The sequence below is a fragment of the Vibrio sp. OPT41 genome (assembly GCF_015163595.1).
GTDB lineage: Bacteria > Pseudomonadota > Gammaproteobacteria > Enterobacterales > Vibrionaceae > Vibrio > Vibrio alginolyticus.
Genome location: NZ_JADDYH010000074.1, coordinates 37,752 through 94,368, shown reverse-complemented (window position 1 = coordinate 94,368; position 56,617 = coordinate 37,752). Strand labels below are relative to the sequence as shown.

Annotated in this window: 59 protein-coding genes (1 of these 59 running past the window's edge); 30 read left to right on the top strand and 29 right to left on the bottom strand. The window is 44.7% G+C overall.

The window, feature by feature from the left end:
* Together csdE and IQP38_RS24340 are read left to right on the top strand one after the other, a co-directional pair.
* Window positions 1-344, top strand: partial view of a cysteine desulfurase sulfur acceptor subunit CsdE gene (gene csdE, locus IQP38_RS24345; RefSeq protein WP_054576298.1) — the 3' portion only. It extends 85 nt beyond the left edge of the window; 344 of the gene's 429 nt are visible here — the last part of the coding sequence; its start codon lies off the left edge, out of view; the stop codon is at window positions 342-344.
* 309 nt (window positions 345-653) lie between these two features.
* On the top strand, window positions 654-1,574 hold the full coding sequence (locus IQP38_RS24340) for a GGDEF domain-containing protein (RefSeq protein WP_054576297.1): 921 nt from the start codon (window positions 654-656) through the stop codon (window positions 1,572-1,574).
* A gap of 33 nt (window positions 1,575-1,607) precedes the next feature.
* Here the strand turns inward: IQP38_RS24340 and csdA are convergent, their stop codons facing one another.
* From csdA to IQP38_RS24320, 4 genes are all read right to left on the bottom strand, one after another.
* Window positions 1,608-2,819 carry a cysteine desulfurase CsdA gene (gene csdA, locus IQP38_RS24335; RefSeq protein ID WP_054576296.1) on the bottom strand — a complete coding sequence of 404 codons (1,212 nt, stop codon included), beginning with the start codon at window positions 2,817-2,819 and terminating at the stop codon, window positions 1,608-1,610.
* The gene (locus IQP38_RS24330; RefSeq protein ID WP_054576295.1) at window positions 2,819-3,418 is read right to left on the bottom strand and encodes a DJ-1 family glyoxalase III; all 600 of its coding nucleotides are present in this window, start codon (window positions 3,416-3,418) and stop codon (window positions 2,819-2,821) included. The genes csdA and IQP38_RS24330 overlap by 1 nt, the downstream gene beginning before the upstream one ends.
* Window positions 3,415-4,305: a 2-dehydropantoate 2-reductase gene (gene panE / locus IQP38_RS24325; protein ID WP_054576294.1), complete on the bottom strand. Its 891-nt coding sequence runs from the start codon at window positions 4,303-4,305 to the stop codon at window positions 3,415-3,417. The genes IQP38_RS24330 and panE overlap by 4 nt, the downstream gene beginning before the upstream one ends.
* Window positions 4,306-4,413: 108 nt before the next feature.
* A complete protein-coding gene (locus IQP38_RS24320; RefSeq protein ID WP_005385292.1) occupies window positions 4,414-5,211 on the bottom strand; it encodes an outer membrane protein OmpK in 798 nt (265 codons plus the stop codon).
* 323 nt (window positions 5,212-5,534) lie between these two features.
* On the opposite strand from IQP38_RS24320, the gene IQP38_RS24315 reads away from it, so the two are divergent.
* From IQP38_RS24315 to IQP38_RS24300, 4 genes are read left to right on the top strand one after another with little or no spacing between them, the layout of a single operon-like run.
* Window positions 5,535-6,131, top strand: coding sequence for an LON peptidase substrate-binding domain-containing protein (locus tag IQP38_RS24315; RefSeq protein WP_193838109.1), 597 nt, complete (start codon window positions 5,535-5,537; stop codon window positions 6,129-6,131).
* Complete coding sequence (locus IQP38_RS24310; protein ID WP_033905539.1) at window positions 6,128-7,486, top strand: DUF4397 domain-containing protein; 1,359 nt, start codon at window positions 6,128-6,130, stop codon at window positions 7,484-7,486. Before IQP38_RS24315 ends, IQP38_RS24310 begins: the two co-directional genes overlap by 4 nt.
* A gap of 44 nt (window positions 7,487-7,530) precedes the next feature.
* Complete coding sequence (locus IQP38_RS24305; protein WP_017636022.1) at window positions 7,531-8,115, top strand: RNA polymerase sigma factor; 585 nt, start codon at window positions 7,531-7,533, stop codon at window positions 8,113-8,115.
* The gene (locus IQP38_RS24300; RefSeq protein ID WP_005380256.1) at window positions 8,112-8,771 is read left to right on the top strand and encodes a ChrR family anti-sigma-E factor; all 660 of its coding nucleotides are present in this window, start codon (window positions 8,112-8,114) and stop codon (window positions 8,769-8,771) included. The genes IQP38_RS24305 and IQP38_RS24300 overlap by 4 nt, the downstream gene beginning before the upstream one ends.
* Window positions 8,772-8,834: 63 nt before the next feature.
* Here IQP38_RS24300 and IQP38_RS24295 read toward each other — a convergent pair whose 3' ends face one another.
* The 4 genes from IQP38_RS24295 to IQP38_RS24280 all read right to left on the bottom strand — a co-directional run bounded on the left by IQP38_RS24295 (window position 8,835) and on the right by IQP38_RS24280 (window position 12,560).
* Window positions 8,835-10,187, bottom strand: a complete 1,353-nt coding sequence (locus tag IQP38_RS24295) for an AmpG family muropeptide MFS transporter (RefSeq protein WP_005380257.1) — start codon at window positions 10,185-10,187, stop codon at window positions 8,835-8,837.
* Between the two features lie 71 nt (window positions 10,188-10,258).
* Window positions 10,259-10,804, bottom strand: coding sequence for a peptidylprolyl isomerase (locus IQP38_RS24290; protein ID WP_017636023.1), 546 nt, complete (start codon window positions 10,802-10,804; stop codon window positions 10,259-10,261).
* Complete coding sequence (locus tag IQP38_RS24285; RefSeq protein WP_005380259.1) at window positions 10,804-11,373, bottom strand: YajG family lipoprotein; 570 nt, start codon at window positions 11,371-11,373, stop codon at window positions 10,804-10,806. Before IQP38_RS24285 ends, IQP38_RS24290 begins: the two co-directional genes overlap by 1 nt.
* Window positions 11,374-11,405: 32 nt before the next feature.
* Window positions 11,406-12,560 (bottom strand): methyltransferase, encoded by a 1,155-nt coding sequence (locus IQP38_RS24280; protein WP_005391754.1) that lies wholly within the window; start codon window positions 12,558-12,560, stop codon window positions 11,406-11,408.
* Window positions 12,561-12,803: 243 nt separating this feature from the next.
* Between IQP38_RS24280 and bolA the strand changes: the two genes are divergently transcribed.
* The 9 genes from bolA (at window position 12,804) to nqrM (ending at window position 20,847) form a co-directional block, all read left to right on the top strand.
* The gene (bolA, locus tag IQP38_RS24275; protein ID WP_005380262.1) at window positions 12,804-13,112 is read left to right on the top strand and encodes a transcriptional regulator BolA; all 309 of its coding nucleotides are present in this window, start codon (window positions 12,804-12,806) and stop codon (window positions 13,110-13,112) included.
* 473 nt (window positions 13,113-13,585) lie between these two features.
* Window positions 13,586-14,926, top strand: a complete 1,341-nt coding sequence (locus IQP38_RS24270; protein WP_005380264.1) for a Na(+)-translocating NADH-quinone reductase subunit A — start codon at window positions 13,586-13,588, stop codon at window positions 14,924-14,926.
* 5 nt (window positions 14,927-14,931) lie between these two features.
* The gene (locus IQP38_RS24265; RefSeq protein WP_005380265.1) at window positions 14,932-16,176 is read left to right on the top strand and encodes an NADH:ubiquinone reductase (Na(+)-transporting) subunit B; all 1,245 of its coding nucleotides are present in this window, start codon (window positions 14,932-14,934) and stop codon (window positions 16,174-16,176) included.
* The gene (locus IQP38_RS24260) at window positions 16,166-16,936 is read left to right on the top strand and encodes a Na(+)-translocating NADH-quinone reductase subunit C (RefSeq protein WP_005380267.1); all 771 of its coding nucleotides are present in this window, start codon (window positions 16,166-16,168) and stop codon (window positions 16,934-16,936) included. The genes IQP38_RS24265 and IQP38_RS24260 overlap by 11 nt, the downstream gene beginning before the upstream one ends.
* Entirely contained in the window at window positions 16,936-17,568 is a 633-nt protein-coding gene (locus IQP38_RS24255; protein WP_005380269.1) for an NADH:ubiquinone reductase (Na(+)-transporting) subunit D, read from the top strand. The genes IQP38_RS24260 and IQP38_RS24255 overlap by 1 nt, the downstream gene beginning before the upstream one ends.
* A gap of 7 nt (window positions 17,569-17,575) precedes the next feature.
* Window positions 17,576-18,172 carry an NADH:ubiquinone reductase (Na(+)-transporting) subunit E gene (gene nqrE, locus IQP38_RS24250; RefSeq protein WP_005380270.1) on the top strand — a complete coding sequence of 199 codons (597 nt, stop codon included), beginning with the start codon at window positions 17,576-17,578 and terminating at the stop codon, window positions 18,170-18,172.
* 33 nt (window positions 18,173-18,205) lie between these two features.
* Window positions 18,206-19,429 (top strand): NADH:ubiquinone reductase (Na(+)-transporting) subunit F, encoded by a 1,224-nt coding sequence (gene nqrF, locus IQP38_RS24245; RefSeq protein ID WP_005380271.1) that lies wholly within the window; start codon window positions 18,206-18,208, stop codon window positions 19,427-19,429.
* Between the two features lie 157 nt (window positions 19,430-19,586).
* Window positions 19,587-20,591 (top strand): FAD:protein FMN transferase, encoded by a 1,005-nt coding sequence (locus tag IQP38_RS24240; RefSeq protein WP_193838108.1) that lies wholly within the window; start codon window positions 19,587-19,589, stop codon window positions 20,589-20,591.
* Between the two features lie 22 nt (window positions 20,592-20,613).
* Complete coding sequence (gene nqrM, locus IQP38_RS24235; RefSeq protein WP_193838107.1) at window positions 20,614-20,847, top strand: (Na+)-NQR maturation NqrM; 234 nt, start codon at window positions 20,614-20,616, stop codon at window positions 20,845-20,847.
* A gap of 158 nt (window positions 20,848-21,005) precedes the next feature.
* Here nqrM and IQP38_RS24230 read toward each other — a convergent pair whose 3' ends face one another.
* Entirely contained in the window at window positions 21,006-22,223 is a 1,218-nt protein-coding gene (locus tag IQP38_RS24230; RefSeq protein WP_193838106.1) for a response regulator, read from the bottom strand.
* Between the two features lie 187 nt (window positions 22,224-22,410).
* On the opposite strand from IQP38_RS24230, the gene IQP38_RS24225 reads away from it, so the two are divergent.
* Both IQP38_RS24225 and dinB read left to right on the top strand, forming a co-directional pair.
* Window positions 22,411-22,644, top strand: a complete 234-nt coding sequence (locus IQP38_RS24225) for a DUF2789 domain-containing protein (protein ID WP_005380277.1) — start codon at window positions 22,411-22,413, stop codon at window positions 22,642-22,644.
* A gap of 76 nt (window positions 22,645-22,720) precedes the next feature.
* Window positions 22,721-23,785, top strand: a complete 1,065-nt coding sequence (dinB, locus tag IQP38_RS24220; RefSeq protein ID WP_025998728.1) for a DNA polymerase IV — start codon at window positions 22,721-22,723, stop codon at window positions 23,783-23,785.
* Here the strand turns inward: dinB and IQP38_RS24215 are convergent.
* Complete coding sequence (locus IQP38_RS24215; protein ID WP_193838105.1) at window positions 23,782-25,707, bottom strand: RecQ family ATP-dependent DNA helicase; 1,926 nt, start codon at window positions 25,705-25,707, stop codon at window positions 23,782-23,784. The genes dinB and IQP38_RS24215 overlap by 4 nt on opposite strands.
* A 76-nt stretch (window positions 25,708-25,783) precedes the next feature.
* Here IQP38_RS24215 and IQP38_RS24210 point away from each other — a divergent pair, with 76 nt between their 5' ends.
* Window positions 25,784-26,263 carry a GreA/GreB family elongation factor gene (locus tag IQP38_RS24210; RefSeq protein ID WP_167415397.1) on the top strand — a complete coding sequence of 160 codons (480 nt, stop codon included), beginning with the start codon at window positions 25,784-25,786 and terminating at the stop codon, window positions 26,261-26,263.
* Between the two features lie 61 nt (window positions 26,264-26,324).
* A complete protein-coding gene (locus IQP38_RS24205; protein ID WP_005380283.1) occupies window positions 26,325-27,068 on the top strand; it encodes a YggN family protein in 744 nt (247 codons plus the stop codon).
* A 90-nt stretch (window positions 27,069-27,158) separates the two neighbouring features.
* Here IQP38_RS24205 and IQP38_RS24200 read toward each other — a convergent pair whose 3' ends face one another.
* A complete protein-coding gene (locus IQP38_RS24200) occupies window positions 27,159-29,705 on the bottom strand; it encodes an Ig-like domain-containing protein (protein WP_053304077.1) in 2,547 nt (848 codons plus the stop codon).
* 378 nt (window positions 29,706-30,083) lie between these two features.
* Between IQP38_RS24200 and IQP38_RS24195 the strand changes: the two genes are divergently transcribed.
* The gene (locus IQP38_RS24195; protein ID WP_005391763.1) at window positions 30,084-31,448 is read left to right on the top strand and encodes a sodium-dependent transporter; all 1,365 of its coding nucleotides are present in this window, start codon (window positions 30,084-30,086) and stop codon (window positions 31,446-31,448) included.
* Between the two features lie 104 nt (window positions 31,449-31,552).
* Here IQP38_RS24195 and IQP38_RS24190 read toward each other — a convergent pair whose 3' ends face one another.
* From IQP38_RS24190 to tsaA, 5 genes are all read right to left on the bottom strand, one after another.
* On the bottom strand, window positions 31,553-31,744 hold the full coding sequence (locus IQP38_RS24190; protein WP_005380289.1) for a DUF4250 domain-containing protein: 192 nt from the start codon (window positions 31,742-31,744) through the stop codon (window positions 31,553-31,555).
* A complete protein-coding gene (locus tag IQP38_RS24185; RefSeq protein ID WP_005391765.1) occupies window positions 31,744-31,950 on the bottom strand; it encodes a YaeP family protein in 207 nt (68 codons plus the stop codon). The genes IQP38_RS24190 and IQP38_RS24185 overlap by 1 nt, the downstream gene beginning before the upstream one ends.
* 111 nt (window positions 31,951-32,061) lie before the next feature.
* Entirely contained in the window at window positions 32,062-32,730 is a 669-nt protein-coding gene (locus IQP38_RS24180; RefSeq protein WP_005380291.1) for a tellurite resistance TerB family protein, read from the bottom strand.
* 177 nt (window positions 32,731-32,907) lie between these two features.
* Window positions 32,908-34,623, bottom strand: a complete 1,716-nt coding sequence (locus IQP38_RS24175) for a proline--tRNA ligase (protein WP_005380292.1) — start codon at window positions 34,621-34,623, stop codon at window positions 32,908-32,910.
* Between the two features lie 111 nt (window positions 34,624-34,734).
* Window positions 34,735-35,430, bottom strand: coding sequence for a tRNA (N6-threonylcarbamoyladenosine(37)-N6)-methyltransferase TrmO (gene tsaA, locus IQP38_RS24170; protein ID WP_025768239.1), 696 nt, complete (start codon window positions 35,428-35,430; stop codon window positions 34,735-34,737).
* Between the two features lie 123 nt (window positions 35,431-35,553).
* Here tsaA and IQP38_RS24165 point away from each other — a divergent pair, with 123 nt between their 5' ends.
* From IQP38_RS24165 to IQP38_RS24155, 3 genes are all read left to right on the top strand, one after another.
* The gene (locus IQP38_RS24165) at window positions 35,554-35,814 is read left to right on the top strand and encodes a type B 50S ribosomal protein L31 (RefSeq protein WP_005380295.1); all 261 of its coding nucleotides are present in this window, start codon (window positions 35,554-35,556) and stop codon (window positions 35,812-35,814) included.
* A gap of 3 nt (window positions 35,815-35,817) precedes the next feature.
* The gene (gene ykgO, locus IQP38_RS24160; protein ID WP_005380299.1) at window positions 35,818-35,943 is read left to right on the top strand and encodes a type B 50S ribosomal protein L36; all 126 of its coding nucleotides are present in this window, start codon (window positions 35,818-35,820) and stop codon (window positions 35,941-35,943) included.
* A 229-nt stretch (window positions 35,944-36,172) separates the two neighbouring features.
* Window positions 36,173-37,759 carry an AbgT family transporter gene (locus IQP38_RS24155; RefSeq protein WP_005380301.1) on the top strand — a complete coding sequence of 529 codons (1,587 nt, stop codon included), beginning with the start codon at window positions 36,173-36,175 and terminating at the stop codon, window positions 37,757-37,759.
* Window positions 37,760-37,865: 106 nt separating this feature from the next.
* Here the strand turns inward: IQP38_RS24155 and IQP38_RS24150 are convergent, their stop codons facing one another.
* The 8 genes from IQP38_RS24150 to IQP38_RS24115 all read right to left on the bottom strand — a co-directional run bounded on the left by IQP38_RS24150 (window position 37,866) and on the right by IQP38_RS24115 (window position 45,030).
* On the bottom strand, window positions 37,866-38,939 hold the full coding sequence (locus IQP38_RS24150; protein WP_053304076.1) for a hypothetical protein: 1,074 nt from the start codon (window positions 38,937-38,939) through the stop codon (window positions 37,866-37,868).
* Complete coding sequence (locus tag IQP38_RS24145) at window positions 38,936-40,048, bottom strand: ATP-grasp domain-containing protein (protein ID WP_053304075.1); 1,113 nt, start codon at window positions 40,046-40,048, stop codon at window positions 38,936-38,938. Before IQP38_RS24145 ends, IQP38_RS24150 begins: the two co-directional genes overlap by 4 nt.
* Window positions 40,036-41,304, bottom strand: a complete 1,269-nt coding sequence (locus IQP38_RS24140) for a F390 synthetase-related protein (RefSeq protein ID WP_170897457.1) — start codon at window positions 41,302-41,304, stop codon at window positions 40,036-40,038. Before IQP38_RS24140 ends, IQP38_RS24145 begins: the two co-directional genes overlap by 13 nt.
* Window positions 41,292-42,155 (bottom strand): MBL fold metallo-hydrolase, encoded by an 864-nt coding sequence (locus IQP38_RS24135; RefSeq protein ID WP_017636031.1) that lies wholly within the window; start codon window positions 42,153-42,155, stop codon window positions 41,292-41,294. Before IQP38_RS24135 ends, IQP38_RS24140 begins: the two co-directional genes overlap by 13 nt.
* Complete coding sequence (locus IQP38_RS24130; protein ID WP_017636032.1) at window positions 42,124-43,110, bottom strand: NAD-dependent epimerase/dehydratase family protein; 987 nt, start codon at window positions 43,108-43,110, stop codon at window positions 42,124-42,126. Before IQP38_RS24130 ends, IQP38_RS24135 begins: the two co-directional genes overlap by 32 nt.
* Window positions 43,107-44,096, bottom strand: coding sequence for a ketoacyl-ACP synthase III (locus IQP38_RS24125; RefSeq protein ID WP_017636033.1), 990 nt, complete (start codon window positions 44,094-44,096; stop codon window positions 43,107-43,109). Before IQP38_RS24125 ends, IQP38_RS24130 begins: the two co-directional genes overlap by 4 nt.
* Window positions 44,097-44,290: 194 nt before the next feature.
* On the bottom strand, window positions 44,291-44,740 hold the full coding sequence (locus IQP38_RS24120) for a YaiI/YqxD family protein (protein ID WP_005380310.1): 450 nt from the start codon (window positions 44,738-44,740) through the stop codon (window positions 44,291-44,293).
* Window positions 44,737-45,030, bottom strand: coding sequence for a hypothetical protein (locus IQP38_RS24115; RefSeq protein ID WP_012841496.1), 294 nt, complete (start codon window positions 45,028-45,030; stop codon window positions 44,737-44,739). Before IQP38_RS24115 ends, IQP38_RS24120 begins: the two co-directional genes overlap by 4 nt.
* Before the next feature lie 931 nt (window positions 45,031-45,961).
* Between IQP38_RS24115 and IQP38_RS24110 the strand changes: the two genes are divergently transcribed.
* Window positions 45,962-46,447: a GNAT family N-acetyltransferase gene (locus IQP38_RS24110; protein WP_080996677.1), complete on the top strand. Its 486-nt coding sequence runs from the start codon at window positions 45,962-45,964 to the stop codon at window positions 46,445-46,447.
* On the opposite strand, the gene IQP38_RS24105 is transcribed toward IQP38_RS24110, so the two are convergent.
* Window positions 46,407-46,706, bottom strand: coding sequence for a DUF3301 domain-containing protein (locus IQP38_RS24105; protein WP_005380315.1), 300 nt, complete (start codon window positions 46,704-46,706; stop codon window positions 46,407-46,409). The two genes, IQP38_RS24110 and IQP38_RS24105, sit on opposite strands and share 41 nt — an antisense overlap.
* Window positions 46,707-46,719: 13 nt before the next feature.
* Window positions 46,720-47,757, bottom strand: a complete 1,038-nt coding sequence (locus IQP38_RS24100) for a DUF3549 family protein (protein WP_017636035.1) — start codon at window positions 47,755-47,757, stop codon at window positions 46,720-46,722.
* Between the two features lie 76 nt (window positions 47,758-47,833).
* Between IQP38_RS24100 and IQP38_RS24095 the strand changes: the two genes are divergently transcribed.
* Window positions 47,834-48,148, top strand: a complete 315-nt coding sequence (locus IQP38_RS24095) for a YqcC family protein (protein WP_005391784.1) — start codon at window positions 47,834-47,836, stop codon at window positions 48,146-48,148.
* A 4-nt stretch (window positions 48,149-48,152) separates the two neighbouring features.
* Window positions 48,153-48,935: a tRNA pseudouridine(65) synthase TruC gene (truC, locus tag IQP38_RS24090; RefSeq protein ID WP_017636036.1), complete on the top strand. Its 783-nt coding sequence runs from the start codon at window positions 48,153-48,155 to the stop codon at window positions 48,933-48,935.
* Between the two features lie 67 nt (window positions 48,936-49,002).
* Here the strand turns inward: truC and IQP38_RS24085 are convergent, their stop codons facing one another.
* From IQP38_RS24085 to map, 3 genes are all read right to left on the bottom strand, one after another.
* Entirely contained in the window at window positions 49,003-49,386 is a 384-nt protein-coding gene (locus tag IQP38_RS24085; protein ID WP_005380322.1) for a DUF3461 family protein, read from the bottom strand.
* A 142-nt stretch (window positions 49,387-49,528) separates the two neighbouring features.
* Entirely contained in the window at window positions 49,529-52,153 is a 2,625-nt protein-coding gene (glnD, locus tag IQP38_RS24080; RefSeq protein WP_017636037.1) for a bifunctional uridylyltransferase/uridylyl-removing protein GlnD, read from the bottom strand.
* Window positions 52,154-52,261: 108 nt separating this feature from the next.
* On the bottom strand, window positions 52,262-53,140 hold the full coding sequence (gene map / locus IQP38_RS24075; RefSeq protein ID WP_005380326.1) for a type I methionyl aminopeptidase: 879 nt from the start codon (window positions 53,138-53,140) through the stop codon (window positions 52,262-52,264).
* A 384-nt stretch (window positions 53,141-53,524) separates the two neighbouring features.
* Here map and rpsB point away from each other — a divergent pair, with 384 nt between their 5' ends.
* From rpsB to frr, 4 genes are all read left to right on the top strand, one after another.
* On the top strand, window positions 53,525-54,253 hold the full coding sequence (gene rpsB / locus IQP38_RS24070; RefSeq protein WP_005380327.1) for a 30S ribosomal protein S2: 729 nt from the start codon (window positions 53,525-53,527) through the stop codon (window positions 54,251-54,253).
* 132 nt (window positions 54,254-54,385) lie between these two features.
* Window positions 54,386-55,231 carry a translation elongation factor Ts gene (tsf, locus tag IQP38_RS24065; RefSeq protein WP_005380328.1) on the top strand — a complete coding sequence of 282 codons (846 nt, stop codon included), beginning with the start codon at window positions 54,386-54,388 and terminating at the stop codon, window positions 55,229-55,231.
* 147 nt (window positions 55,232-55,378) lie between these two features.
* Window positions 55,379-56,104 (top strand): UMP kinase, encoded by a 726-nt coding sequence (pyrH, locus tag IQP38_RS24060; RefSeq protein ID WP_005380329.1) that lies wholly within the window; start codon window positions 55,379-55,381, stop codon window positions 56,102-56,104.
* A 100-nt stretch (window positions 56,105-56,204) separates the two neighbouring features.
* Window positions 56,205-56,617: ribosome recycling factor (frr, locus tag IQP38_RS26810; RefSeq protein WP_322621763.1), on the top strand; the 413-nt coding region annotated here is incomplete at its 3' end.

Sequence of the window (56,617 nt, the reverse complement as noted above, 5' to 3'; positions counted from 1 at the left end):
AAGATCGTTACCGTCAGGTTATTCAGTGGGGTAAAAAGCTGCCACAAATGCCAGAAGAGCTGAAATCAGAACAAGTTACCGTTTCGGGTTGTGAAAGCTTGGTGTGGTTAGTGAGCCAAGAGCAAGATGGCGTTTGGCATTTTTGTGGGGACTCCGATGCGCGTATCGTCCGTGGATTGATTGCCTTGGTAATGGCTGCTTATGACGGTAAAACGGCCGATCAAATTCAAGCATTTGATATTGATGCTTATTTTGATCAGCTGGGGCTTGTCTCCCATTTAAGCCCGTCACGTGGTAATGGCTTGAAAGCTATTGTAGAGCAGATTAAGCAAATCGCCGTGTAACGAGTCATTTTCCCAACTCTTAAAAAACGCCGAATAGCCTAGCTGTTTGGCGTTTTTTGTATCTGAGTTGAGATATTTTTTGCTTATGGATAAAAAGTATGCAAATGGTCGACTATTTTAGCGTTAATTAACCATTCTATTGATCCTGGTTCATTATATTGCCCACTTGGTTTTTATAAACTCAATTGTATTTAAAATTTTTCTATATTAGATAATAGACATATGCCCCATCCGCTCCTATTCCCCTATGTGGAAACACACTTGGAAGCGATTGGGTTACTTAGATACAAATGCTAGGAACCTCCCTATATGCAATTCACCTTGGAACATGCGCAAGACGTTTTATCCGGAATGCCAGACCCCACTTTTATTCTGAGTGAAGATGGTATCTATATTGATGTTTTTGGAGGAACAGATAAAAAAGCCTATCACGATGGAAGTAATTTGATAGGTGAGACGCTGCACAGCGTACTCGAGAAAGATAAAGCTGACTGGTTTATCGAACAGATAAAGCGGTCACTGAAACAAGACAGTATTGTGACGATCGAGTACAAGATGTGCGCCGACAGCATTCAGGGAATAGATGCTAACAGTGGGCCAAGAGGCGACCTATACTACGAAGGCAAGATCTGCCCACTCGCTATAAAATACCGGGGTCGTCGCGTTGTCCTTATTCTTACACGCAACATCTCCAATCGCCACCGAGTTGAAACCCTTCTTCGCCATCAAAGCCAAATAGATGCTCTCACCAATATCTACAACCGACGTGTTTTTTTCGAAAAGCTCACAGAAGAGGTCATTAAAGCTCAAGAGCCGAACTATCACTCCGCGTTGTTATTGTTTGATTTGGACTTTTTTAAAGTCATTAATGATAAACGTGGCCATGATGCGGGAGACCATGTCTTAGAAACGTTAGCTGATTTGGTTTCTCACTTACTCGTCAAAGACGAAATTTTCGCAAGAGTCGGAGGGGAGGAGTTTGCGATTATTTTGCCAGAAACTTCTCTGTCGGCGGCGAAAGAGGTAGGAGAGGAAGTACGTTCCCACATTCAAAATTGTCAGTTCGAATTTGAAAAGATTGAAATTCCGGTCACGGTGAGTGTAGGCGTGGTGGAAATAGGCAGAAATGAAACCACCAAACGTTTGTATGCGCATGCAGATAAAGCGCTTTATGCTGCGAAAAGAAATGGCAGAAATTGCGTGGCGACTCTGGATAGGCAGATGGAGTAACCTTGTTGGTTACTCCAAATCAAACCGTTGGCGTTATAGCATGTCGACGGCTTTTTCAACGGCGGCGATGAGTCTTTCCACATCGCTCGTCGTGTTATAAATACCAAAAGAGACGCGTACCGTGCCTTTCACATTTAGCGCATCCATCAATGGGTGAGCGCAGTGGTGTCCTGCTCGTACCGCAATGCCTTGTTGATCGAGCAGCGTCGCAATATCTTGGTGATGAACGCCGTCCATTACGAAGGTCAGTACAGAGGCATTCGGTTGATAGCCTAGAATATGGATGTCATCCAAAGCGCTTAGTGCTTGGTAGGCCTTATCCTGAAGCACATGGAAATGAGCCTCTACTTCGTGATGGTCAAAACCTTGGTACCACTCAATGGCTTTCGCTAGAGCAATCGCGCCCGCAACGTTTGGTGTGCCCGCTTCAAATTTACCAGGAAGTGCAGAAAACGTCGTTTTCTCGAAAGAAACGCGTTCAACCATTTTGCCGCCGCCGTGCCATGGTGGCATGGCTTCCAAAAGTTCAAGCTTGCCGTATAAAACCCCAATGCCTGCTGGTGCATAAAGTTTGTGACCTGAGAAAACGTAGAAATCGATATCTGATGCCGATAAATCAAGTTGCTCATGTACGATGCCTTGCGCGCCATCAACTACAACAACCGCGCCAACGTTGTGCGCCAGTTCAGTGATTTTTTCGATAGGTTGGCGTGTGCCTGTTACGTTGGTTATTTGTGCGCAAGTAACAATTTTACAGCGGTCAGACAGAAGCGCCTCAAATGCACTGATGTCGAACTGACAATCTGATGTCATCGGAACTTTAATGACTTTAGCACCCGTTTGTTCTGCCACGATTTGCCAGGGCACGATGTTGGCGTGGTGCTCCATCTCGCTAATCAAGATCTCATCACCTGGTTGTAACGTGCTACGGGCGTAGGTTTGAGCAATTAAGTTCAGTGCTTCGGTTGCGCCCCGTGTCCAAATGATCTCTTTAGAGCTGTTTGCACCAATAAAGCTTGCCACTCGTTCTCGTGCCGCTTCAAATTGGCTGGTGGCATTAGCCGTTAAACTGTGGCTGCCACGGTGAACATTGGCATTTTGCGCACTGTAGTAATGACTGATGACATCAATCACACATTGCGGTTTTTGCGTTGTCGCTGCGCTATCTAGATACACTAAGGGCGTATCGTTGACGGATTGATTTAGAGCGGGAAATTGCTCACGTACAGCATTTACGTCAAACATTATTCTTCACCAAGCTTGTGGTAGTGCAGAGTAGGCAGAGGGATCATTGGTTCAGCAACTGACCATGCGTGTTTTTTACCTGAGAGTTGAATGATTACTTCCATCGCGAACTCTAAAGCTGTACCCGGACCTTGACTAGTGATCAGGTTGTGGTTGATATCAAAGGTCACGCGTTTGCTGCGCCACTTCTCTTCCGGGATATGTGACTGCAAGCTCGGGTGACAGGTCATCAGTGATTGTGGGAAAAGATTATGGTGTTGCAATACCAACGCCGGTGATGCGCAGATAGCAGCAACCAATTTTCCCTCGTAGATGTGCTGCTTAAGGATTTCTATCATCACCGTACTATCACGGAAAATTTCTGCACCACCAACACCACCAGAAAGCGCTATGGCATCAAACTCATCATCAGCGATATCGACCAGCTTACAATCTGCCGTTAATGTGACTCCGCGAGAAGCTTTCATCGTCAATGAGCCATCAAAAGCAGCACTCGCTACTGTAACGTCATAACCCGCGCGAACCATCATGTCGATGACGGTGACGGCTTCCATTTCTTCGGTGCCTGGAGCGATTGGTACTAAGATTTTCTTACTCATTGTTCTGTCCAGCTTTGTTCTATTTGTTTGATGCGTTGGTAAAGTTTTAAATTCTCAGGCGTATTGATGCGATGTTTCTTGGCAGCCTTTAACAAGTATCCGGTTATAAAATCAATTTCCGTTCGACGCTGATGGAATACGTCTTGTCTCATTGAAGAATAGTTCTCAGCTGTGGCGTTCACCACTTGCATTACCGTATCGAAAAGAGAGCGAAACTCGATAGCAATACCTTCTTTACTCAGTACTTCAACCAGTTCTTGAGTGATGCTTTCGAGTTGTATCTTAAACTCGGGCTTCGCAAGTTCACCATTCTTACACTGGAGAATCGCAGTCAGTGGGTTAATCGCGCAGTTGATCGCTAACTTAGTCCATAACGCAGATTGGATGTGTGGATTCCAAATGGCCTCTGGAAGGGCATTATGCATAACATCTTTCAGAAAAGTGCACTGCATTCCTTTGTCATTATAACCACCCACTTGCGTTGTTCCGTGACCGGTATGCAGTACGTGTTGGTTATCTGGTTTGTATGCGCCGTGCGTCGTTGTGGCGAGCACGATAGGATTGTTTGGCAGAGCCTTCTCCACGCCAGAGGCGGTACCCATACCATTGTGCATCAGCATGATAATCGTGTCTGCGTTGATATGAGGCAGTAAAGGCTGAATGGCGTCTTCCATTTGCCAAGCTTTTACCGTGATCAAAATGAGATCTGCTTTATTTACGGAGGAAATATCTTGATTACTGAATACGATTGCGGGTGTGTCATCCAACTGAAGTGATTGTTGGCTTTCAGAACTTCTTCCCCACAATGAAACATTGTGCCCGGCAAGCTTAAATTTTGTTGCCCAGAGTGAGCCCACCGCACCTGGACCGAGGATAAGGATATTCACCAAACGCTCTCATTAAAAAGGTTTGCTGCAAGGATAATGAGGGAAAAAAGGAAAGCAAATAAAAATGGCGCCGAAAGGCGCCATTTTTGAGCAAACTTAGTGGTTCAATTAGAACTTGTAAGTTACAGCAAGGTAGTGGCCAAAGCCAGTTGACTTGAACCCATCAGTATCTTTGATACCGTACACGTCTTTGTAACCTTTTAGACCGTAACCCACTGCGAAGCGGTCTGAGTGCCAGTAGATACCGTTGAACATTGCACCACCGTTTGACGCGGTTGAACCAAACTTGTTACCAGCATCATCATCCATACCGAATTGGTAATCGATGTAGCCTTGGTAAGAAATGAATGAACCGTTCTCGAAGAAGTAGAATGGTTTGAACCAGTTAGTCGAGATTTGGAAACCGTTCCAATCCTTTTTGTTGCCGTCGTAAGTACCGTATAGGTTAACACCAACTTTACCAAACCAAGGAACCATTACGTCAGAACCTAGACCGATTTTTTGAGAGTTAACACCAGAGTTACCACCCCACTCGATTAGAGTTGCAACGTATAGCTCTTGAACTGGACCGAAAGATAGGTCTTTACCAGTTACCGCATCTAGAGACATACGTGGAGCGAATTTCATAAAGATCTTCTCTGCGCCAGCTTTGTCGCTACCTGGATCAGAAGTTAGGTTGAATACATCAACGTAGCCGTAAAGGTCGAAGATACCAGAGCGGCCGCCGAATTCCATTTCTAGGTAGTCGTGTGAAGACTCACCTGGAAGTTCGTCAAATGCACCCATTAGGTTAAATTGCATCCACTTGTAATCGTTTTTGTGAATATCGCCGTCAGAGTAATCTGCCGCCATAACTGGAGCTGAAGTAGCCGCTAGAAGGCTAAGAGCTAAAAGTGATTTACGCATAAGGGGACTCTCTATGTTTGTAATGATTCAGAACACGCAATCTGTGCTGCGCTTTCCAATTGGCGGGAATAATAGCGATAAAAATCCCAAATGAAAGTGATAAAGGGTGCAAAATGAAACGTTTTTGGTGAGTTGCATCACGAAATTATCTTTATTTACGGAACTTTTTGTTTGTTGCATTTTATTGCAATAAATATGTGATTTGGATCGTTTGCGTAAGCGATTTTATGACTTTTTAAGCCAGTCGATTAACCAACATAAATCGTTAGTGATCGGAGTGATAAGGGATTCGTATGTATCCGTGAATCAAAGAGGACGTTTGAATGAAAGAAGTCATGTTATTCCCACTCACTTCAGTTGTACTCCCTGAAGGTAAAATGAATCTGCGCATTTTTGAGCCACGATATAAGCGAATGGTAAAGGAATGCAGCCTACAAAATATGGGTTTTGGAGTTTGCCTAGTAGGAAGTGAAGGTGACCCTAAAGACGTGGGTAACGTTTCATCTATCGGAACTTTGGTCAGGATCGTTGATTTTGAAACACTCAGTGATGGCCTTCTTGGTATTACAGTTGCTGGTGAACAACGCTTTGTTGTCAAACGCGTCCGTGCAGATGCGGATGGCTTACGTCATGCAGAGGTTGAATGGTTAGACAATTGGCAACATCTAGACAACTCACCAGATTTCTTCTTTTTAAGCCAGCAGTTATCCCATGTTTATGAAGAGTTTCCTCAACTTGGAAGCCTCTACCAGCATCGTTTTTACGATGACTCTGCTTGGGTTACTCAGCGTTGGCTTGAGTTACTACCCCTAGACTGCAATCTGTTCGAACAGCTAGTCGGCGCAGAGGACTGTATTTCTGCGTTGCAATTTCTGACAGAAGCCATAGAAGCCCCGACTAACAAAGAGGCAAGGATATGAAAGGATTTAATAAAGCTGCGCTAACTATTGTTGCGACATTAGGACTGGCGGCGTGTGGCTCCGACAGTGACACTATCGAGTATTCCAATTTACAGGCAGTGCACGCGTCTTCTGATGCGCCGCTTGCAAATGTGTGGATCAACGATAAACCATCATTAACGAATGTTGATTATGGTGTGGGATCTGGCTACGTTAAATTGCGAGAGGGGATGAATTCGATTCAGGTCGATGTTCAGCTCCCAGGTAATGAAACCGCGACCGTAATACCTAAAACAGAACTAGATCTTGATTCCGACCTCAATTATAACGTGTTCGTTGTTGGCGATGCCGATGGTTCGCCAAACCCAGTTGAGCCTTTAGTTGTGACTCGCAGCGCCGATTCAATGGCTGATGCCAATAGTCTAGATGTTCAAGTTGTTCATGCAGCTTCAGGCGTTCCTGCTGTTGATCTTTATGTCACTGAGCCAGGTGTTGCTCTTGCTAGCGCGACTCCAATAACTAACCTTGCTTACAAAGCTTCTACCGACGTATTGAACATCCCAGCTGGTGAGTATCAAGTTCGACTTGCCGTAGGAGACAGCGTTGCTTTTGACTCCGGCACAGTACCTCTTGCGGCTAACTCCAACTTGACGATTGCCGCTATCGGCACAGGAGATTCGAATAGCACGTCACCTGTCAAACTCTTGGTGTTGGACGGTTCGGGCTCTTCTATAATTGAAGATATGGGCAGCCAAGCTGAAGTAAGAGTCGGACACCTTGTCGATGGAGCGCCAGTCGTCGATGTTAACGTTAACGGGGCGGCCTTCGCTCCTCTTGCCGACTTAGCGTTCAAAGAGATTCGTGGTTATTTGGATCTTGCTGCTGGGGATTACGATATTGATGTTTACGTGGATGGCACAACAACCAATCCGATCATAGATGTTGACGGGTTAATGGTTGCAGGTGGAATGGATTACAGTGTTTATGCAGTCGGTGTTGTTAGCCCAGCGATTGATATCGAAGCTCTGGTTGTTGAAGATATGAGACGCGCTGTGACGACTAGCGCGACATTGAATGTGACACACGCGGCGGCTAATCCTATAGCGGAAATGGTGGATATTTACCTCACTACGAGTGCAGGAATAGATGGAAGTGATCCAACTATTGCTAATTTTGCGTATAAAAATAGTGTACAAGGATTATATGTCGCTGAAGGTACATATTATGTAACGGTAACAGTGGCTGGTAACCCAAGTATTGTTGCGGTTGACTCAGCACCAGTCAATGTAATGAACGGTGTTGTGTACCAAGTCGTTGCCATTGATGATGGGAACAACGGTGGTTTCAACTTGTTGGTCGATGACGTGACCGATTAGGAAGAATGGGAGGAGGAAACTCCTCCCACAAATTAAGGCCGATTATGATGAGTGATAGCCCGAAAAAACTGGGGCGCAGTGATTGGAACGATTACATGGATAAAGTGAAGGATCGAGACAAAGATGCTTTCGCTTTTGTATTCCGTTTTTACGCACCCAAGCTGAAGCAATTCGCTTACAAACATGTTGGTAATGAGCAAGTTGCTATGGAGATGGTGCAAGAGACCATGGCGACAGTTTGGCAGAAAGCGCACCTCTATGATGGTGAAAAGAGCGCGTTATCGACTTGGATATATACCATAATCCGAAACCTTTGTTTTGATCTGCTGAGAAAACAGAAAGGTAAGGAATTACACATTCATTCTGATGACATTTGGCCGTCAGAGTATTATCCACCTGATCTTGTTGATCACTATTCACCAGAACAAGATATGTTGAAAGAACAGGTGGTTAAGTTTTTAGATATATTACCGAAAAACCAGAGAGATGTTTTACAAGCGGTATATCTTGAAGAGTTACCTCATCAACAGGTCGCGGAATTATTTGATATACCCCTCGGTACCGTAAAATCCAGGCTGAGGCTTGCAGTAGAAAAGCTAAGGCATTCAATGCATACGGAGCAACTATGAACAAACACCCAGATAACAGCTTGTTAGAAGCATACGCTTCGGGAAGCATTGATGCAGTTTCTGGTCTTGTGGTCGCAACCCATTTAGAAACATGCACCAAGTGCCGAGCTTATGTGAACCAAGTCGAAGCAAGTCAAGCGAACATCGTAAGTGACATACCTTCTGAGTATGTTTCTGAATTTGACGACATGTTTAATGACATCATCAATGCGGAGCCAGCGACTGATAATATCGTGATCCGCGACTCTGCTGCTGTTAATGTGGCAGGAAAAAGTTTCGCTCTTCCTAAAACTCTAGCGCGTTTCTCTGACCTCGTAGGGTCATGGAGAAGTTACGGAGGCAAGGTTTTCAGTGCTCAGATTGACCTAGGGGAAGACGCTCGTGTCAGCTTAATGTACATCGGGGAAGATGTGCAAATTCCTCAACATACGCACAAAGGCCTGGAGTCTACATTGATCCTACATGGTGGATTTAGTGACGAGGATGGCCAATATGAAGAAGGCGATTTGATGATTAGAGACGCATCAGTGAAGCACAGCCCTTACACTAAGGCCGGAGAAGACTGCTTGTGTTTAACCGTATTGACTGAGCCGATGATCTTTACTCAAGGCGTGGCACGTATATTTAATATGTTTGGTAAAGGGTTATACCCATAGACCTCTTATCTTATATCTCGCAAAACAAAAACCACCGAATTCGGTGGTTTTTTATATGTTTCGTTAATGTTTGTGACGTGCTTTTTCCAATAGAGCATCAAAGTAATGTCGTAGCGAGTACAACATAATCAAGCTTGGCACGACCATGACAGCGGTAAGCACGAAGAATGTGCTCCAATCATTAAGATAATCCACTAGCTCGCCACTGAAAGAAGCAAGAGTCGTCCGTCCGAAGTTTCCTAGAGAGGCAAGCAACGCATACTGAGTTGCCGAAAATGCTTGCCCGGTTAGAATCGTCAAAAATGAAACAAAAGCGACAGTTGAGAAAGCAGTCGTAAAGTTATCGACAATAATCGTGGCTAAGTACAAGTGCTCGTTTGGGCCTACCGAAGCAATCCAAGCAAACATCAAGTTACTGGCAGACATAGCAATACCGCCGATCATTAATCCACGTACAATACCAAACCTAACGTTGAACATGCTTCCGACAAAAGTAAAGAAGATGGTGGCTCCCCAACCGATCAGTTTGGAGTAATAGCCAATTTGTTCATTGCTAAAACCAATATCTTTATAGAACGCGATCGACATCCTGCCCAAAAACGCTTCGCCAATTTTAAATAGGAAAACGAACAGCAACAGAGTAATCGCGACACGGACGCCATTGCGATTAAAGAAATCAAGGAAAGGTTCTACAACAGTCACGGTAAACCAAGCTACGACTTTTGAACCAACCACTTCTTTGTGGCGTTGTTCAGCGGCAGACTGAAGTTGTTCGCGTTGAGTCTTCGGTTCACCGACTAAAATCGTAAAGACCATTAGAATGCCGACTATCACCGCCATCCCGTAGTACACACCATTCCAACCGACACTGTCAGCATTAACAAACGCTAAATAACCCGGTAGTGAATAACCTGTCCACCAGCCAATGACCGCCATTGCAGAAGCTTGAGGCAGTTTAGACTCTTCTGACTTTGGGAAAGTATCAATACGAAAAGCATCAATTGCGATGTCTTGTGTCGCTGAAGCCGTTGCAATGCACAAGGCGAGTAGTGACGCAAACACCAAGTTTTCCGCTGGATTAACGCCGGCAATAAATAGGGTAGCGACGAGTACGATACTTTGACAAAAGAAAATCCAGCTACGTCTTTGCCCCAGTAGTCTAAAGAGGACTGGCAGCTTCACGCGGTCAACCAGAGGTGCCCACAGAAAGTTGATCGCATAGACCGCAAAAACGCTACCAAAATAGCCAATTGCGGAGAGGGTCAAGCCGGCATCTTTTAGCCAACCTGACATGTTTGAACCGATAAGAACCCACGGAAAGCCGCTAGAGCAGCCCAGCATGAAAACCCACATGAGTCGTTTATCGAGGTAACTTTTTACCGTTTCCAACCAAGTGATGGAAGGTAATGAAGACATAAATCAATCCAATAAAATGAAGCCGTTGAAAGAGAAAGCCCTTCGATTATTCAAAGGGCTTATCGTTTTGGCTATTTAAGTAGTGTAGCTTTGGTGATGACGATTTGCGTCTCTGGTACATCACGCATTCGGCCTACTGTCGTGGTCGGCTGCTGAGCCATTTTCTGGATAACGTCGAACCCCTCAGTAACCTCACCAAATACAGCATAACCTGGTGGTCGAGCGCCATAGTTGAGAAAGTCATTGTCGACTAAGTTGACGAAAAACTGACGAGTTGCAGAGTTTGGTGCATTAGTTCGTGCCATGGCGATGGTAGTACGGTCATTGTTTAGGCCATTATTTCCTTCGTTTTTGATTGGCGCGTATGTTTTCACCATCTGCATATCTTGGTTAAAGCCGCCACCTTGTGCCATGAAGCCTGGGATAATACGATGAAAAATAGTACCTTCGTAGCTCCCATCTTCTACATATTTCAGAAAATTAGCGACAGTGATAGGTGCTTTCTCTTCGTTTAACTCAACCGTAAATGAACCAAGGGTCGTTTCAAACGCTACTTTTGGCCCAGCCCAAACGCTGCAGCTGAGTAATGCTAAAGACAGAATCGCTTTGCGTAACATTAGAAACGCTCCTGCATGTATTGACGAAGCTCAGGGTCATTGGCAATCTCTTTAAGCGTTAATGTCACCACATCATTCAATGTCTCTTCAATATCGGCATCAGAAGCACTCAATGTGCCAGATCGCTTTGCTGTACCTGTATAAGTTTTGACTAGCTTGCCCTCAGGTGTCTCTGCTGTGATTTCCAGCACAACTTTAGCGTCCATCTCATTTTCCATCACCGAATGCTTCACGTTGACCAACGCTTCTTGAACGCTCAATTCAATCGCGTTGTTGCTGTTTAGATCCGCATGGAAACCTTGAGATGAGAATTGCTTCTCTAATGCTTCTTCTAACGCAATACGTAAATTCTGTTTAGCATGAAGAGGAAGAATGTTCGAACGGCCGTTATCCACCAACGCCACGTATTGCGCTGCACGTACATCTTTGCTGGTCAAACTGTAAGTCTTGCCTTGAACAATTGGATTGGTGCTCAATGTGCTTTCTGGCATCAGGTTCAGCTGAGGTTGTTGAGGGGCTGAACACGCAGCAAGCAACGCAACCGAAGCCGCAAGTACCAATTTTCTCATTTTATTATTCCTTTTAACTATTTTGCTAAAGCTTATTTTGCGCTTAATTTAGCAGGATTTTTTGTAGCCTGTAAAATCACAAACTTATTGTTGGAAGCGATAAGTTTCACATTTTTATCGCCAAACAGACGTTTGAGTTTTGCGTCGTACCCGAGGTGACGATTTCCGATAACCAGTAAACGGCCATTTCCACTTAATACTTGTTTAGCATCGCAGAACATTTGCCAAGCAATATGATCGGTGATTGCCTGTTGTTGATGAAACGGTGGATTACACATAACCATAGAGCTGCTGCTGTGTTTAAAACCGTCCAAGCAATTGTTCGCTATGCACTGTATGTCTCTATTTTCACCAAGGTTGTCGCGTAGGTTCTGTTTTGCTGATTCAAGCGCCATAAAACTTTCATCAACACATGTTAGCCGAGCATTTGGATTCAACTGACCAAATTTAACAGACAGAACACCATTGCCGCAGCCGAGGTCGATGACATTGTCTATCGAAGGGTCTTGAGGCAGGTGCTGCAGCATAAAGCGTGCACCTAAATCTAAACTTTCTCCTGAATAGACATTTGGCATGTTCTTGAGTTCGATATCTTCGCCATCAACGCGCCAAGTCGTGAAAGGCATTACTTCAATCGGAGGCTCAACTGTTGCTTGAGAAAACACCAATCTGTGCTTTTTCCAGGCCAAAGATGTTTTTGTTTCGCCTAAGTATTTTTCAAACAGTTTTAGCGTCGAAGTATGAATGTCTTTCGCTTTATTGACTGCAATGACGGGGCAGGAAGCCGGTAGCGCCTTTCTTAATTGGCTTAGTATCCACACTAGATGGCGGTTACTTTTGGGCAGTTGCAGCAAGACGAGATCAATATTGGCAGGAACGAGGTCCATCGTGGTGGCAAACGCTACTTTATTGCACTGGTTTTGCTCGAGATTTTGCTGTGCACCTTTATGTGAGATGAATGAATCACTCATTAGCGTTACATGGTGTTTTTCCGAAAACCAGCAGGAGAGGGCACCAAAGCTGTCATTAATCACGAGGATGTTTTGATTGTCTGGCAAAGCAAGCTCTTCAACATGATTAATAAGATACTCATCACCGGCATCCCACGCTTGTAGCGTTTCGTTACTACGTTTTGGGAAACGATGAAGTGTTAAGCTTCGCTCGTGAAGGTTCAGTTCGGTTTTCATAGCTAAATGTAAGTTGATTTAGAAATTAAGTGTTATTGTCGCAAATGATGACGTGTCGAGATACAAAAAGCTGTCAAATTTTACGAGTTCAGTGATGGCTGCTCTCTAGGCATGCTCATGGAGTCGAGCGCCTTGAGACAATATGTCTACAAAGTGCGTCAATAATGAGAGTGACGTTTGAGTGATGCATGTCTGCTTTACTTAGGTATATACTTATGGAATTCGCATCAATGAGGAACGAATATGATCCAAGAAATCATAGAGAAGAAACTACACAGTGAGCTGCAACCCAGCTATCTCAAAGTCATTAATGAGAGCTACATGCATAATGTGCCACCAGGCTCAGAGAGTCATTTCAAAGTGATTGTTGTGAGTGATTCGTTCGCGGGACAGCGTTTGATTGGGCGCCATCGTCAAGTTCATCAAATTTTGGCAGATGAACTGGACAACCACATTCATGCATTAGCTATTCATACATATACTGATGAAGAGTGGAAGCGTGAACAAGATGGCGCCCCTGATAGCCCGATGTGTATGGGTGGTGGTCACTAAAAACGCAAGATATAAAGGTGCAGAGAAAGGTGGCTTAAGGCCATCTTTTTTCGTTTTACATTCTTTAGGGACGTTAACGTGGCACAAATTCTGGTTAAAAAATGTGTTAACAGTGTTTCAACAAATGAATGGAAATTGCAGAATATTTCAGGCGATGAATATCACTTTTCCATAAGATATGTATGGAATATGGCATTTGTGCGATGGGTCAAAGTTATGACTATTCTTTGACCTTTTAGACCTGATTCTACCGAAATAACCCCTCTATTCTAATGATTGATCATGGCATCAAGTTCCTAAAAAATGCTAGACTACGGCACCTGATAAATCTCGCGTATTCCTTGTGACGAGATTTTTAATAGGATGTTGCGATTTTGATGTTTAAAACAACATCAAAACCGGACACTGATGTCGTGTCTAAAAGTTACGCAATCAAAAGAATCTTTTTCCCGATAAAAGTAGTGCAAGTGCGTATGATTACAATAAAGAAGGGCTTGGATCTTCCTATCGCAGGAACTCCATCCCAGGTGATTAATGATGGTAAGACCATCAAAAAAGTCGCCTTGCTTGGCGAAGAGTACGTTGGCATGCGACCTACCATGCATGTCCGCGTTGGTGATGAAGTGAAAAAAGCGCAAGTTCTTTTTGAAGATAAAAAGAACCCAGGCGTGAAATTTACTGCACCAGCAGCCGGTAAAGTGATCGAAGTTAACCGTGGCGCTAAACGTGTCCTTCAATCTGTAGTGATTGAAGTGGCAGGTGAAGAGCAGGTGACATTTGATAAGTTCGAAGCCGCTCAACTTTCAGGTCTAGATCGTGAAGTGATCAAGACTCAGTTGGTTGACTCTGGCTTATGGACCGCTTTACGTACTCGTCCGTTTAGCAAGGTTCCTGCAATCGAGTCTTCTACTAAGGCTATTTTCGTAACTGCAATGGATACTAATCCACTAGCAGCTAAGCCTGAGTTGATCATTAATGAGCAACAAGAAGCATTCATTGCTGGTCTAGACATTCTTTCAGCCCTGACAGAAGGCAAGGTTTACGTATGTAAATCTGGCACTAGCTTGCCACGTTCTTCACAGTCTAACGTAGAAGAACACGTCTTCGATGGCCCTCACCCAGCAGGTCTTGCTGGCACCCACATGCATTTCCTATACCCAGTAAATGCAGAGAATGTGGCATGGAGCATCAACTACCAAGACGTTATCGCGTTCGGTAAGCTGTTCCTAACTGGTGAGCTATGCACAGATCGTGTTGTGTCTCTAGCTGGCCCAGTTGTGAATAACCCTCGTCTAGTTCGTACCGTAATGGGTGCAAGCTTAGATGACCTAACAGATAACGAGCTGATGCCTGGCGAAGTTCGTGTGATCTCTGGTTCAGTACTAACAGGTACACATGCAACTGGTCCACACGCATACCTTGGCCGTTACCATCAACAGGTTTCTGTATTACGTGAAGGCCGTGAAAAAGAACTATTTGGCTGGGCAATGCCTGGTAAGAATAAGTTCTCGGTAACTCGCTCTTTCCTTGGTCACGTATTCAAAGGTCAGTTGTTCAATATGACAACGACGACCAATGGTAGTGATCGTTCAATGGTTCCAATTGGCAACTACGAACGCGTAATGCCTCTAGATATGGAGCCTACTTTGCTGCTTCGTGATCTATGTGCCGGCGACACAGACAGTGCTCAAGCACTGGGTGCGCTTGAACTGGATGAAGAAGATCTAGCATTGTGTACCTTTGTATGTCCAGGTAAGTACGAGTACGGTACGTTACTTCGTGAATGCCTAGATACTATCGAGAAGGAAGGGTAATTTTCATGGCTCTTAAAAAGTTTCTTGAAGACATCGAGCATCATTTTGAGCCTGGTGGCAAACACGAAAAATGGTTTGCCCTGTACGAAGCTGTAGCAACAGTTTTTTACACCCCAGGTATTGTAACAAATAAAAGCTCGCACGTTCGTGATAGCGTTGACCTAAAACGTATCATGATCATGGTTTGGTTTGCGGTATTCCCAGCAATGTTCTGGGGTATGTACAACGCAGGTGGCCAAGCTATTGCAGCACTTAACCACATGTACGCTGGTGACCAACTAGCGACAGTTATCGCAGGTAACTGGCACTACTGGCTAACAGAAATGCTTGGCGGCACTATCGGTGCGGAAGCGGGTGTTGGCAGTAAGATGCTACTAGGTGCGACTTACTTCCTGCCAATCTACGCAACAGTATTTATTGTTGGTGGCTTCTGGGAAGTGTTGTTCTGTATGGTGCGTAAACACGAAGTTAACGAAGGTTTCTTTGTAACTTCTATCTTATTCGCACTTATCGTTCCACCAACGCTACCTCTATGGCAAGCGGCACTAGGTATCACATTTGGTGTTGTTGTAGCAAAAGAGATCTTCGGTGGTACAGGTCGTAACTTCCTTAACCCTGCACTTGCAGGTCGTGCATTTCTATTCTTCGCTTACCCAGCACAAATTTCGGGTGACGTAGTATGGACTGCAGCTGACGGCTTCTCTGGTGCAACTGCTCTTAGCCAATGGGCTCAAGGTGGTAACGGTGCTCTAGTTAACACAGTAACTGGCGCTCCTATCACTTGGATGGACGCGTTCATCGGTAACATCCCTGGCTCTATTGGTGAAGTATCGACTCTAGCTCTAATGATCGGTGCAGCGATGATCGTTTACATGCGAATCGCTTCATGGCGCATCATTGCGGGTGTGATGATCGGTATGATCGCAGTATCGACTCTGTTTAACGTGATCGGTTCTGACACTAATCCAATGTTTAATATGCCATGGCACTGGCACCTAGTTCTAGGTGGTTTTGCATTCGGTATGTTCTTCATGGCAACGGACCCAGTATCAGCGTCATTTACTAGCAAAGGTAAATGGTGGTACGGCATCCTGATTGGTGCAATGTGTGTGATGATCCGTGTAGTTAACCCAGCGTACCCAGAAGGTATGATGCTGGCGATTCTATTCGCGAACCTATTCGCACCTCTGTTCGACCATGTAGTGATTGAGAAGAACATCAAGCGGAGACTAGCACGCTATGGCAAGTAATAACGACAGCATTAAAAAGACGCTGGGTGTTGTTATCGGGTTGAGCCTTGTTTGTTCAATCATCGTATCAACAGCAGCAGTAGGTCTGCGTGATAAGCAAAAAGCTAACGCTGTCCTAGATAAGCAATCAAAGATCGTTGAAGTTGCAGGCATTGACGCAAACGGTAAGAAAGTACCAGAGCTATTTGCTGAGTACATCGAACCTCGTCTAGTAGACCTTGAAACAGGTAACTTTACTGAGGGTAATGCATCTACGTACGATCAACGTGAAGCATCAAAAGATGCAGAACGTTCAATCGCATTGACACCAGAAGAAGACGTAGCTGATATCCGTCGTCGCGCGAATACAGCAGTGGTGTACCTTGTAAAAGATCAAGATGAAGTCCAAAAAGTTATCCTGCCTATGCACGGTAAAGGACTATGGTCGATGATGTATGCCTTTGTAGCCGTTGAAACTGATGGTAACACTGTGTCTGCTATTACTTACTACGAGCAAGGTGAAACTCCTGGACTTGGTGGTGAAGTAGAGAACCCTTCATGGCGCGATCAATTCATTGGCAAGAAATTGTACAATGAAGATCACCAGCCAGCGATTAAGGTCGTGAAAGGCGGCGCACCGCAAGGTTCTGAGCACGGTGTTGATGGCTTATCAGGAGCGACGCTCACTAGTAATGGTGTTCAACACACATTTGACTTCTGGTTAGGTGATATGGGCTTTGGTCCTTTCCTAGCAAAAGTTCGTGACGGAGAACTTAACTAATGTCTAGTGCACAAAACGTTAAAAAGAGCATTCTAGCGCCAGTATTGGATAACAACCCAATCGCGCTACAAGTTCTTGGTGTATGTTCTGCTCTTGCAGTAACAACTAAACTAGAAACAGCTTTTGTAATGACACTAGCGGTAACATTTGTAACTGCGTTGTCTAACTTCTCTGTTTCATTGATCCGTAACCACATTCCTAACAGTGTGCGTATCATCGTTCAGATGGCAATCATCGCATCGTTAGTAATCGTGGTAGACCAAGTGCTAAAAGCTTACCTATACGATATCTCTAAACAGCTATCTGTATTCGTTGGTCTGATTATCACTAACTGTATCGTAATGGGTCGTGCTGAAGCATTCGCAATGAAGTCTGCGCCAGTACCATCTCTTATTGACGGTATTGGTAATGGTCTAGGTTACGGCTTCGTTCTTATCACTGTAGGTTTCTTCCGTGAGCTATTTGGCTCAGGCAAACTATTTGGTCTAGAAGTTCTACCTCTAGTGAGCAACGGTGGTTGGTACCAGCCTAACGGCCTAATGCTACTAGCACCATCAGCATTCTTCCTAATCGGCTTCCTTATCTGGGTAATCCGTATTCTGAAACCAGAACAAGTAGAAGCGAAGGAGTAAGGACGTCATGGAACATTACATTAGTCTGTTAGTTAAATCGATTTTCATCGAAAACATGGCTCTGTCTTTCTTCCTAGGTATGTGTACTTTCCTTGCCGTATCTAAGAAGGTTAAGACCTCTTTCGGCCTAGGTGTTGCAGTTGTGGTAGTACTGACTATCGCTGTTCCTGTGAATAACCTGGTATACAACCTAGTTCTGAGAGAGAACGCGTTAGTTGAGGGCGTGGACCTTAGCTTCCTAAACTTCATCACCTTTATCGGTGTAATTGCAGCACTTGTACAGATTCTAGAGATGGTCCTAGACCGTTTCTTCCCACCTTTGTACAACGCGCTAGGCATCTTCCTACCGCTGATCACAGTAAACTGTGCAATCTTCGGTGGTGTATCTTTCATGGTACAACGTGACTACAACTTTGCTGAATCGATCGTTTACGGTTTCGGCTCTGGTGTGGGCTGGATGCTAGCAATCGTTGCTCTTGCAGGTATCCGTGAGAAGATGAAGTACTCTGACGTACCTCCAGGTCTACGTGGTCTTGGTATCACATTTATCACTGTAGGTCTTATGGCGTTAGGCTTTATGTCTTTCTCTGGTGTTCAACTGTAAGTCGGGTAAACCGCAACAATTAAGGAATAGTCAATGGACATTATTCTTGGTGTAGTGATGTTTACTCTGATCGTACTTGCACTAGTACTAGTGATTCTTTTCGCTAAGTCTAAGCTTGTACCAACAGGTGACATTACAATTTCTGTGAACGATGACCCTTCTCTGGCGATCGTTACACAACCAGGTGGTAAGCTACTGAGTGCTCTAGCAGGTGCTGGCGTATTCGTATCTTCTGCTTGTGGTGGCGGTGGCTCATGTGGTCAGTGTCGCGTAAAAGTTAAATCAGGTGGTGGCGACATCCTACCAACCGAGCTTGACCATATTACTAAAGGTGAAGCGCGTGAAGGTGAGCGTCTAGCGTGTCAGGTTGCAATGAAAACTGACATGGATATCGAGCTTCCTGAAGAGATCTTCGGCGTTAAGAAGTGGGAATGTACTGTTATCTCTAACGATAACAAAGCGACATTCATCAAAGAGCTTAAGCTGCAAATTCCAGATGGCGAATCAGTACCTTTCCGTGCTGGTGGTTACATCCAGATTGAAGCTCCTGCTCACCACGTGAAATACGCAGACTACGATATTCCTGAGGAATACCGTGAAGACTGGGAGAAGTTCAACCTTTTCCGTTACGAGTCTAAAGTTAATGAAGAGACCATTCGTGCATACTCTATGGCTAACTACCCAGAAGAGCACGGTATCATCATGCTTAACGTTCGTATCGCAACTCCGCCGCCGAACAACCCAGACGTACCACCAGGCATCATGTCTTCATACATCTGGTCTCTAAAAGAAGGCGACAAGTGTACTATTTCTGGTCCATTTGGTGAGTTCTTTGCGAAAGATACAGATGCAGAAATGGTATTCGTTGGTGGTGGTGCTGGTATGGCTCCAATGCGCTCACACATCTTCGACCAACTTAAGCGTCTGCACTCTAAGCGTAAGATGTCTTTCTGGTACGGCGCACGTTCTAAGCGTGAAATGTTCTACGTAGAAGACTTCGATATGCTACAAGCTGAGAATGACAACTTCGTATGGCACTGTGCACTGTCTGATCCACTTCCAGAAGATAACTGGGATGGTTACACTGGCTTTATTCACAACGTTCTTTACGAGAACTACCTACGTGATCACGAAGCGCCAGAAGACTGTGAATACTACATGTGTGGTCCACCTATGATGAACGCTGCTGTAATCGGCATGCTAAAAGATCTAGGTGTAGAGGATGAAAACATCCTACTAGATGACTTCGGTGGTTAATTCCTCCAAGTGATTGAATCTATGGCTAGCTCTCCAAGAGAGCTAGCCATTATTTTTTATAGACATAAAACTGATATTCAACAGTTGATATAGGTAATCGGATTGAAAGGATTGGTCCTATTTCCCATATCAATTCAACAACATTGGGAGTTAACAAGTGAAAAAGTGGCTTGTTGCATTCGCTTCTCTATTGATTTTGGCTGGCTGTGAGCAGCCAGCAGATCAAATTCATTTAAGTGGCCCTACCATGGGGACTTCTTACAACATCAAGTATATCGAGCAAGATGGTATTCCAACGCCAAAAGCGATGCAGACAGAAATTGATCGCTTATTGGAAGAGGTTAATGACCAAATGTCGACCTATCGTGACGACTCAGAGTTAAGTCGTTTTAACCAGCATCAAACGAGCGAGCCATTTACAGTTTCGACACAAACAGCAACGGTAGTGAAAGAAGCAATTCGTCTTAACGGTCTTACTTTAGGCGCGTTGGATGTGACGGTCGGCCCTCTAGTTAATCTGTGGGGGTTTGGTCCAGAAGCTCGTCCAGATGTAGTTCCAACCGATGAAGAACTCGCTGCTCGCAAAGCAAATACCGGTATTCACCACCTATCTGTTGATGGTAATAAACTGTCCAAAGATCTTCCTAACTTGTACGTCGACCTATCGACGATTGCGAAAGGTTGGGGGGTTGACGTGGTTGCTGACTACCTTCAATCTGAAGGGGTACAGAACTTTATGGTCGAAGTTGGCGGTGAAATGCGTCTCAAAGGTGTCAATCGTGAAGGTGTGCCTTGGCGTATCGCAATTGAAAAACCGACCGTTGATGAACGTTCAATTCAAGAAATTATTGAACCAGGCGACATGGCAATTGCAACAAGTGGTGACTATCGTAATTACTTTGAGAGTAATGGTGTGAGATACTCTCATATTATTAATCCACGAACAGGCAAACCAATTCATCATAAAGTGGTGTCTGTAACGGTATTAGATAAATCGTCGATGACTGCTGATGGTCTTGCAACTGGTCTTATGGTGCTAGGTGAAGACAAAGGCATGGCAATTGCGAACGAAAATAATATTCCTGTTTTCATGATTGTGAAAACGGAAGATGGTTTTAAAGAGTTGGCTTCGGAAGCATACAAGCCATTCATGAAGAAATAACAACAGAAGTGAGCATGTTTTTATGAATACATTTCTAATTACCTTTGCTGTGTTTGTCGCGGTAATCACTGCAATGGCTGTCGGATACATTTTCCAAAAGAAAGTCGTGAAAGGTAGCTGTGGTGGCTTAGGGGCAGTTGGCATCGAAAAAGTGTGTAATTGTCCAGAACCCTGCGATGCGCGTAAAAGACGTGAAGCGCGCGAGGCTGCGCGTGCTGAGAAATTGGCGGCGTGGGAAAAAGATAGAATTGCTTAGTATTGGTTAATCGTACTAAGAAAGTGATAAAGCTCAGCGATCTGCTGAGCTTTATTTTTAGGCGGCTAGCCAAAACTCAAATGTCCGAGAAAGAGCCCAATACCGTGTTTTGTTGTTTCTTTCTCTCATGTTACAGAGCAAGACCACACCGATAGTCATTAGGACGAAGAAATGATTTGGTTACGTCCGTTCTCTTTGGCCATGTAAAGTCGCTCATCCGCCACTTTTATTTGTTGTTCCAGCTCCCCCTCGATGTTGCTTACACCAATACTCGCGGTCACAAGAATGTTTTTGTCCAAATAAGTTATTGGCGTTTTTTCTATGCGCTGTCGCATTTGCTCTAAGCGTGTTAGAAAGCTGTCATAGTCGCCACTGGCTTGAATACAAAACTCCTCGCCACCCAGCCTAGCGACAATATCATTTGGAAAATAGATTTTTAGAATATTCGCTATCATGACTAACACAGCATCGCCACCCTCATGTCCGTGTGTATCATTTACTTGCTTAAAGAAATCGATATCAAGCATCGCGATGTTTCTTTGAGCGTTTTCTACATGGGGTTGCTCAAACAGAAAGCGGCGGTTCCATAAGCCCGTTAGCGCATCTTGATTGGCCATTTTAAACAGTTCAGATGTTGCGTCTTTGATATCTAACAGTTGGTGAATACGGCAAAAAAATTCTTCTTGATTAAATGGCTTGTATAAAAAGTCATTGGCCCCTGCTTTTAGAAACCTAGCCGTCATTGTCTTAGAGTTACTACCCGACAAGCCGAGAATGGCTAATTGATTTTTATCCCACTTCCGACGTAATTCACGCACCATCGTAATGCCATCTTTAACGGGCATGTCATGGTCGGTTAAAATGAGAGTGATATCTGGATTTTGCTCGACAAGCTCTAGGGCTTTTTGCCCATTGTCAGCTTCCAACGTTTGAATATATTGATGCTCCAAAAGTTGGGCAATGTGTCTTCTTACGGTGTGTGAATCATCAACGACTAAACATTTGTGTTGTTGATTGTTGGTTAGTCGCTTGAGGAGTGGTAATAGATAGGAAACGGACGCCATGCTGTCTTTCAAAATATAGTCGAGGACACCTTTTGCGAGCATCTTTTCGCGAGTGTCTTCTTGAAATCGAGCCGTTAAAACAATGACACGATGACCATGTTCCAAAACGAGGTCAATAATCTCGCCATCTTGAGCATCCGGTAAACAATAGTCTAAAACCGCACAGAAGAGGTCCTGTGCTGAAGATAACAAGTTCTTTGCCTCCGCGTAGCTTTCTGCTGCGATGACCTCATAACCAGCTTGGCTTATTGTTTGGCAAAGAAAGTTTTTAAACGCACGACTATCTTCAACAACCAGAATCTTATTACTCAAGCGCAGTCCCCAAAATTAATTGTTTAAAATCAATGATAACTAAAATTAAACTTATCGCCATCAAAAAACACATGTCAACCAAAAGTAGAACAACTACCCAAATGTTTGACACGCATCCGTTAACATCACATCATTATTCCTGTCTTAGTTATATAATTATGTTTAGCTAACGTAGGGAGAAAGTAGTATGGAAATGCATCAACATGGTATGGCTGAGCTATTTCAACAACTGGGCCTCGGTAGCTCTCCTCAAGAAATGAAAGATTTTATTAATCAACATCGACACAAAAGAGATTCTGCGCCTTTACATGAAGCTAGCTTTTGGACGATGTCACAGGCGAACTTTCTAAAACAAGCCATCGAAGAAGATGCAGATTGGGCCGAATTGGTCGATCAATTGGACGTAATGCTTCGAGATTGACGTTCGCTTAAACACGCCCATTTCTCTTCAGGTAGATTTGATTTATACTGTTTTTTTGAACAGTGCTTTGATGGCTATGTCAGATCGAATTAGAAAAATTATTCATGTCGATATGGATTGTTTTTATGCTGCCGTAGAGATGAGAGATAACCCCAGTTACCGTGGCATTGCACTCGCTGTTGGCGGACATGAAAAGCAGCGTGGAGTGATTAGCACCTGTAATTATGATGCGCGTAAATATGGTGTTCGCAGTGCAATGTCAACGGCGCGCGCGCTGCAACTCTGTCCTCATTTGTTGGTTGTGCCCGGTAGAATGCATGTATATAAGCAAGTCTCTCAGCAGATTCGTGCTATTTTTGAGCGTTATACGCCTATCATTGAACCTCTCTCATTGGATGAAGCATACCTCGATGTCACGGACTCGACAGCTTGCCGTGGCTCCGCAACGTTGATCGCAGAGTCAATTCGCCGTGATATCTGGAGTGAACTTGGGTTGACGGCATCGGCGGGCATTGCTCCGATTAAGTTTCTTGCCAAGGTCGCGTCAGACATGAACAAGCCCAACGGTCAGTTTGTGATTCCGCCAGAGAAAGTCCAAGAGGTTATCGATAGTCTTCCGTTAGAGAATATTCCTGGCGTGGGGAAGGTGAGTCTTGAGAAGCTCCACCAGGCCGGTTTTTATCGATGTGAGGACATTAAAAACAGTGACTATCGAGAGTTGTTGAGGCAGTTTGGTCGTCAGGGTGCCTCCTTATGGCAGCGAAGCCATGGAATTGATAATCGAGAAGTCGTTGTTGAGCGCGAGAGAAAGTCCGTCGGTGTGGAAAGGACATTCAGCCAGAACATCGCAACCTATGGTGAATGTTGGCAAGTGATTGAGGAGAAACTTTATCCTGAACTCGAGAAACGTTTAGAGCGTGCAAGCCCAGATAAGTCGATTATTAAACAAGGTATTAAAGTCAAATTTGCCGATTTTCAACTGACAACAATTGAGCACATCCATCCGCAATTAGAGCTTGAGGACTTCAAGATCTTGCTAAGAGATATTCTTAAACGCCAAAATGGACGGGAAATTCGCCTTTTAGGCTTAAACGTGATGCTCAAGCCCGAAGACCAAGCGCGTCAATTGAGCTTTTTTTAGGCCCTTACCGTTTCTACCTGCGTTAATACCTGCTCAAAACTTACGTTTGCCATTGCACCATAACCTGCTAGCTTTGAGGCTTTTAGCTGGCTAATCAAAGGAGTGCTGATTCCGCACAAGAAGCGAGCAACGGCATCATTACTGATGGCCGATGGGGAAAGCTGAATAAACTCCTGCGCCCATATCGATACTTGAGATTGTTCAATATCTTCAGGTTCTGGTGCTGTGAATGTGGCGACGTGACCACGACACACGGAGCAGTGACCACATTGCTTTGGTGCATCGTGATCCGCAAAGTAGTTCGCCAATTGTGAGCTCAAACAGTGCTCGGACTGGAACAAGTGCAGCATGGTGTGGATTCTTTCGATATCTTTGCTTTCTTTGGATTGGAACAGTTCATACAGTTGTTGGATTAAAACATCCGAGCTCTGTTTGGTTGGCATAACTGAGTACACGTCCGTCAGTTGTTTGCTCTCTAGTTCTATCCAGCCGTTCTGGTGAAAATAGTCGAGCGCTGCGACAACTCGGCTGCGTTCCGATTGATAGTTCAGCCATAGCGCTTCTAGATCAACTTGGCACCACACTTTGGCTTTTTGTGAGCAGGAAAAAATGGCCTCCACAAATTGACGTCGCTCGCCTTGAAATTGATTCACAATAAATTGCTGATCGTGCAAAAACTTAAACCGATATTCCGCAAAGTAACTGTACTTTGCTTCAATGACGTTATGTAGCTCCAAATAAACCAACAAGGTTTTGAGTGGCAATTGGCGGATATTACTTTCACGCGACAAACGCAGTGGCACTACCTCCCATTGTGGAGCATGTTCTTTCGCTTGCTCGACTACATAGTTAATTGACGTAAATTCTGGTGTGTCACCATAGACAAAGTTCTCCAACACCGTTAAGCCGGACGTATTGCCTAGCAGAATGCACTCCGAGCGTTGCCCGTCCCTGCCTGCACGTCCAATCTCTTGTGCGTAGTTCTCGATTGATTTGGGTAAGTCGAAGTGAATGACGCGGCGAATATCAGATTTATCGACCCCCATACCAAATGCAATCGTTGCAACAATACAGTCAATTTGGCCATCCATGAACTGCTGTTGGATTCGTTCACGAACGTCGCTTTTCATGCCAGCGTGGTATGCGTGAGCGTTAATGCCAATATGGATTAATGACTTTGCTACTCGTTCTGCTGTTTGCTGCTGCGTCACGTATACGATGGTCGGAAGCTTAGGTGAAGAGGCGATGATCTCACTGAGCTGTTCTTGTTTCTTTGTTTCCTCACACGGGATCACCGATATATCCAGATTGGGGCGGTAGAAGCCTGTAACGGTAATATGTTCACTGGCAATATCGAACTTTTTTTGCATGTCTTCAATAACTGCAGGCGTTGCCGTTGCGGTGAGAAGTAAAGACTGTGGGATGTTCAGTTCACGTTGATATTGCGGTAGTTTGAGATAATCTGGACGAAAGTTATGCCCCCATTCGGAAATACAGTGCGCTTCATCAATGACCATCAAAGAAATCGGTACTTGGCGAATGAATTCACGAAAACGCTCGTTTTTTAGCCGCTCAACAGAAATCATCAAGATTTTGATTTGTCCATTCTTCACGCCAGCCATGACCTTTTGTGCTTCTTCTCTACTTTGACTGCTATCGATAGAAGCGGCAGCGATTCCTTTACTTTGTAAAAAGCTCAGTTGATCCTTCATTAACGCCAACAACGGAGAGATCACCAACGTAAGGTTGGGTAATATGGTTGCAGGTAGTTGATAACAGAGTGACTTCCCCGAGCCTGTAGGAAAGATTGCCGCAGCAGAGTAACCATTCATAACGGCTTCAATAACGGGTTGCTGACCTTGGCGTAATGAGTCAAAACCAAATACAGATTGAAGTGTTTGATGCAGCGAGTCACTTTGCATAATAGGGAAACCTTTCTTTGATGGTAAACTTGGCTACATTAACACACCACGAATACTAAACGCGCGTCCTAAAAGTATGAACAAAGCTGACTTAGTCCAAATTATCATCCAACATCTGGAAGAAAAACTTCAAGTTGCCCATGCATCGGCTCAGCGAGCTATCGATGCCGCGACAGATGAAGAAACTGTTCCCGAGCATAAGTACGATACATTGGCACTTGAAGCCGCGTATCTTGCTCATGGACAAGCCATGCGGATCCAAGATAGTGAAGAGGAATTGCGTCAATATCGTTCTTTAGTGACTCGTGACTTTAAGAATGCGCCTGTTGGTGTTGGTGCTTACGTTGTTCTCGCAGATGAGAATTTGATCGAAAAGCACTTCTTTGTAGGCCCTTGCTCTGGTGGTTTGACTGTTCAATATCAGGCTCAGGAAGTCTTTGTCTTAACAGCAAAATCTCCTCTTGGTCGAGCGTTGTTCGGAAAAGAAGAAGGTGATGAGGTTGACGTAAAAATAGGAGATAAAACAAATTGTTACGAAGTCGTGACGATTTGCTGACATCTCATGTATCACTCAGTGTTATGTTTAACACGAGTAATGTTAAATAAAAGAGAATGACATGAAAAAGCTTTTTACACTCTCATTGCTGATGGTCAGTGCTACTGGTTATGCAGCGCAGTGTCGTGTGGACATCAATAATGAAGTCCGTATGGATGGGCAAAGCTTGGAAATTCGCCAAACGACAGGTGATAAAGCTGTCGTGGATGAGGATAACAACCTCTTCATCAAAGGTGAGCTAATTGAACTCAATGCCGACCAAAAAGCGGCAATTGAAGACTATCGCGAAAAAATGAACGCGTATATTCCACAAGCAAAGCAATTGGCGAGTGATGGTTTAGCGCTTGCGAATGATATTATTGATGATGTTGCGGAAAGCCTCGATGCACCTGGTGCGTTTGATAATGTAAAAGTCGCAGTAAAGGACTTTTTCGCTGATGTTGAATCACGTTACTACAAAGATGGTGATTTCATCCTGCCTGCGGAGAGTTTTGAGTCTATGACACAAGGGTGGACTGAAGACTTTGCAAAAGCACAAGAGATCTTCAATAAAGAGTTTTTAGCCAGTTCGTTGGATGCTTTATCGAAAAAAATGAAGGAAGAGGGAGGGATAAACCTCACTGCATTATCAGAGAGTATGGCTGAACTCAGCGCGAAAGTAGAAGAGCGTTTAGCCGAGCATTCGAAAGAGGTAGAACAACAAGCAGAAGACTTGTGCGATTCGCTGGATGACATGGCAGGGCAAGAAAACGATCTGTTGAAGAAAATCCCTGAGCTAAAAGATTACCGAGTATTTACGATTTAATTACTCATTAAAAAGCAAAAACTCGATGAGATAAAGAAAGAGAGCACTATTGTGCTCTCTTTGCGTTTTACTCGCTTATTCTTTGATAGCTTATTGCGCATTCATCTCGGTGAGTTTATCGCCGACAGGTTTTGAGAAGTTAAAGCCATCATGCTGATCCCAGTTGATAGACCATGTCATTACTCCTGCATAATTCGGGTAATGGTACGCTGGTTTAACGGTGCCACATGAAGTGCCTTTGGTTAAACAATCTAGTGCGTTGATAATATTCTGTGTTGGAGCCTGCCCTGAATTTGCCGAGCTAGGACCTGAAGGTAAACCGATTGCGACTTGATCATCGCGCAATGGTGCAAATTGAGTGCCGTCGGCCAACTCAAAACCTTCGATAAGCATTTTAGATTGCGCTACCATCATATCCACAGAGCCTTCTGGTGCACTGCCTGGCAGGTATGGGTTTGGCAAACCGCCGTTGTTATATAACTGGACGTGAAGCAAGTCGAGCGTGCTGCGTGTCTCGTTTATCACAGGAATGTAAGCTCCCCAAATACCGCTGTAAGCCACATAGCCGCCTTGAACATAAGGGTGCTCAGGCGCCATGGTTAGGTACATATCTCCACCCATGTTTTGCTCTATTTGAAGCAAAGCACGACCAAGGCGAGCTTGAATTTGCGAGCCATGAACTAAGTTAGAACCACTCTCTAAATCCACATCTAGACCATCAAAGCCCCACTCAGCGATAAGACCTGTTAGGCTAGAGACAAAGTTGGCTTCATCTTGGTCGGTATTCAGCGTAATCGTGCCTTCTGCGCCGCCAAGAGAGAGAACAAACTTCTTACCTTTAGCTTGAAGCGCTGCCATGTCCTGCTTGAATTGTGTTGGATCGAGTGCTGGACAATCGCTGTAAATATCGCCTGAATATAGATTAAAGTGCACAGTGCCATCACTGTTGCGATCATTTTCAGCAAAGGCAATATCAATCACATCCCAAGCATCTGCCATATCTGCTAGACGAATTGGACAGCCCGCACCATTTACAAAATTGTGCCAGTAACCGATGAGTTTATGGCGTTTCTCTACTTGCTCAACCACCGTTATTGCTGCGGCGTCAGACAGTGCATTGCTTCCTGACAAATCCACAGCTTGGGCGCTAACTGTAAAGTTACCAAGTGCAGTTGGTGTCCAGTTGGCTGTGTAAGGTGCTGTGGTATCGGTTGCAACAATAGAGCCGTTGATCATGAAATCAACGTGTTTAATGCCTGAAGTTAAAGACGTTGCATCGGCGCTTAATGCGAGACTTTTGCCTAATCCGACGGTTTGACCGCTGCTTGGTGAAGTCAGAGAGACGACCAAATCTTTATCGCTGACTTCCACACCAACCAGGGACTCTGACGTGTTGTTATCATTATCGGTTGCGACGGCTTTAAGCTGGTTAGCGCCAATAAGTGTGGCGTTCCAAGTAACGGAATATGGCGCTTGAGTGGTGACCCCTAAGCTGGTGTTGTTCGCAAAAAACTCAACTTGCGTGACTGTGCCATCAGCATCGCTTGCGTTTGCCGTGATTTCGTTATTGCTGCCAGCGAGCACGACTTGTCCATCCGTTGGTGCCGTAATGGTAACTTGCGGTGGTGTCGAACAAGCACCTAGGCCACTCCAAGCATCTTGCCAGTATAGCCCTTCACCAGGCTCGTAAGCCCATGTCGCATCCGAGGAGCACCAACCAGCAACATCACAACGATATTTTTGGTTGAAGTGAGAAATCAGGTCGCCAGCTTGATAACTTGTGCCTGCCACATAAGGTACTGCATCTGCACATCCGCCCGTTCCGGTTTCTGAATTACTAATAACCAGCGCTACTTCTTGGCTCATCGTTGCGAGGTTTGTATCATCAGTCGCTTGTGCTTTGAACGAGTATGTACCTGGACTAGCGGTCCATTGATATTCGTAAGGTGCGCTAGTATCAATGGCGACAGATTGATTGTTTACGAAGAACTCAACTTGTGTGACCACACCATCAATATCGTCAGCTTGAGCGGCTACGGTTAGGTTATCGCCTACATTAAGCACTTCTGTGCCTACTGGGCTTGTCAATGAAATGCTTGGTGGCGGTAATTCGACTTGTGGTTGAACTTGGATAGAAATCGTCGTGGTGCTAACAGCTCCCTCATTATCTGTCGCAATTGCGGTCAATTGCGAGATCCCTTCAATAGCTGTCCAAGAAGCTTCGAATGGTGCTTGAGTTACCACAGCAACGGTTTGGTTGCCTGCAACAAACTCAATTTGTGTGATTTGGCCATCTTCGTCAGTTGCGTTGGCTAACAAAGTGATCGCACTGCCTTCGGGAATTTGTGCGTTGTTTATTGGAGAGGAGAACGACACCGTTGGTGATAAATTGTTGCTTCCACCATCACATTGCCCTAACGCTTTCCATGCTTCCCAAGATCCTGAGTTGGTCACGGGATCATTGCCTTGCGTCCAATATGCAGCCTCATAAGCGGCTCCTTGCGTTTTTACTAAAGCGCCCGATGTATAAGTCGCAGTGCTGTCCCAGTCGGGTAAACTTTGACAGTTATAGGCTTGAGCTTGGTAGCTGGCGCTGAGTGCTACAACCATCGCTCCGTGAAGTAGGGTGACCTTCATTTTCCTCTCCTTGAATCATGGGTATAAATGAGAACAGAGTAATAACTAGCTGATAAATAGACATTAGGGGGAAAAAGCGAAGCACAATATTCTGCTTTTCGACACAGTATCACGAGGAACAGTTCGTCCCTTACACCAGAGCTCATTATTTTTCGGCTCACTTCACGGCAGAAGGATTGGTAAAATTCAGCCACGTAAAACGAACAACAGTCGCGAGGCTTTTGAGCGATGAATATGAGATGTACGTTAAAATTTACAAGCTGAATGACTACAAATTGTTTCAACTGTCGAGGATTTAACCGAGGTGCTCTTGTTGAATAGTGAATATTGCTATAGTGTACTAGTTAGCTAGTTCAATGATATTTTTGTGTGAGTAGTATGACACAGCAAACCTCTTCTCAGCCTCGCGAGCATTTTGGCTCTCGTCTCGGGTTCATCTTAGCTGCCGCAGGTGCCGCAGTTGGCCTTGGCAATATTTGGGGCTTCCCAACTCAAGCAGCCAGTAATGGTGGCGGTGCTTTCCTGTTAGTTTATTTGGTGATGATTCTTATCGTCGCATTTCCGATGCTGGTGGTTGAAATGGCGATTGGTCGCCATGGTCAAGCCAACCCTGTAGACAGTATGCGTGCAATCACAGATAACCCTGCCGGTAAAAAGCTCGGCGGCATTGTGGGTTGGATTGGTTTAAGCGTACCAAGCGCTGTCTTAGCGTTTTATTCAATTGTTGGTGGTTGGTTGATCTGCTTTTTACTGGGTGCAATCACAGATCTAATGGGGTTAGAAGCTGCAACTCAATGGCTAAAGGGCTTTAGTGTTGAACGTAACTTGTTCGGAACCATTACTTTTTATGTACTGACGATTCTCATCGTACAAGGTGGCGTAAAACAAGGTATTGAGAAGTGGTCCACACGTTTGATGCCAGCATTGTTTGTTTTGTTTGCTCTGCTATTTGCTTACATCATGACGCAAAACGGTGCGATGGAAGGTCTGAAACATTACCTAGTGCCGGATTTTGAAAAGGTATGGGACCGCAAGTTGATTCTTGCTGCAATGGGGCAGGGCTTCTTCTCGCTTACGATCGGTGGCTGTTCAATGCTGATTTATGGCTCTTACTTGAGTAAGAAAGAGAACCTACCAAAGATGGCGATGAACGTGACCATGGTAGATACTGCCGTTGCTTTCATTGCAGGATTAGTGGTGATGCCAGCGATGTTTGTGGCAATGCAAAAAGGCGTTCAGATCTATGCAGAAGATGGCTCTCTATTAAGCTCTGATACGTTGGTATTTACCGTATTGCCATTGATGTTTGATAGCTTAGGTTTGCTTGGTCAATTGTTCTCTATTGTGTTCTTCTTATTGCTGACGATTGCGGCGCTAACGTCCTCCATTTCAATGTTAGAGTGTCCAGTGGCTTTAGTGAGTGAGCGCTTCAATACTAAGCGCAGCGCAACGAGCTGGGTTTTAGGTGGTCTCATTGCCTTGTTCAGTGTGGTGATTGTTTATAACTTTGGCGCTCTGTTTGGTATGGTCGCGACGGTTGCTACTCAGTATCTACAACCAACCGCTGCGCTCTTATTCTGCTTATTTGGTGGTTGGGTATGGAATCGCAACTCAAAAATCAAAGAGCTTGAGCAAGGTTGCCCGGAGTTTACGCAAGGTTGGTTTGGTAAGTTATGGCCTGCGTATGTGAAGTTTGTATGTCCAATTCTTGTGGCGACAGTCATCTGGGCTTCATTTGGCTAACCGAGACGCCTATCGAATAAAAGAAAAGGGCTTGATGGTAACTCATCAAGCCCTTTTTCATATTGGTTATTCTCGTTTCGGTTATCCGCCAAGCATGGTGTGGATTAACGGAATTGTCCTGCTTCTGGAAGAAAGTCAAAACCAGCAGAAGCCAGTTTTGTCTCCAGTGCTGTGCGTTCGATATCGAAGAAAGCCACCAGTTTATCTAAGTCACCACCGAAGTCGTCGCGTAGCTTCATATTCACAATGCTCATCAGCATGACAGGATCCATGGATTCAAAGTTCGCTAGATTCATTACTTATCCTCAAAATCTGAAATCAGTAGGTTTGCCGCAGCAAATGCCGCTTTTTCACGCACTTCTTTAGGCAGGGACTCATCCGCTGCAACATCGTTCAGTGCTTTAACTGCACATGAAATTGCTTGGGGAATATAAGCTTGATCGCCACTACCAATCTGAGCATAAAGCTCACGAACCAGTTCACAACAGCCGTATACTTGCATGTTTTCTTTCCACTAAATGATAACTTATCTCAATATACACACAGCGGATTTGAAACTCAAAGTACAGAGTTGTTTTGGCTCAAGTTGAAGGTTTGCTTGAGCGAGATTTAATCACTGCATTTGTGCTTCTAACTGCTGAGTGACTTCTGGTGAAAGTTGAAGTTGTTTTGCTAGTTCTTGCAGATACGCTTTTTCCATAAAGTTTTGTTCATCAGCGACGATCAAAGACGCTAGGTAAATTTCTGACGCTTGTTGAGGAGAGGTCGCCTGATTAGCAATTTCAGCAGGATCAAGCGGTTTGTTTAACTCTTGCTGAACGAGGTGACGAACGTGCTCATCTGCGCCCATATCCGCGAGAGCTTGTTCAATGCGAGCCATTTCCTCTTCATCAACGTGACCATCAGCTTTTGCAGCTCCAATCATTGCTTTTAAAATTAAGACACTGTGTTTACTGTCATCGGGGTCAAAGGTTTCTTGAACACCTTGACCGGATTGCTTGGCTTGCCAGTCGTTATACACTTTGTAGGCCAAGGCTCCAAGCGCAGCTGCGCCACCGACTTTTAATGCGCTTGACCCTATTTTTTTAGTCATTTTTTTACTTTTCTTTGAGCCCATCAACATACCGATGAGGCCTCCGCCTACAGCACCTGCTCCTAGCGTTTTTAGGCTACTTGAATTTGATGAGGATTTGATGTTGTTGGTTTGTTTGCCCAATGCATCTGCACCTTGCTTAAGTAAATCTGATTTGAGTGCTTGGTTTAGAAGACTTTTTAAATCCATAACTGACCTCCTTTAGATGATGAAATCAGTTTAATAGCAAGAAGCTGAACCAAAGATTAACAAAGTGAATAGTTCGAAAAAGGTGGAGGGGGGCGTTGAGCTGTAATAAAAAGGGCTGACCGAAGCCAACCCTTTTTAACTATTTGAAACTACTTCAAGTGCGAACTCGTCTAGTGCTTACTTTAGTTGAGCTTTTACGTGCTCAACAATGTCAGTCATTGCGACTGCTGTTTTCTCACCAGTAGCACGGTTCTTGTATTCGAAGTTGCCTTCTTTCATTGAGCGGTCACCGATAATAATGGTATGCGGTACACCAATAAGCTCCATGTCAGAGAACATTACGCCTGGGCGTTCTTTACGGTCGTCAAATAGCACTTCGATGCCCATTGCTGTTAGCTCAGCGTACAATTTCTCAGCGGCTTCTTTCACTTCTTCTGACTTGTGCATGTTCATTGGAACGATCGCTACCTGGAATGGTGCGATTGCATCTGGCCAGATGATGCCGTATTTGTCGTGGTTTTGTTCAATAGCAGCCGCTACTACGCGAGTGATACCGATACCGTAACAACCCATTTCTAGGATGACGTTCTTACCATCAGGACCCAGTACACCACAGTTCATCGCTGCGGAGTAAGCGTTACCTAGTTGGAAGATATGGCCAACTTCGATACCACGCTTAAGCTGGATAATGCCCTTGCCACATGGGCTTGGGTCACCTTCCACAACGTTACGTAGGTCTTCAACTTGGCCAAGCTCTACATCACGACCCCAGTTAATACCGAAGTAGTGTTTGCCATCGATGTTCGCGCCCGCACCGAAGTCGCTCATTACCGCAACGCTGCGGTCAACAATGAACGGCAGTTTAAGGCCAACAGGGCCAAGTGAACCTGGGCCTGCACCGATAAGCGCACGAATTTCTTCTTCAGATGCCATTTCCAGTGGAGCTGCAACCTGAGGAAGGTTTTCTGCTTTCACTTCGTTCAGTTCATGATCACCACGAATAATAAGCGCGATGATTGGCGCATCAACTTCGTCAGATGCTTTCACAAACAGTGTTTTCACTGTTTTTTCAATTGGTAGTTCGAACTGCTCAACCAATTCAGCGATTGTTTTCGCGTTTGGCGTATCAACCAACGTCATTTCTTGTGTTGGTGCCGCAGCCTCAGAGGCTGGAGCTAGTGCTTCTGCTTTTTCAATGTTTGCCGCGTAATCTGACTCGCTAGAAAATGCGATGATATCCTCGCCGCTTTCAGCCAGTACGTGGAACTCTTGAGAGCCGCTACCACCGATAGCACCGCTATCTGCAAGTACAGGACGGTAATCCAGACCCATGCGATCGAATGCTTTACAGTAAGCATCGTGCATTGCGTCGTATGACTTTTGTAGGCCGTCTTTATCAATGTCAAAGCTGTACGCATCCATCATTGAGAATTCACGTGAACGCATTACACCGAAGCGTGGACGACGTTCGTCACGGAATTTGGTTTGGATTTGGTACAGGTTTAGCGGAAGCTGTTTGTAAGAGCTCACTTCATTGCGAACAAGGCTAGTGATCACTTCTTCAGCGGTTGGGCTAAGTACAAACGGACGAACATGACGGTCAGTAAAGCGAAGTAGCTCAGGACCCATCTTTTCGCTGCGGCCTGTCTCTTCCCATAGTTCAAACGGCTGAACAACGGGCATCAAAGTTTCGACTGCGCCTGCATTGTCGATTTCTTGACGAACGATGTTTTCGACTTTACGCAGTACACGTAGACCAGTAGGTAGCCAGGTGTATAAACCTGAAGCCAGCTTACGGATCATACCTGCACGTAGCATGAGCTGGTGGCTCACTACTTCTGCGTCGTTTGGAGTCTCCTTCAGAGTAGAAAGAAGATAATTACTGGTACGCATTAAATTTATCCGTTTATTTAAGTTAGATACTCAAGCTTGAATAAGCAGGAGTATGGGAGTTCCCTAAAGGGAAATTTGTTAGCCGTCTATAATATCAGCCAATTGCGTTTGTCAAAAGCTTTCAATAGCGGTAACCGTTATTAAGTTGCTTGTTGCTGTGAACTTTACGTTCAAGTCGAACAAATTTACCGCATATTCTTTGTCGTCCGGCTTGTTTTTCTTATATGCAGGGCGAGGATCTTGTGCCAGAACTTGTTCAATGACTGATCTTACATAGTCAGTATCGGGTCGATTTTCTATCGTTGCTAATGCTTGAGCAGAAAAGGTGACTTGTGACTTTTCTGGTTCTTGGTCTGCGTATCCGCCTTGTGCTTCCGAAATAGAATCCGAATAGGGAATATAAGGCTTAATATCCACAATCGGTGTCCCATCCACGAGATCTACACTGCCTAAATCAAGATAGATTTGATCGCCTTGCTTAGTGACTCCTTTCACTTCAACGGCTGACATTCCGATTCCGTTTGGACGGAAAGTCGAGCGCGAGGCAAAGACACCAATTCGTTCATTGCCGCCTAATCGTGGCGGACGTACAGTTGGTTTCCAACCAGCTTCCAGATTCTGATCAAATAGAAACAACAACCAAACGTGAGAGAACTGTTCTAGCCCACGCACTGCTTCAGGGCTATTTGCTGCACCTAACAGTTTTACGCGTGCTTTAGCCTCTGGTACTAAGCGTGGTTGGCGCGGAACTGCAAACTTTTCTTTGTACGGTGTCTCAATGACGCCGATGGGTTCGATGGAATACATGGTGGACATCTTTAAGAATTCATTGAGATGAAAAGTATCACAAATTTCTCTTGCTTTTCTTGTTGATAATGATTATTAATTAAAATGTTATAACATAACAATTCAATTAAAAGGAAAAGTATTATGAAACCAGGAATCCACCCTGAATATCGTCCTGTGGTGTTCCACGACACCAGTGTAGATAAGTACTTTGTCGTTGGTTCTACGTTGAAAACGGAGAGAACCATAGAATGGAAAGATGGCAAAACTTACCCTTACTTTACGTTAGATGTGTCGTCAGCTTCTCACCCGTACTACACCGGTAAACAGCGCGTTGTACAAACCGAAGGTCGCATTGCGAACTTCAACCGTCGTTTTGGTCAATTTAAGAGCGAAAAGGAATAAATCATGAAGGTAGTAAAATCATTAAAAAGTGCAAAAAGTCGTCATCCGGATTGCCAGATTGTAAAACGGAGAGGGCGTCTTTATGTCATTTGTAAAACGAACCCGAGATTCAAAGCTGTGCAAAAGTAATCAACCTGCATATATCTAACTTATGGTTTTGTTTAATTGATAATGTTGAGTTAATTATCTTACATGGATGAAATATCTACATTTTTATTCAATGTTGGTTATAAATGCCTCTGTTTGTCACAGTTTGTAACATTTAGGGCTTTTATTTGACCTTCTACTCAAGTACCCTTCGCACGCTTTTTGACATTTTTGTCACATTTGCATAGGAATAAAAACAAGGAGGGAACAGATGAGTTCATCTGATTCAATTAAACAAAACTCGCCTAAGAAGCCGCTGTTTACGCGCTTTTTGGATACTGTCGAATATTTGGGGAACTTATTACCCCACCCGATCACACTATTTGCCATTTTCTGTTTAGCCATTCTGGTGATGTCGGGTATTGCAGGATACTTCGAAGTTTCCGTAGTTGATCCTCGTCCTGAGGGTGCAAAAGGTCGTGCCGCGGATGGCATGATTCATGTCGTTAGCTTGCTTAACGCTGATGGCCTTGAACTAATCGTTACCAATCTAGTGAAAAACTTTGTCGGCTTTGCACCTTTGGGTACGGTATTGGTTGCGATGTTGGGTGTTGCTATTGCTGAATACTCAGGCTTGCTATCTGCAGCAATGCGTGGCTTAGTAATGGGTGCATCTCAACGCATGGTAACAGTGACGGTCGTTTTCGCGGGTATCATTTCAAATACGGCATCAGAGCTTGGCTATGTGGTACTTATTCCACTGGCTGCAATGCTGTTCCATTCTTTAGGTCGTCATCCACTTGCCGGTCTTGCTGCGGCGTTCGCTGGTGTATCTGGTGGTTACTCAGCAAACCTACTTATTGGTACGGTTGACCCGCTGTTGTCAGGCATTACTGAAACGGCGGCGCAAATGATTGACCCAACTTACACTGTTGGTCCAGAAGTTAACTGGTACTTCATGTTTGTGTCGACATTCTTCATTGCAATCACAGGTGCGTTTGTTACTGAAAAAATTGTTGAGCCAAAGCTTGGCAAATACAGTGAAGAAGAAGCCTCAGAAGATTTGTCGAACGACAAAATGGGTGGCTTAACAGACATTGAGAAGAAAGGCCTAAAACTAGCAGGTGTTGCTGTACTGGTTGTTTCAGCGCTGCTTGCTTGGACGGTTGTTCCAGAAGACGGCATTCTACGTTCTGATGCAGGTACAATTGCAGGTTCACCATTCCTGAAAAGTATCGTGGCATTCATCTTTGTGTTCTTTGCTATTCCAGGCTTTGTGTTTGGTAAAGTTGTTGGCACGATGAAGACGGATCGCGATGTAATTGATGCAATGGCGAAATCTATGTCTTCTATGGGCATGTACATTGTATTAGTTTTCTTTGCGGCTCAGTTCGTTGCTTTCTTTAAATGGACTAACTTCGGTCAGGTATTCGCGGTTGCTGGCGCTAGCTTCCTGCAAGAAATTGGCTTAACTGGCCCAATGTTGTTCTTTGCCTTCATCCTGATGTGTGGATTTATCAACCTAATGATTGGTTCGGCATCGGCACAGTGGGCAGTAACGGCTCCGATTTTTGTTCCTATGTTGATGCTTGTTGGTTATGCACCGGAAACGATTCAGGCTGCTTACCGAATTGGTGACTCGACGACAAACATCATTACTCCAATGATGAGCTACTTTGGTTTGATTCTTGCCGTAGCGACTCGTTACATGAAGAACTTAGGTATCGGTACGCTGATCGCGACCATGCTACCTTACTCAATCTGCTTCATTGTAGGTTGGAGTGTGCTGTTCTACCTATGGGTATTCGTATTTGGTTTACCAGTAGGCCCTGGCGCAGCAACATACTACACACCGTAGAAAACGGTTACCTCACACAGCTCCATTATAAAAAGCCTGCGAACGTCGCAGGCTTTTTTATCGATTGAGACTGTGTACGCAGGCTTACCTGATTATAGATGTCGGTTTATAGCTGAAAACGCATCAACAAAGGGCGATAAAAGTGCTGAGTGAGCCAGCATAAGCTTTTCCAAATTATGCGTTTGTACCAAGGTAAGTGCGCAATATAAACATAGCTAAATTCAATTTCTGGCCGGGCTTTTCTGTTGCGTTTAAAAGCCGGAGCACCTGAGCTCATATTAAAGCGACGCTGGAATATCATTGCGTGGCGGATGGTATAGGCCGATATTCGACGATACAATGCGAGGCGTTGTGGCTTATTGGTATCGTAGCCAAAAATTGGGCAAGTCATATCATTATCAATTTCTACAATGCCTAACGTAGCCAGCATCTCTTCTTGATAAAACAGTCCCACTAACTGTACTAATTTGTTCTGGCTCGCCTGTTTTAAATATTGGGTTGAAAACTGTATGTTATTGAGGCTGTATTTATCAAGGTAAAGCATGTCATATAACTCTTTGGCACGCTGAAACTCTTCATCAGTGGTCAGTGGCCTAAACTGCCAATCTTTATCATTAAGCAGTTTGAAGTCTTTCGTTAAATCTCGGTTGAAGCTGAACGCTTGCCAATCATCAAGTAAATACACTTGTCGTGTTACCAAGCTTTGCCATTTTGGCTGCTTCAATCGCTGAATTAAGTGTAAATGCTGACGCTGGTTGAGGGAGCGAAGCACCAAGGGAAAGGTGGGGTATTGATCGAGTGCGACGCGACGCAGTTCATCGAGATTTAAGGCTGCCCATTGTTCGCTATACATATTGGTGGACAAGCACTGATTGTTGAGCGTTTGGACTTGATCCAATCCAGCCAGTGATAAGATTGGTTTAGTCATATTAATAAGTAACTTACATACCCATCGAACAGCCACATTTTTGACTTTGTGAAGCTCTTCTTCGGCGTAGCCACTAAGCAGTGTCATAGGGGACACGGCATAACAGTTGTTTGGTATTTTTGGTGTTACGGAGTAGGGAATGGCAACATCATCGATATAGTAGCAACCAAAGCTTGCTGTGCATTCATCAATGGGATTCGACTGCATAAGAGTGAAAAAAGTTTTATGCCATTCTTGAGAGGAAAGTGTCATGAGTTCAATGCCTCTCCATTCCACTCAATATCAACGGTAGAAGCGTCGCTCCACTTCGTCTTGTTCTGCCTAGCTAACCGGAGTAATTCAAACATACTCCGGATTTGGCTCCCGGCCGGTAAGTTATGCTGTTGCATCACATTCACTCCAGACCACCAATCTTGCCAAGTTCGAGCCTTGAACAGGGATAATCCACCTTCCGCGATGAGTGTTATTGGACCTAAATGATGCAATCGCTGCTTGGAAGGACTGGTAAACTCCATATTAGGAAGCAGTTGGTTGCATCGAGACGAGAGTAGGTGCAAACCACTGGTGGCTCTTGGGTTACATTCAATCACGTAGAGTTCATCTTGTGATTTGATGAAGTCAAACGACACTTGCCCATGATAAGTATGACGTTTACCAAAAGCTGCGATAAATGTATCTAGTCGTTCGCACGAGATCGGCTGAAAAGCACTGGCGGCCGAGCCGTTTACACAGTATTTCGGCACATAAGCTTGGTGTGCTTTAAGGTCACCATGTTCAAAAATGGCATAGTTACACACCGGAGTCCCATGGATTTTTTGTTGCTGAACCCAAGGGTAAAGGGGCGATATCGTGGCGGCAGAAATAGACTGAGTTGTCACATCTCTTATGACTTGCCCGCCAAACCGAGAGTAAACGGGCTTTAGAACGGTTCTCTTATTAATTTCAATCTCACTTTTATCAGCGACCAAACGAGTTTTTGGAAGTGTGATTTCTGGCAAACTTTGAAGCTGTTCAAAGACGGTCAACTTGTTGTGCAGGGCATTGAGTAGTCCCACATTGGGCAGAAAAAAATCTACTTCTGGGCATTGTTTGGCAACATGAGCCAAGTAATACACTTCTTCACAAGTGGGTATCACCATATCAATACGCATCTGAGTAATGATTTTTAGGATCTGCTGTTGATAGGTGGGAAACGCAAATCGAGGCGAAGCGGTGGGGATATAAGACTCGATGCCTCGCAAAAACGATCCTAGAGGTTTTTTTAGCGAATCGGTGAGAGTTACGTCATGTCCATGATGCATACACATGGTTGCCCACTCTAGTGCAACTGGTGATCGGGCTCCGGTGATTAAGACCCGCATATGTTCACCACACGTCGTTGTTTATTCATTGGCGTCCAAATAGGCGCAGGGCGGTAACTAAATCTGACAGGATCAAGCCGCAATTGCTCAAACAACTTTATCAAGGCTTGATGTATAACCCGATGGTGGTGAACATCCGCTTCAATTTGAATGGCTTGTGACCCTGTTTGGGTGATTCGGTAATCCACGCGACTTTGGGCGGATAGTGTTATAGCGCGGTAGATGAGATCTGGTAACACCGTCACTGGGACGTGGTTTGCGTTTAGCGTGAGGCGATCACCACATCGTCCGGCAATTGCGCCAAGAGGTTCAAATACGCCATTATCCTGTTTATTCTCAATAATATCGTCGAGCTGATAACGAATAATTGGCTGAGTTTTACGACGAAAATCGGTAATGATTGGGCTGTAATGAGTACGTTCGGTATTCAGCCAATGTTTTTCGATGTAAACAACATCTTGATTCCAGCGCATTTGTCCATGCTGATCCGTACATGCAAGAAAACCTTCAGTACATTGATAGACTTCATGGAGTTCGCTGTCGAACCGTTGAGAAATAAAGTGACGGTCACTCTCGGTTAGGACTTCTGCACCAGAAATGATCCGCTGTGGTTGAATTGCGGGTTGACCAAATTGACCGCTGAACTGGGCGCAGAGCTGAAGAGCTTGCGCACTACCAACCAAAAGCGTGGGTTGGAACTCATCCAGCTCTTTTATCCATTCTTGGTAAGGTTTGGTTAAATCGGCATAAAAAAATGTTACAGGCCCTTTCGCGACGGATTTATACAGTGGGCTGTTGGCGCGCAAGGCTAGAGCAATTCGGTGTTTTTGCCATAGGTTGGGCAACAGGCGAGCCAATATATTGCCAGCCCATAGTTGTGTTTCCTGTTTGTCAGCAAGAAACAACCCGCGCATGCCTGATGTGCCCGAAGAAAGCCCAACAGTAACATCGCCAACTTTCGAAGCGGCGAAGTTGCGTGACTGTTCTGCGTCGAGTGCTTGTTGCATTAGCTGTTCAGCATCTAAGCCTTTCGTATTCAACTCCGAGAGGTTCTCCATCATGGTTTGCTTATTCATGATAGGGAAATCACTGAGTGGTGCACCTTGAAGTGAGCGGTAATACGGTGAATGACGGCATACCCAATCCAAGTGTTGCGTTAAGTGTTGTTGCTGCCATGTTTCGACTTGTTCCCTTGAGCCGAAGGGGCGGTAGCGGGTTCGCCAGAATTCTGAGATAAGCGTTCTCACTTCATCCATCCTTCTTTGATTAGCTGCTGGATAGTTTCCTGACAATGTGAAGGCACGAAGCGAACAAAGTGGTGGGTTTGTTGGTAGCAACTTCTCAACTCGGAGAGGGTGTTTTTATAGGCTTTTGTATCATCGCAAAGCATGTTCGCCAGCCAATGTTGATCGATATTTTCACTCAAGCTCTCGATTAACCAGCATGCATCGGCGAGTAAGAACAGCCAACTTTGGTCTCTTTTAACTAGCAAGCCCACTTGACCCGCAGCATGGCCTGGCAAGCTAACCATATAAATGAATCCGTCGTCGAACATGTCTTTACAGAGCAAATTAACACCTTGGCACTGAGGAATAATTTGGCTGATTGGTACGGAAAAGTCACTATGAATGAATAAGTTAGATTCAAGTTGTGGAGGAAGTAGAGCTTTTAGGTATCCTTTTCTTACGCCTCCAATTCGACCACTCTTAGTAATTGCATCCACCCCTTTTTGTTGGCAATGCAATTGAGAGTGGGAAAACTCAGACACGGCAGCAATGTGATCAGCATGGAAGTGGGAGAGTACTAAGTGTTCAATATCATGAGGTTTGAGACTTTCTTTTGCTAACTGCGCAACAATTCCGTGTTCTTTGTTATAGCGACAAGGTGTTGTCCAAGCATAAAAACGTTCAGGGAAGGGACGAGTCGCGCTAAAAAAATGCTCGTGATATCCCGTGTCAAACAGGATGTTGCCTTGTGTTGGGTGCTGAATTAACGCAACGGCTGCCGGAAATGCTCTAGGCTTGATACCAGAACCTGGTTTGACAACAAAGCCTGGGTGTACGCAGTGTCCAACCTCAAAGATTTTTATTTTTAGACCAGTTTGCATACTGCTGTATTCCTTCTTGAATTGAAAAAAGCGGTTGGTAATTCAGTGTTTGTTTCGCCTTGCTGATATCCAGAGTTTGATGATAGTTAAACAATCCTGCGCTGTATGAGGTGAGCCTTGGTTCTGGCTGATGTGGTAAGTGCCTTCGTATTTGCTCACTGAGCTTTAATAATGGTGATACAACGCCATATGGTAATGATTGTAACGTTACTTTTAGGTTTAACCCCTCACATAAAGCTTGCAGAACAGTCTCAATTGGCATTGGTTCGTTGTTGGAAATGTTGAACACATCACCATGCTGAAGTCGGTCTGCCTGAGTGCAAGCGAGCATCGCTGCATGGGCAACGTTATCGACATAAGTCAGATCAACCACAGGATTTCTACCCGATGGCAGAAGCAGAGTGTTGTTTTTTATCGCCTTAAGCACTCTTGGGATAATAGCGCGATCATTGGGTCCAAAAATGCCACGCGGTCTTAAAATGATCGCTTTGCTTTGGCCTTTTACGGCTTCAATTTCCGATAGGTATTTTGTGTGTGCGTAATCATTACACCAGTATGAAGCTATGGCGTCGGTTTCTCGAATATTCCAACGGTCTTGATGGTCAAAGTAGACGCTGGTGGAGGAAATATGGATAAAACGCGAGATTTGATAGGTATTAGCCGCATTGACGAGGTTTTTGGTGGCATCTACATTGGCTTGATAAAACGCCTGCCACTTTCCCCATGGGCTTGAGAGAGCGGCACAATGGATGATTGCATCCATACCTTGGCATACCGCATGAACTGCTGAGTGGTCTCTTAAATCGACTATATGTGGGATAACATCGAATTGCTCGGCGAGTTGTTTAGCGATGACTGTATTTCGTGCTATAAAATGCAGTTCATGCTGCTGGTGAAACATTCTCAGAATTGCGCTACCCAACATCCCGCTGCCACCAGTGACCAATATCTTCATAGTTTTAGCACTCCCATCCCTAGCGACAACCCTGCGGCGGTGCCAGCTAATAACACATGTTTTCCTGCGGTTTCTGGCTGATTACGCAGCCAGTGTAAGTTAATTGGGAGTGAGGCGGCGACTTGGTTTCCCAAAGTCGAAAAGTGATTAACGGTTTTCTCTGTTGGTAGCCCGGTGAGTGAAGGCAGTTTTTTTAATCCATGCGCGCTGGCTTGATGAGGAAGAAAATAATCAATATCGCCGAGTGTTACCGGAGAGGCGTCAAACCCTTTTTTTAGAAACGCTGGTAAGGCTTTACGCACATGTTTAAAGAGTGCTTTGCCCTCCATCTCAAACTGGCAACTTTTTAAATAGGCTTGATGCTCGGAGGTATGCGGATTGATATGACTACCTCCGCCCTTAATTTGACAAAATGAATACCCGGTATGATGCGTTTCAAAGTGACTGGTGAGCAATCCATCATCGTCGTGTTCTTCGAGCAAAAATGCGGCGGCACCGTCCGCGAATAAGGTTGCAACTTCTGGTTTGAGCGTAAAATTTCGATTCAGTGTGATGCCAGTGGCGAGTTCGCTGGTGACAATAAGAATCCGACGGTACCGTTTTGCTAAGAATAGACTCTGAGCAAGATCAAGCGCAGAGAGAAAGGATAAACAGGTGCTGTTCAAATCAAAGCTTTCTAGCCATGTTGGAGCGTCTAACGCGGCGAGAACCGCTGAGGCGTCGTAGGGTAGAGACTGGTGGTGTGTGCCGCTAGCGTAGATAAGAAGATCAACGGAGCTTAAGGTATGTGTGTTTCCTAAACACTGCTCTATTGCCTGCATTGCCATGTAAATAGCGGTCTCTTTTGTATTGGCTACATGACGATATTCAACGTCGAATTTATTTCGGCAGGTCCCTGGCGCTAATTTTAGGAAGCGATCCATCTCTCGATCAGACCATTGATTCGTTGGCAGGTAGCTTCCACTGGAAACGATGTTAAAGCCCATTATTCTCTATACACTTATTAAAAACGTCGTTCAAAATAAACCACGTTGCATATTGAAGCTATGGCGAGCAAGATGAAAAATAAACAGAACAAAACAAATGGGAGTAAGAGCACGCTTTGGGTGCAATGCTGAGAATGAATTTTCAGGAATGAGCCTGGCTTTTATTTGCTGGCTCAATTTGAATAGAGTGAGGGTTACTTCTTAAATTTCGCCAAAATACGATCCAAATGGTTTGCAAATTCGCGTCGATCGGTTTGAGAAAGCGCGGCGGGTCCACCTGTCTGAATTCCGCTTGAACGCATGGTTTCCATAAAGTCGCGGATATTTAGGCGAGCTTTGATGGTGTCTTTTGTATAGAGCTCGCCACGAGAACTGAGGGCTTGAGCGCCTTTAGAGATAACCTCATCTGCAAGCGGAATATCTGACGTGATCACCAAATCGTTGGCTTCTACACGCTTGACGATTTCGTTGTCTGCGATGTCAAATCCCGCAGGGACTTGTAGCGAATGGATGTTGTCTCTTTTCGGCACAGGGACAACGTGGTTAGCGACAAACGTACATTCAATCCCCGTACGCTCGGCGGCACGCACAATGGTTTCGCGAATAACTTTTGGACACGCGTCTGCATCTACCCATAACTTCATGATGATTTCTCACTTAGCTTGGCTTCTAGCTCTTCAATACGAGCCACTAATTTTTTCACCGTGCTTTCTAGCGCTGCAAGACGATCATTATCGGTGTGCGCTTGTGCTGCGACTTCAACCTTGGGAACACGCTGAGCACTTTTCCAACTTTTTATTGCGGTGATTAATGCAGGCATTGGGACGGGCGTTTTCAAGCGTGCTTTCACTAACGCTACGGTTGGTTCTTTTCCTTGTTGTTGCAGTTGTTCCATTACCGCTTCTAATTCTTTAGTAACGTCTTGAGTTAACATTTTTAATCCTTAACAACGATATATCTATCATCATACGTTGAGTGCGCTAATTTGGCGAATGGCATTTTGGAGAGTGTAGTGTGAGAGATCTCTTACATAGGTTGTGAGAGAAAACGATTTCGTAAGCGGGAAAAGAGAAGATAAAGAGCTTAAGTTTATGATAAATAATGATTTAACAACTTGTTAACCAATGTGAGAGCCAAATATTTATCTTGGATAGATTGTCTATTTTTGGAAAAGGCGTAAATTGAGAGTTGTCAGCAGGAAGCAGACATGGAACAGGAAAGCACCAAGGATTTGGTTATCGTCAGGAAGACGATTTGGTTGGTCAGGATGATTAATCAAGCATGGAGCGTAGGACATTGTAAGGATACGATCATCAATAGGATGTTGATGACTAAGGATAGACAATGGACCCTCTAGGATTGAGGTTATGGACAGCATCAGGAAGATGCAAGGGACACCGCTCAAGGAACAAGTGACGTGTGCTAACGAGGAATGTTAGCAGTCAGGATGATAAGGACACCGCTAGGACGGCGACGTAAGGAATAAGCTGACGGAATCAGCCACTATTATGGATGATGCATGGAGCACTTTTAGTAGCCGGACTGCTGCGAGTAAGACCATGACCCCGATACTTATGTGTCGGGGTCTTTCTTATATAAAAACGATATCCAGTGTTCTCATTGAATTAAGCATCTCGATGTTGCTTGGGGATATCAATATCACAAAATATATAAATTCCTAATAACACTTAATAAAAAACAACTCAGATCAATATCCTTTCCAACCAGTTGGTTTAACTTTCGGCTTCTCTACAAGGTGTTATGCCCGCAATCATTGAGCATGTTCAGCTCATCGAGTTTGTGATCTGCGGATAGATTAAGTTTGTTGTAATCAAGGAACAGATGTGGCCATAGTAACCAGAAGAATGCTTCTTCTACCCTACAATGAGTCGTTGCAACTAGAATTCGTCATGCTGAATTGCTGTGCGAAAAACCGTGCTGAATTGAATGGTCCGTATACAGTTGCGTCTGCCAAACAGATGTTTGAGAAAATACTGGATGATGAGAACATTTATAGTATGGCAGTGCTAGAGAGCACCAGTCGTGACTATATGGGGCACGTGTTTATTGCTAATCTCGATTCCGAACCTGAATTAGGGTTTATTTTTGATAAATCATATTGGGGTAAAGGGTTAGCAACAGAAGCACTAAAAGCATTTTTCCCCAAAGCGTGCCATGAGTTGGGCTTGAATAAGGTGAAAGCTAACGTGAATAGCAATCATCAAGCTTCTATGGCGGTACTGAAAAAGCTGGGATTTGTTAAAACAAAAGAAAGTAAGGATATATATGGTCCTTACTTTGAAATGGAATTTACAAGCGATGCGGTGGTAGGTGAAAGTTCTGCGGCCTGAAACCGACCATGGTTAACTCTCCTTGGTAGCAATCGTCACCAAGAGATGAAAACTCAAATTGATACACCGTATGCCAACGCCAGACTCCGTCTGGCGTTTTTAGTTTATGGGCACCAAAGGCGATGCTGATTAATTGGAGATCCAATTGCTCACATTTACGCGTGATGGCCGCTTTTGCGAGTTCGGCTTGGCGACGCTGTTGCCAAAACAGGTAACAGAAAAAGCAGAGCCCTAAAATTGCTAAAAGATCACCAATCATTCCTGAACCTTTCTTAGCTTTTTGTTGCTTGTTGTAAGCTTACTAGCGCATTTGCTAGTTCCTCTGATGGGTTTGAATGCAGCAAAGGCAATAACACCATTCTTAACTCTGGCAGCATCACTAAATCGGCAAATAACTGATTAAATAGGGCTTGATTACCGGTTTGAGCTAAACGCAGCAAAAACTGTTCTGCTACCTTTTCATTGGCGAGTAAGTGCCAAGCGCGACCCGCCACACCAATCAAAACCTCCTGATGGCTTAAACGAGGGCTATGCAATATCGCATCTAATACTGGAGAGGCGACTTCTGTTGGTGCACCAGCAAGGGCTCGGATAAGTGCTGAAAGTAGGAAGAGATCAGGTTCGCTACTTGCGATTTCTTGCTGTGCCTTTTCCGCAATACGTTCTGCTAAACGCTCTTGAAGCTCTACATGCTCAAGCGCACCTAATAGGGCATAAAGTGGCTCATTTGGTAGGTGGTTCAACGCTTTGCGTATCATTACCCCGTTTTGCTCTTTGTCCAAACGAGCGGCCATGTCGGTGATCCCTTGCAGACCTACGGTTTGCCAATTATCCCAGCCTAAACCACCTGAAAAGTAATGCTGAGTGTGCTCATAATATTGGCTGGTAGGAAGATCGAGGTTCGCGCGGACCTGGCTATGAAACACGGCCATTTTGTCTTCGGAAGGTTTGAACGTATATGGGTTATTAGACAGCTTTTGCTGTTGCTCTTCAGAGATATCACCATTGAGGCGTGTTCCCATGGCTTCCACTACGTATTTAATGAAATTGCCGATATCTGATTGCTTTAACAAACCGCGCTCGTCCAATTCAAACTTTAGAAACCAAATCCAAGGCTGCTTTTGTTCATTCCAATAAGCGATGGCAAGGTGTGCTTTACGCTGCATTGGGAATGGGTACGGTGCTTGACCTTTTTCTACATCGGCAAACTCTTTCTTAGCGATGGTTTTGATACGACGACCAAGATCGAAGATTTGATAATCACAGCGGCTGTTGTTCAACAGTTGAGTGAGGGTTTGAATGTTTTCCATTAAATACGACGTCCTAACGTTCTTTTCACAAGAAATGGTATCATTCTCGGCTAATTCAAGGTTCGAGATAGAATTAATGGTAACAAATACTCAATTGGTCGACTTACTTCACCAACTTGAAACGCAGCTTAAAGAACATAAGTTGTGGCAACACACTAGGCCTTCAGAGCAAGCCTTACAAAGCGTGGAGCCATTTGCGATTGATACATTGCATCCTCATGAGTGGTTGCAGTGGATCTTTATAGACAGAATGCACGTGCTAGTGGAAAACAACCAACCATTGCCAAGAGGGTTTTCTCTCGAGCCCTATTTTTCAGAAGCGTGGAAGCAGGAACCGCAGTTCGCAGAGCTGCTTGTTACAATCCGAACCATTGACGAACTGTGTAAGTAAACGAATGCTAGAACAAGAAATAGCGCGATCTTCAGAACCAGTTGAGCTGGAGATCGTTTATCAGGATGAATATTTTGTAGCGGTCAACAAGCCTGCAGGCATGTTAGTGCATCGCAGTTGGTTAGATAAACACGAAACTCAGTTTGTCATGCAAACTTTGCGCGACCAAATTGGTCAGCATGTGTTCCCATTGCATCGTCTGGATCGTCCAACATCTGGTGTGCTCGTGTTTGCGTTGTCGAGTGAAGTCGCATCACAAGTCATGCCGATGTTTGCTGAACATAAAATGGAAAAGACATACCACGCAGTAGTACGCGGTTGGATTGAGGAAGAGGGCGTCTTGGATTACGCGCTCAAAGTCGAGTTAGACAAGATTGCGGATAAGTTCGCTTCACAAGAAAAAGAAGCGCAAGAAGCGGTGACGGAATATAAGCCGTTGGCTAAAGTGGAGGTTCCCTATTCGACGGGTAAATTTCCTACAACGCGTTATTGCTTAGTTGAGATGAAACCTAAAACGGGGCGTAAGCACCAACTTCGTCGTCATATGGCACATCTACGCCATCCGATCGTGGGTGATACAACGCACGGGGATGGAAAGCACAACAAGCTGTATCGCACAGAGTTTGATTCTCATCGTTTGCTACTGCATGCTTCAGAGTTACGGTTTGTCCATCCATTTACCGATCAAGAGATTGTCATGACGGCCAATCTTGATGAAACTTGGCAGCAATTGTTTACTCGATTTGAGTGGGATGAACCGATAATCGGCGCAGTTAGATCTAGATAATGATTGAGTACAAATAAAAAGGGTTAGCATCAATGCTAACCCTTTTTAATATTTAAGACTTAACGTTTTACTTTAGTTTTTCAAGATCCGCTTCGATCTCTGCGATCTTGCTCGAAACGACTTTTTCTAAATGACGAAGGTCTGAAAGAATTTTCTCTTTTACATCAACCTCAGGTTGTTTCGTTGGCTTAGTGATTTTATTCAGTTCATCAATGACTAATGTGAGGTTACGGTTGATTTCCGTTACTTCTTTATATTTGTGACTGCCACTGTCCACAAGAACATTTTTGATTTGGCGCGGGTATTTGAATTTAACGCTTTTAGCGAACAGTTCGCCTTTTTGCTTGTGGAAATAGATCTTGAGTACGTCTTTGTGTGCTTCTTGGCGTAGGGAATAACGTTCAATCTGCTTAGGGTCGTGAATACCCAAACCAGTGAGGTGGGGATACATAGGCTACCTCTATTACATCGAATTGATATTGATATAACTGTAGCAGCCTATGTATGAGCTAGATAGCTGATATTTAGCCAAAATGCTTAACTTGTGGGCAAGATCGCTCTCGCCCTGAACCGAAAAGATTGGCAGGTTTGATCTAAGCTGCGACCTCATCAGATAACTTTTCGATCAATCTCTCTCTTAGCTCATCCTGTTGTTCTTCACTTAATCTTCCCCCTGCATCACTGGTTAAAATAAACAAGTCTTCTGCTCGCTCACCAATGGTGGTGATTTTTGCACCATGAAGGTTGATATTTAAATCAGCAAACGTACGGCCTACTTTGGCCAATAGCCCTGGTGTGTCTAGCGCGACAAACTCCATTAAAGTGTGTTTTTTACCTTTGGTTGGTAAGAAGTCGACTTTGGTTTTCACGTTAAAGTGCTGAAGTTTGTTCGGAGTACGGCGCGTTTTAATCTTGGTTGGTCGGCCTGCCTCCAGTACATGAGTGAGGTGTTTAATCACCGCGGCGTGACGAGACTCATCGATCGCTTCGCCATGTTGATCGAGTACCATAAAGGTATCAATCACGTGCCCATCTTTGCTGGTCATGATTTGCGCGTCGTGTACATTAAAATTACGCCTATCTAACTCCGCCACGACTGTCGCAAATAAAGCAGGCTGGTCTTTCGTATATACAAACACCTCAGTGCCGCCACGAGTGGCTTTTTTACTGATCAACACTAAAGGCTTAGTCGGATCTTCCATGCGAAGTAAGTGTTCGCAGTGCCACGCGATTTGCGTATGGGTATGACGAAGGAAGTAGTCAGCTTTGAAGCGTTGCCACAATACTTCAATTTCGCGCGCGGCAAACCCCTCTTTGCGCAGCATTGCGGAGGCCATTTGTTGATTGTGGCGAATTCGCTCACGCACATCGACAGGGTTCTCTAGGCCTCTACGTAAAGCACGTTGTGTGGAGTAATACAGCTCCGCAAGTAAAGTTCGTTTCCAAGCATTCCAAAGTTCTGGGTTGGTTGCACAAATATCTGCAACTGTCAGGCATACAAGATAATCGAGAGATTCTTCGTCTCTGACTTTTTTGGCAAATTCGGTAATGACATCGGGATCATAAATGTCTCGGCGCTGTGCGGTGACAGACATTAATAGATGATGTCTTACCAACCAAGCGACAAGTTTGGCCTCGGGCTTCGATAAGCCATGCTCAATGCAGAAGTCGTACGCTTCTCCTTCACCGATAATCGAGTGATCGCCGCCACGACCTTTCCCGATGTCATGGAAAATAGCGGCAATAATCAGCAGCTCTTTCTTTTGCATCCGTGGGTAGACGTCACAGCAAATTGGGTGCTTCGCATGATTTTCTGGGTCACTAAAAGTGTTGATGTGTTTAAGTAAGCGAATACTGTGTTCATCAACTGTGTAGGCATGGAATAAGTCAAACTGCATTTGACCAACAATCTGACTCCATTGCGGCAAATAGGCCGCCATAACTCCTAATCGGTGCATGAGACTGAATGCTTTGTGCAGAGCATTAGGGTGACGACATAACGCCATGAACTTTTCACGCGCAGCAGGAATGGTGTGCAAAAACTTGTTGAGCCGACGGCGAGCGGTGCGCAGTTGACGCAGCGTTGGTGGGCTCACCCCTTCAATAGTTGAGTCGTTAGCAATATGTAAGAACATATCCAGAATAGTTTCTGGGCGAGCTTGGAACAATGCGGGTTTCCGCGCTTCAATTAAAGAACCGCGACGTTGAAAGTCCGTATCGAGAATCTCGGCACTTTCTGTCGCCCCACCATTAATGATCGCTTGGTCAAAGAGTTTGAGTAGCATTTTATTGAGCTCTGCCACACGACGAAGCGTGCGGTAGAACTCTTTCATCATCATTTCTACGCCTCGGTTGCCTTCTCCGACGTAGCCTAGATTTTCCGCAACTTGTGCTTGATGAGCAAAGGTCAAGCGGTTGTCATAGCGGCGAAGCTCCATGTGCAGAGCGAAACGTACTCGCCAAAGGAAGTCCTGACATTCAACCAATTCTCGGTATTCTGCGTCAGTTAAAAATCCGTATCGGCTCATTTCTAACAATGAAGTCGCACCAAAGTGACGTCGAGCGACCCAGCTTAATGTATGAATATCGCGCAGCCCGCCAGGGGTTGATTTAATGTCCGGTTCTAAGTTGTAGGTCGTGTCGTGGTAACGTGCATGGCGTTCGCGCTGCTCTTGAATTTTAGCGCGGTAAAACGTCTCACTTGGCCAGAAGGAGTCTGATAACACGACTTTCTTCAGTGCCTGAAAGGTGTCCTCGCTTCCACACAGCAGTCGCGCTTCTTGCAGGTTTGTCGCGACCGTTAGATCGGCTTTACCAATTTCAGCACATTCAGTAACGGTGCGAACAGCGTGTCCGACCTCGAGTTTTAAATCCCACAACAGCGTAATGAATTCGCTGATTTTTGCTTCTAACGCGGTTGGCAGTTTATTGTTCGACAGAATCAAAATATCGATATCGGAGAGCGGATGCAGCTCACCGCGTCCGTAGCCACCAACGGCAACTAGGGAAATGTTGTAAATATCCTTGAAACCAAAATGTTGCCACAAACGATTGAGAAGCAGATCCATATATTCAGCTCTGGCTAAAACCAAGCTTGTTACCGGATGATGATTGAGAAACTCTTGGTTTTGATTAGAGCTAAACTTCTCTAATTCTTGTTTGAGTTCACCGATATTGATTTGTTCATCGGAAAAGGTAAGAGGGGACTGAAGTGTCATATTTGCCATCCGTGCAAGCTAATCTAATAACAATCTAACAAATTTGCGGCAGATAAAAAATATCCCCGCCGAAGCAGGGATATAGTAAACAACGAGTGGTCGTAAGCTTTACGCGTTTTTCATTAGGCGAGGAATCGTATCGTCGCTACGAAGCGTCAGTACTTCACAACCTTCTTTTGTTACTACAATGGTATGTTCCCATTGCGCAGAGTTCTTGCCGTCGCCCGTGTAAACAGTCCAGTCATCTTGTGCATCAACAGAGCAACCAAATTTACCTGCGTTAATCATCGGCTCAATAGTAAAGCACATGCCTTCTTTTAATACGCGGCGGTCTTTGTTCTTGTAATGAACCACTTGTGGTTCTTCATGGAACTCATCGCCGATACCGTGACCACAGAAGTCTTTCACAATAGAAAACTTGTTGCGAGGATTGTTCTTGTTGTTCTCTTTGATGTACTTCTCGATAGCTGTACCGATGTCACCAACCGTTGAACCTGGCTTAACGGTACGCATACCAACATACAGTGCTTCTTGAGCTACCATGCACAGACGTTTGTTTGCAGGCGAAACATCACCGACTAGGAACATCTTAGAAGTGTCACCATGGTACCCCTGAGGACGCACGCTCAGATCGGCATTCTCATCATTTGGAACGATTACGGTAATATCAACGTTTAAGATGTCACCATCTTTTAGTACCGCCGGCTTCATTTGGCCGTTGCTACCGATTTCGTCTTTTTCCGCTGGAATACCGTGGCATACGATATGGTTGATTGAAGTACAGATCGACTTAGGGAAACCATGGTAATCAAGCGGAGCAGAGTATGCGCCTTTTTCTAGAGCGTACTCATGACAGATTTTGTTTAACTCTTCTGTCGTCACACCAACTTTGATGTGTGGTTCGATCATTTCTAGAATCTCTGCGGCTAGCTTGCCCGCAATGCGCATGCGTTCTATTTCTTCAGCAGTTTTAATCTTGATTGACATTGGCTTTCTCTACTTATTCCTAAGCACGTAAACGTGCGAATGGCCGCATTCTATCAGACATCGGGGCGTTAACCCAAGTTAGATAGGAATATGCATCATTCTTAATTCGATCATATGTTTAAAGTTTTGCTTATAAATAGGAGAAAGTGGCTCGGTGAAGAAATAATTTTTACTAGCCACAGTGAGCTAAAATATGGTATAAAGCGCGCCGGAATAGAGGACTGTTCTCTTCGTTTAGCAAAGTTAAGCGGCGAAGCAAGCTTCATCCGAATAACCTTTTATCTTTAAATCACACACATTCCGTCACATATTCCGGGGTGCTGAGCAGAAGCTTGGTCGGAGTTATGGGGAATGTGGAGGCCTAACCCCATAGAGGATTTTAAAATGGCAACTGTATCAATGCGCGATATGCTAAAAGCTGGTGTTCACTTCGGTCACCAGACTCGTTACTGGAACCCAAAAATGAAGCCATTCATCTTTGGCGCTCGTAACAAAGTTCATATCATCAACCTAGAAAAAACTGTACCAATGTTCAACGACGCTCTAGCTGAACTAGCTAAAGTTGGCGAGAAGAAAGGTAAGGTTCTATTCGTAGGTACTAAGCGCGCTGCATCTGAAGCTGTTAAAGAAGCTGCAATCGCAAGCAACCAGTTTTACGTAAACAACCGCTGGTTAGGCGGTATGCTTACAAACTACAAAACAGTTCGTCAGTCTATCAAGCGTCTAAAAGAACTAGAGACTCAATCTCAAGACGGTACTTTTGACAAACTAACTAAGAAAGAAGCTCTAATGCGTACTCGCGAAATGGAGAAGCTAGAGAAATCTCTTGGTGGTATCAAAGACATGGGCGGCCTACCAGACGCTCTATTCGTAATCGACGCTGATCACGAACACATTGCAATTAAAGAAGCTAACAACCTAGGTATTCCAGTATACGCTGTGGTAGATACTAACTCTAACCCAGACGGCGTTGACTACGTAATCCCAGGTAACGACGACGCGATCCGCGCTGTACAGCTATACCTGAACGCTGCTGCTTCAGCAGTATCTGAAGGTCGTAACAAAGACGTAGCTGCAGTTGCTGAAAAAGACGGTTTCGTAGAAGCTGAATAATAGCGGCTCTGTGTCACACTTGGTCTATGTGAAACCTTTGTGTAGCATAAACTAAGTTATAGTTAGCAATGGGGGCCGACAATGTTAGGCCCCTGTTTTTTACCTTATTTCGAATCAAACGAGGAAGACAGAATGGCAACTGTAACTGCTGCTCTAGTTAAAGAACTTCGCGAGCGTACTGGCGCTGGCATGATGGAATGTAAGAAAGCGCTTGTAGAAGCAAACGCTGACATCGAACTAGCAATTGAAAACATGCGTAAATCTGGCGCAGCGAAAGCAGCTAAGAAAGCTGGTAACGTTGCAGCTGAAGGCGCAATCATCATCAAAGAAGAAAACGGCGTTGCTGTTCTTCTTGAAGTTAACTGCCAAACTGACTTCGTTGCTAAAGACGGTAACTTCACTGCATTCGCAGAAGAAGTTGCAGCTGCAGCTCTAGCTTCAAAAGCTTCTGTTGAAGAACTACAAGCACAATTCGAAGACGCACGTGTAGCTCTAGTAGCTAAAATCGGTGAAAACATCACTATCCGTCGCGTAGAATACGTTCAAGGCACTGCAATCGCTTCTTACCGTCACGGTGAGAAAATCGGTGTTGTTGTTGCTGGTGAAGGCGACGCAGAAACTCTTAAGCACGTTGCAATGCACGTTGCTGCTTCTAAGCCAGAGTTCGTTAACCCAGAAGACGTACCAGCTGACGTAGTAGAAAAAGAGAAAGCGGTTCAAGTTGAAATCGCAATGAACGAAGGCAAGCCTGCTGAAATCGCTGAGAAGATGGTTGTTGGCCGCATGAAGAAATTCACTGGCGAGATCTCTCTAACAGGTCAAGCTTTCATCATGGAGCCTAAGAAAACTGTAGGCGAAATGCTGAAAGAAAAAGGCGCTTCAGTTTCTACGTTCGTTCGCCTAGAAGTAGGTGAAGGTATCGAGAAGAAAGAAGAAATGAGCTTCGCTGAAGAAGTTGCAGCAGCTCAAAAAGGTTAATCCTTAGAGACTGTATAAAGATTAGACCGTAGCCAAGGCTGCGGTCTTTTTATGAGCAGTGAACGATTAGCCGTGATGAATAGCCATAACTGAAGTTGTGTCTATTCATGACTGTTAATCAACAACTCTCTTTGGAAGGTAAACTCCATGACTACGAACCCTAAACCAGCGTATCAACGTATTCTATTAAAACTGAGTGGTGAAGCTCTTCAAGGTGAAGACGGTTTTGGTATTGATCCTGCGGTCCTTGATCGTATGGCACAAGAAGTTAAAGAACTGGTTGAACTGGGTGTTCAGGTTGGTGTAGTTATCGGTGGCGGTAACTTGTTCCGTGGTGCAGGCCTAGCTGAAGCTGGTATGAACCGCGTAGTTGGTGACCACATGGGTATGCTTGCTACAGTAATGAATGGCCTAGCGATGCGTGATGCTCTTCACCGTGCATACGTAAATGCGCGCGTTATGTCTGCAATCCCTCTAAAAGGCGTATGTGACGACTATAATTGGGCTGATGCGATCCGTGAGCTTCGCCAAGGCCGAGTTGTCATCTTCTCTGCTGGTACTGGTAACCCGTTCTTTACAACGGATTCTGCTGCTTGTTTACGTGGTATCGAAATTGAAGCGGATGTCGTACTAAAAGCGACGAAAGTTGATGGTGTATTTACTGCTGACCCTGTAGCAAACCCAGACGCAGAGCTGTATGATAAGCTATCTTATGCAGAAGTTCTGGATAAAGAGCTGAAAGTTATGGACTTGGCGGCGTTTACGCTAGCTCGTGACCACAAAATGCCAATCCGCGTATTTAATATGAACAAGCCAGGCGCACTACGTCGCGTGGTAATGGGCGAAGCAGAAGGCACGCTCATCAACGAATAAGCTTGGCTTAAGGTGCCACTCCAACGCGTTAGGGTGGTGCTTGCTTTGCTCAACCGTTTTAGGCTTTCTTCAGGAAAGATGACATTTTTAAGGTGAAACTGTGATTAACGAAATCAAAAAAGACGCGCAAGAGCGCATGGATAAAAGCGTTGAAGCGCTTAAGAACAACCTTTCTAAAATTCGTACAGGTCGTGCACACCCAAGCCTACTATCTGGTATTTCTGTAGAATACTACGGTGCAGCAACACCTCTAAACCAAGTAGCAAACGTTATTGCTGAAGATGCACGTACACTTGCAATCACGGTTTTTGATAAAGAGCTGACGCCGAAAGTAGAAAAAGCGATCATGACGTCTGACCTTGGTCTAAACCCTATGTCAGCTGGCACTATCATCCGCGTTCCACTTCCACCGCTAACGGAAGAGCGTCGTAAAGACCTAGTTAAGATCGTTCGTGGTGAAGCTGAAGGTGGTCGTGTTGCTGTTCGTAACATCCGTCGTGACGCAAACAACGA

Bases quoted from the DNA above. Each gene is read 5' to 3' on its own strand.
- ykgO (WP_005380299.1), top strand. From the start codon at position 35,818: ATGAAGGTAGTAAAATCATTAAAAAGTGCAAAAAGTCGTCATCCGGAT.
- IQP38_RS24305 (WP_017636022.1), top strand. From the start codon at position 7,531: ATGATGAGTGATAGCCCGAAAAAACTGGGGCGCAGTGATTGGAACGAT.
- tsf (WP_005380328.1), top strand. From the start codon at position 54,386: ATGGCAACTGTAACTGCTGCTCTAGTTAAAGAACTTCGCGAGCGTACT.
- IQP38_RS24145 (WP_053304075.1), bottom strand. From the start codon at position 40,048: ATGCGGGTCTTAATCACCGGAGCCCGATCACCAGTTGCACTAGAGTGG.
- IQP38_RS24105 (WP_005380315.1), bottom strand. From the start codon at position 46,706: ATGATTGGTGATCTTTTAGCAATTTTAGGGCTCTGCTTTTTCTGTTAC.
- IQP38_RS24280 (WP_005391754.1), bottom strand. From the start codon at position 12,560: ATGAAAACCGAACTGAACCTTCACGAGCGAAGCTTAACACTTCATCGT.
- pyrH (WP_005380329.1), top strand. From the start codon at position 55,379: ATGACTACGAACCCTAAACCAGCGTATCAACGTATTCTATTAAAACTG.
- IQP38_RS24180 (WP_005380291.1), bottom strand. From the start codon at position 32,730: ATGGATTTAAAAAGTCTTCTAAACCAAGCACTCAAATCAGATTTACTT.
- IQP38_RS24100 (WP_017636035.1), bottom strand. From the start codon at position 47,757: ATGGAAAACATTCAAACCCTCACTCAACTGTTGAACAACAGCCGCTGT.
- IQP38_RS24265 (WP_005380265.1), top strand. From the start codon at position 14,932: ATGGCTCTTAAAAAGTTTCTTGAAGACATCGAGCATCATTTTGAGCCT.
- IQP38_RS24225 (WP_005380277.1), top strand. From the start codon at position 22,411: ATGGAAATGCATCAACATGGTATGGCTGAGCTATTTCAACAACTGGGC.
- IQP38_RS24140 (WP_170897457.1), bottom strand. From the start codon at position 41,304: ATGGATGAAGTGAGAACGCTTATCTCAGAATTCTGGCGAACCCGCTAC.
- IQP38_RS24190 (WP_005380289.1), bottom strand. From the start codon at position 31,744: ATGAATCTAGCGAACTTTGAATCCATGGATCCTGTCATGCTGATGAGC.
- IQP38_RS24285 (WP_005380259.1), bottom strand. From the start codon at position 11,373: ATGAGAAAATTGGTACTTGCGGCTTCGGTTGCGTTGCTTGCTGCGTGT.
- IQP38_RS24270 (WP_005380264.1), top strand. From the start codon at position 13,586: ATGATTACAATAAAGAAGGGCTTGGATCTTCCTATCGCAGGAACTCCA.
- IQP38_RS24115 (WP_012841496.1), bottom strand. From the start codon at position 45,030: ATGTTAACTCAAGACGTTACTAAAGAATTAGAAGCGGTAATGGAACAA.
- IQP38_RS24195 (WP_005391763.1), top strand. From the start codon at position 30,084: ATGACACAGCAAACCTCTTCTCAGCCTCGCGAGCATTTTGGCTCTCGT.
- map (WP_005380326.1), bottom strand. From the start codon at position 53,140: ATGTCAATCAAGATTAAAACTGCTGAAGAAATAGAACGCATGCGCATT.
- IQP38_RS24295 (WP_005380257.1), bottom strand. From the start codon at position 10,187: ATGTCTTCATTACCTTCCATCACTTGGTTGGAAACGGTAAAAAGTTAC.
- IQP38_RS24130 (WP_017636032.1), bottom strand. From the start codon at position 43,110: ATGAAGATATTGGTCACTGGTGGCAGCGGGATGTTGGGTAGCGCAATT.
- IQP38_RS24155 (WP_005380301.1), top strand. From the start codon at position 36,173: ATGAGTTCATCTGATTCAATTAAACAAAACTCGCCTAAGAAGCCGCTG.
- rpsB (WP_005380327.1), top strand. From the start codon at position 53,525: ATGGCAACTGTATCAATGCGCGATATGCTAAAAGCTGGTGTTCACTTC.
- nqrF (WP_005380271.1), top strand. From the start codon at position 18,206: ATGGACATTATTCTTGGTGTAGTGATGTTTACTCTGATCGTACTTGCA.
- IQP38_RS24255 (WP_005380269.1), top strand. From the start codon at position 16,936: ATGTCTAGTGCACAAAACGTTAAAAAGAGCATTCTAGCGCCAGTATTG.
- IQP38_RS24165 (WP_005380295.1), top strand. From the start codon at position 35,554: ATGAAACCAGGAATCCACCCTGAATATCGTCCTGTGGTGTTCCACGAC.
- IQP38_RS24120 (WP_005380310.1), bottom strand. From the start codon at position 44,740: ATGAAGTTATGGGTAGATGCAGACGCGTGTCCAAAAGTTATTCGCGAA.
- IQP38_RS24175 (WP_005380292.1), bottom strand. From the start codon at position 34,623: ATGCGTACCAGTAATTATCTTCTTTCTACTCTGAAGGAGACTCCAAAC.
- csdA (WP_054576296.1), bottom strand. From the start codon at position 2,819: ATGTTTGACGTAAATGCTGTACGTGAGCAATTTCCCGCTCTAAATCAA.
- IQP38_RS24110 (WP_080996677.1), top strand. From the start codon at position 45,962: ATGCTTCTTCTACCCTACAATGAGTCGTTGCAACTAGAATTCGTCATG.
- IQP38_RS24150 (WP_053304076.1), bottom strand. From the start codon at position 38,939: ATGACACTTTCCTCTCAAGAATGGCATAAAACTTTTTTCACTCTTATG.
- IQP38_RS24215 (WP_193838105.1), bottom strand. From the start codon at position 25,707: ATGCAAAGTGACTCGCTGCATCAAACACTTCAATCTGTATTTGGTTTT.
- IQP38_RS24330 (WP_054576295.1), bottom strand. From the start codon at position 3,418: ATGAGTAAGAAAATCTTAGTACCAATCGCTCCAGGCACCGAAGAAATG.
- truC (WP_017636036.1), top strand. From the start codon at position 48,153: ATGCTAGAACAAGAAATAGCGCGATCTTCAGAACCAGTTGAGCTGGAG.
- IQP38_RS24200 (WP_053304077.1), bottom strand. From the start codon at position 29,705: ATGAAGGTCACCCTACTTCACGGAGCGATGGTTGTAGCACTCAGCGCC.
- IQP38_RS24300 (WP_005380256.1), top strand. From the start codon at position 8,112: ATGAACAAACACCCAGATAACAGCTTGTTAGAAGCATACGCTTCGGGA.
- tsaA (WP_025768239.1), bottom strand. From the start codon at position 35,430: ATGTATTCCATCGAACCCATCGGCGTCATTGAGACACCGTACAAAGAA.
- dinB (WP_025998728.1), top strand. From the start codon at position 22,721: ATGTCAGATCGAATTAGAAAAATTATTCATGTCGATATGGATTGTTTT.
- IQP38_RS24210 (WP_167415397.1), top strand. From the start codon at position 25,784: ATGAACAAAGCTGACTTAGTCCAAATTATCATCCAACATCTGGAAGAA.
- IQP38_RS24185 (WP_005391765.1), bottom strand. From the start codon at position 31,950: ATGCAAGTATACGGCTGTTGTGAACTGGTTCGTGAGCTTTATGCTCAG.
- IQP38_RS24095 (WP_005391784.1), top strand. From the start codon at position 47,834: ATGGTAACAAATACTCAATTGGTCGACTTACTTCACCAACTTGAAACG.
- nqrE (WP_005380270.1), top strand. From the start codon at position 17,576: ATGGAACATTACATTAGTCTGTTAGTTAAATCGATTTTCATCGAAAAC.
- IQP38_RS24260 (WP_005380267.1), top strand. From the start codon at position 16,166: ATGGCAAGTAATAACGACAGCATTAAAAAGACGCTGGGTGTTGTTATC.
- IQP38_RS24340 (WP_054576297.1), top strand. From the start codon at position 654: ATGCAATTCACCTTGGAACATGCGCAAGACGTTTTATCCGGAATGCCA.
- IQP38_RS24085 (WP_005380322.1), bottom strand. From the start codon at position 49,386: ATGTATCCCCACCTCACTGGTTTGGGTATTCACGACCCTAAGCAGATT.
- glnD (WP_017636037.1), bottom strand. From the start codon at position 52,153: ATGACACTTCAGTCCCCTCTTACCTTTTCCGATGAACAAATCAATATC.
- IQP38_RS24125 (WP_017636033.1), bottom strand. From the start codon at position 44,096: ATGGGCTTTAACATCGTTTCCAGTGGAAGCTACCTGCCAACGAATCAA.
- nqrM (WP_193838107.1), top strand. From the start codon at position 20,614: ATGAATACATTTCTAATTACCTTTGCTGTGTTTGTCGCGGTAATCACT.
- IQP38_RS24310 (WP_033905539.1), top strand. From the start codon at position 6,128: ATGAAAGGATTTAATAAAGCTGCGCTAACTATTGTTGCGACATTAGGA.
- bolA (WP_005380262.1), top strand. From the start codon at position 12,804: ATGATCCAAGAAATCATAGAGAAGAAACTACACAGTGAGCTGCAACCC.
- IQP38_RS24290 (WP_017636023.1), bottom strand. From the start codon at position 10,804: ATGTTACGCAAAGCGATTCTGTCTTTAGCATTACTCAGCTGCAGCGTT.
- IQP38_RS24135 (WP_017636031.1), bottom strand. From the start codon at position 42,155: ATGCAAACTGGTCTAAAAATAAAAATCTTTGAGGTTGGACACTGCGTA.
- IQP38_RS24315 (WP_193838109.1), top strand. From the start codon at position 5,535: ATGAAAGAAGTCATGTTATTCCCACTCACTTCAGTTGTACTCCCTGAA.
- IQP38_RS24205 (WP_005380283.1), top strand. From the start codon at position 26,325: ATGAAAAAGCTTTTTACACTCTCATTGCTGATGGTCAGTGCTACTGGT.
- IQP38_RS24320 (WP_005385292.1), bottom strand. From the start codon at position 5,211: ATGCGTAAATCACTTTTAGCTCTTAGCCTTCTAGCGGCTACTTCAGCT.